This window comes from Paraburkholderia phenazinium, from assembly GCF_900100735.1.
In the GTDB taxonomy this organism is placed as follows: domain Bacteria; phylum Pseudomonadota; class Gammaproteobacteria; order Burkholderiales; family Burkholderiaceae; genus Paraburkholderia; species Paraburkholderia phenazinia.
The window spans coordinates 282437-338588 of the sequence record NZ_FNCJ01000008.1 but is presented as its reverse complement, the minus strand read 5'-3'; the positions used below and the strand labels follow the sequence as shown (position 1 = coordinate 338588).

The 56152-nt window shown below is 62.7% G+C and carries 55 protein-coding genes (2 of these 55 cut by a window edge); 30 read left to right on the top strand and 25 right to left on the bottom strand.

Translation table 11 applies throughout. The features are described 5' to 3' along the window. The 6 genes from BLQ92_RS20115 to BLQ92_RS20090 form a co-directional block, all read right to left on the bottom strand. On the bottom strand, positions 1-869 hold the 5' portion of the coding sequence (locus BLQ92_RS20115; protein WP_090686281.1) for an ABC transporter substrate-binding protein. It extends 73 nt beyond the left edge of the window; 869 of the gene's 942 nt are visible here — the first part of the coding sequence; it begins with the start codon at positions 867-869; the stop codon falls past the left edge of the window. 116 nt (positions 870-985) lie between these two features. Further along, positions 986-2011 (bottom strand): ABC transporter permease, encoded by a 1026-nt coding sequence (locus BLQ92_RS20110; RefSeq protein WP_090686280.1) that lies wholly within the window; start codon positions 2009-2011, stop codon positions 986-988. A 19-nt stretch (positions 2012-2030) separates the two neighbouring features. Next, positions 2031-3542, bottom strand: coding sequence for a sugar ABC transporter ATP-binding protein (locus tag BLQ92_RS20105; RefSeq protein ID WP_090686279.1), 1512 nt, complete (start codon positions 3540-3542; stop codon positions 2031-2033). Between the two features lie 316 nt (positions 3543-3858). After that, entirely contained in the window at positions 3859-5364 is a 1506-nt protein-coding gene (glnA, locus tag BLQ92_RS20100) for a type I glutamate--ammonia ligase (RefSeq protein WP_090686278.1), read from the bottom strand. A 78-nt stretch (positions 5365-5442) separates the two neighbouring features. Next, positions 5443-5646: a hypothetical protein gene (locus BLQ92_RS20095; RefSeq protein ID WP_090686277.1), complete on the bottom strand. Its 204-nt coding sequence runs from the start codon at positions 5644-5646 to the stop codon at positions 5443-5445. A gap of 43 nt (positions 5647-5689) precedes the next feature. Then, entirely contained in the window at positions 5690-5983 is a 294-nt protein-coding gene (locus BLQ92_RS20090) for a GYD domain-containing protein (RefSeq protein WP_090686276.1), read from the bottom strand. A 348-nt stretch (positions 5984-6331) separates the two neighbouring features. Between BLQ92_RS20090 and BLQ92_RS20085 the strand changes: the two genes are divergently transcribed. Continuing rightward, complete coding sequence (locus BLQ92_RS20085; RefSeq protein WP_090686275.1) at positions 6332-6640, top strand: hypothetical protein; 309 nt, start codon at positions 6332-6334, stop codon at positions 6638-6640. Positions 6641-6847: 207 nt separating this feature from the next. On the opposite strand, the gene BLQ92_RS20080 is transcribed toward BLQ92_RS20085, so the two are convergent. The 3 genes from BLQ92_RS20080 to BLQ92_RS20070 all read right to left on the bottom strand — a co-directional run bounded on the left by BLQ92_RS20080 (position 6848) and on the right by BLQ92_RS20070 (position 9987). Next, positions 6848-7840 (bottom strand): sugar-binding protein, encoded by a 993-nt coding sequence (locus BLQ92_RS20080; RefSeq protein WP_090686274.1) that lies wholly within the window; start codon positions 7838-7840, stop codon positions 6848-6850. A gap of 305 nt (positions 7841-8145) precedes the next feature. Continuing rightward, complete coding sequence (locus BLQ92_RS20075) at positions 8146-9171, bottom strand: ABC transporter permease (protein WP_244106635.1); 1026 nt, start codon at positions 9169-9171, stop codon at positions 8146-8148. A 75-nt stretch (positions 9172-9246) separates the two neighbouring features. Further along, positions 9247-9987: an ATP-binding cassette domain-containing protein gene (locus BLQ92_RS20070; RefSeq protein ID WP_090686273.1), complete on the bottom strand. Its 741-nt coding sequence runs from the start codon at positions 9985-9987 to the stop codon at positions 9247-9249. 325 nt (positions 9988-10312) lie between these two features. Here BLQ92_RS20070 and BLQ92_RS20065 point away from each other — a divergent pair, with 325 nt between their 5' ends. Continuing rightward, positions 10313-11332: an SGNH/GDSL hydrolase family protein gene (locus BLQ92_RS20065; protein WP_090686272.1), complete on the top strand. Its 1020-nt coding sequence runs from the start codon at positions 10313-10315 to the stop codon at positions 11330-11332. A 141-nt stretch (positions 11333-11473) separates the two neighbouring features. Here BLQ92_RS20065 and BLQ92_RS20060 read toward each other — a convergent pair whose 3' ends face one another. Further along, positions 11474-11794 carry an H-type lectin domain-containing protein gene (locus tag BLQ92_RS20060; RefSeq protein WP_090686271.1) on the bottom strand — a complete coding sequence of 107 codons (321 nt, stop codon included), beginning with the start codon at positions 11792-11794 and terminating at the stop codon, positions 11474-11476. A gap of 452 nt (positions 11795-12246) precedes the next feature. On the opposite strand from BLQ92_RS20060, the gene BLQ92_RS40080 reads away from it, so the two are divergent. The 6 genes from BLQ92_RS40080 to BLQ92_RS20045 all read left to right on the top strand — a co-directional run bounded on the left by BLQ92_RS40080 (position 12247) and on the right by BLQ92_RS20045 (position 15996). After that, entirely contained in the window at positions 12247-12396 is a 150-nt protein-coding gene (locus BLQ92_RS40080) for a hypothetical protein (RefSeq protein WP_218133045.1), read from the top strand. 3 nt (positions 12397-12399) lie between these two features. After that, on the top strand, positions 12400-12465 hold the full coding sequence (locus BLQ92_RS41430; protein ID WP_143016636.1) for a BBE domain-containing protein: 66 nt from the start codon (positions 12400-12402) through the stop codon (positions 12463-12465). A gap of 182 nt (positions 12466-12647) precedes the next feature. Then, positions 12648-13013: a VOC family protein gene (locus BLQ92_RS20055; protein WP_090686270.1), complete on the top strand. Its 366-nt coding sequence runs from the start codon at positions 12648-12650 to the stop codon at positions 13011-13013. A gap of 310 nt (positions 13014-13323) precedes the next feature. Continuing rightward, positions 13324-13446 carry a hypothetical protein gene (locus tag BLQ92_RS41105; protein WP_279607967.1) on the top strand — a complete coding sequence of 41 codons (123 nt, stop codon included), beginning with the start codon at positions 13324-13326 and terminating at the stop codon, positions 13444-13446. A 310-nt stretch (positions 13447-13756) separates the two neighbouring features. Then, entirely contained in the window at positions 13757-15070 is a 1314-nt protein-coding gene (locus BLQ92_RS20050; RefSeq protein ID WP_090686269.1) for an Nramp family divalent metal transporter, read from the top strand. Positions 15071-15156: 86 nt separating this feature from the next. Beyond that, positions 15157-15996, top strand: a complete 840-nt coding sequence (locus BLQ92_RS20045; protein ID WP_244106637.1) for a ferredoxin reductase domain-containing protein — start codon at positions 15157-15159, stop codon at positions 15994-15996. Between the two features lie 9 nt (positions 15997-16005). Here the strand turns inward: BLQ92_RS20045 and BLQ92_RS20040 are convergent, their stop codons facing one another. Genes BLQ92_RS20040 through sctU form a run of 7 tightly spaced genes read right to left on the bottom strand, consistent with a single transcriptional unit; the run spans position 16006 to position 23274 of the window. Beyond that, positions 16006-16920, bottom strand: a complete 915-nt coding sequence (locus tag BLQ92_RS20040; protein ID WP_090686267.1) for a hypothetical protein — start codon at positions 16918-16920, stop codon at positions 16006-16008. A gap of 40 nt (positions 16921-16960) precedes the next feature. Next, on the bottom strand, positions 16961-17224 hold the full coding sequence (sctS, locus tag BLQ92_RS20035; protein ID WP_074295048.1) for a type III secretion system export apparatus subunit SctS: 264 nt from the start codon (positions 17222-17224) through the stop codon (positions 16961-16963). A 12-nt stretch (positions 17225-17236) separates the two neighbouring features. Then, on the bottom strand, positions 17237-17887 hold the full coding sequence (gene sctR / locus BLQ92_RS20030) for a type III secretion system export apparatus subunit SctR (protein ID WP_090686266.1): 651 nt from the start codon (positions 17885-17887) through the stop codon (positions 17237-17239). Continuing rightward, positions 17871-19292: a type III secretion system cytoplasmic ring protein SctQ gene (sctQ, locus tag BLQ92_RS20025; RefSeq protein ID WP_244106639.1), complete on the bottom strand. Its 1422-nt coding sequence runs from the start codon at positions 19290-19292 to the stop codon at positions 17871-17873. Before sctQ ends, sctR begins: the two co-directional genes overlap by 17 nt. 14 nt (positions 19293-19306) lie before the next feature. Continuing rightward, positions 19307-20032 (bottom strand): type III secretion system protein SctP, encoded by a 726-nt coding sequence (sctP, locus tag BLQ92_RS20020; RefSeq protein ID WP_090686265.1) that lies wholly within the window; start codon positions 20030-20032, stop codon positions 19307-19309. Between the two features lie 10 nt (positions 20033-20042). Next, positions 20043-22154 (bottom strand): type III secretion system export apparatus subunit SctV, encoded by a 2112-nt coding sequence (gene sctV / locus BLQ92_RS20015; protein ID WP_090686264.1) that lies wholly within the window; start codon positions 22152-22154, stop codon positions 20043-20045. Between the two features lie 31 nt (positions 22155-22185). Beyond that, on the bottom strand, positions 22186-23274 hold the full coding sequence (gene sctU, locus BLQ92_RS20010; RefSeq protein ID WP_090686263.1) for a type III secretion system export apparatus subunit SctU: 1089 nt from the start codon (positions 23272-23274) through the stop codon (positions 22186-22188). Positions 23275-23611: 337 nt separating this feature from the next. Between sctU and BLQ92_RS20005 the strand changes: the two genes are divergently transcribed. The 10 genes from BLQ92_RS20005 (at position 23612) to sctC (ending at position 33494) form a co-directional block, all read left to right on the top strand. Continuing rightward, positions 23612-24208 carry an HrpB1 family type III secretion system apparatus protein gene (locus BLQ92_RS20005; protein ID WP_090686262.1) on the top strand — a complete coding sequence of 199 codons (597 nt, stop codon included), beginning with the start codon at positions 23612-23614 and terminating at the stop codon, positions 24206-24208. A gap of 49 nt (positions 24209-24257) precedes the next feature. After that, positions 24258-24653 (top strand): type III secretion protein HrpB2, encoded by a 396-nt coding sequence (locus BLQ92_RS20000; protein WP_090686261.1) that lies wholly within the window; start codon positions 24258-24260, stop codon positions 24651-24653. 64 nt (positions 24654-24717) lie between these two features. Further along, positions 24718-25551: a type III secretion system inner membrane ring lipoprotein SctJ gene (gene sctJ / locus BLQ92_RS19995; protein ID WP_090686260.1), complete on the top strand. Its 834-nt coding sequence runs from the start codon at positions 24718-24720 to the stop codon at positions 25549-25551. 17 nt (positions 25552-25568) lie between these two features. Beyond that, entirely contained in the window at positions 25569-26402 is an 834-nt protein-coding gene (locus BLQ92_RS19990) for a type III secretion protein HrpB4 (protein ID WP_090686259.1), read from the top strand. After that, positions 26387-27277, top strand: coding sequence for a type III secretion system stator protein SctL (gene sctL, locus BLQ92_RS19985; protein ID WP_090686258.1), 891 nt, complete (start codon positions 26387-26389; stop codon positions 27275-27277). Before BLQ92_RS19990 ends, sctL begins: the two co-directional genes overlap by 16 nt. Beyond that, on the top strand, positions 27274-28623 hold the full coding sequence (gene sctN, locus BLQ92_RS19980) for a type III secretion system ATPase SctN (RefSeq protein ID WP_090686257.1): 1350 nt from the start codon (positions 27274-27276) through the stop codon (positions 28621-28623). Before sctL ends, sctN begins: the two co-directional genes overlap by 4 nt. Next, entirely contained in the window at positions 28623-29156 is a 534-nt protein-coding gene (locus BLQ92_RS19975) for a hypothetical protein (RefSeq protein ID WP_090686256.1), read from the top strand. The genes sctN and BLQ92_RS19975 overlap by 1 nt, the downstream gene beginning before the upstream one ends. Before the next feature lie 59 nt (positions 29157-29215). Next, positions 29216-29971 (top strand): type III secretion system export apparatus subunit SctT, encoded by a 756-nt coding sequence (sctT, locus tag BLQ92_RS19970; RefSeq protein WP_090686312.1) that lies wholly within the window; start codon positions 29216-29218, stop codon positions 29969-29971. Positions 29972-30168: 197 nt separating this feature from the next. After that, complete coding sequence (locus BLQ92_RS19965; protein ID WP_090686255.1) at positions 30169-31644, top strand: helix-turn-helix transcriptional regulator; 1476 nt, start codon at positions 30169-30171, stop codon at positions 31642-31644. 50 nt (positions 31645-31694) lie between these two features. Continuing rightward, the gene (gene sctC / locus BLQ92_RS19960) at positions 31695-33494 is read left to right on the top strand and encodes a type III secretion system outer membrane ring subunit SctC (RefSeq protein WP_090686254.1); all 1800 of its coding nucleotides are present in this window, start codon (positions 31695-31697) and stop codon (positions 33492-33494) included. Here sctC and BLQ92_RS19955 read toward each other — a convergent pair. The 4 genes from BLQ92_RS19955 to BLQ92_RS39495 all read right to left on the bottom strand — a co-directional run bounded on the left by BLQ92_RS19955 (position 33406) and on the right by BLQ92_RS39495 (position 36827). Beyond that, positions 33406-34326 (bottom strand): response regulator transcription factor, encoded by a 921-nt coding sequence (locus BLQ92_RS19955; RefSeq protein WP_244106488.1) that lies wholly within the window; start codon positions 34324-34326, stop codon positions 33406-33408. The two genes, sctC and BLQ92_RS19955, sit on opposite strands and share 89 nt — an antisense overlap. A 146-nt stretch (positions 34327-34472) precedes the next feature. Further along, the gene (locus tag BLQ92_RS19950) at positions 34473-34895 is read right to left on the bottom strand and encodes a CHRD domain-containing protein (protein ID WP_244106492.1); all 423 of its coding nucleotides are present in this window, start codon (positions 34893-34895) and stop codon (positions 34473-34475) included. A gap of 270 nt (positions 34896-35165) precedes the next feature. Next, complete coding sequence (locus BLQ92_RS19945; RefSeq protein ID WP_244106486.1) at positions 35166-36254, bottom strand: response regulator transcription factor; 1089 nt, start codon at positions 36252-36254, stop codon at positions 35166-35168. A gap of 147 nt (positions 36255-36401) precedes the next feature. Continuing rightward, on the bottom strand, positions 36402-36827 hold the full coding sequence (locus BLQ92_RS39495; RefSeq protein ID WP_143016633.1) for a hypothetical protein: 426 nt from the start codon (positions 36825-36827) through the stop codon (positions 36402-36404). Between the two features lie 17 nt (positions 36828-36844). Here BLQ92_RS39495 and BLQ92_RS19940 point away from each other — a divergent pair, with 17 nt between their 5' ends. Genes BLQ92_RS19940 through BLQ92_RS19930 form a run of 3 tightly spaced genes read left to right on the top strand, consistent with a single transcriptional unit; the run spans position 36845 to position 41321 of the window. Beyond that, on the top strand, positions 36845-38008 hold the full coding sequence (locus tag BLQ92_RS19940; protein WP_090686252.1) for an aromatic ring-hydroxylating dioxygenase subunit alpha: 1164 nt from the start codon (positions 36845-36847) through the stop codon (positions 38006-38008). Then, on the top strand, positions 38008-39939 hold the full coding sequence (locus BLQ92_RS19935; protein WP_175772967.1) for a thiamine pyrophosphate-binding protein: 1932 nt from the start codon (positions 38008-38010) through the stop codon (positions 39937-39939). Before BLQ92_RS19940 ends, BLQ92_RS19935 begins: the two co-directional genes overlap by 1 nt. Next, the gene (locus BLQ92_RS19930; protein WP_090686250.1) at positions 39939-41321 is read left to right on the top strand and encodes a polysaccharide pyruvyl transferase family protein; all 1383 of its coding nucleotides are present in this window, start codon (positions 39939-39941) and stop codon (positions 41319-41321) included. The genes BLQ92_RS19935 and BLQ92_RS19930 overlap by 1 nt, the downstream gene beginning before the upstream one ends. A gap of 94 nt (positions 41322-41415) precedes the next feature. On the opposite strand, the gene BLQ92_RS19925 is transcribed toward BLQ92_RS19930, so the two are convergent. Both BLQ92_RS19925 and BLQ92_RS19920 read right to left on the bottom strand, forming a co-directional pair. Beyond that, positions 41416-42501: an LLM class flavin-dependent oxidoreductase gene (locus tag BLQ92_RS19925; RefSeq protein WP_090686249.1), complete on the bottom strand. Its 1086-nt coding sequence runs from the start codon at positions 42499-42501 to the stop codon at positions 41416-41418. A gap of 16 nt (positions 42502-42517) precedes the next feature. Beyond that, on the bottom strand, positions 42518-43225 hold the full coding sequence (locus tag BLQ92_RS19920; protein WP_175772966.1) for a DUF3455 domain-containing protein: 708 nt from the start codon (positions 43223-43225) through the stop codon (positions 42518-42520). A 260-nt stretch (positions 43226-43485) separates the two neighbouring features. Here BLQ92_RS19920 and BLQ92_RS19915 point away from each other — a divergent pair, with 260 nt between their 5' ends. The 4 genes from BLQ92_RS19915 to BLQ92_RS19900 all read left to right on the top strand — a co-directional run bounded on the left by BLQ92_RS19915 (position 43486) and on the right by BLQ92_RS19900 (position 46480). Beyond that, positions 43486-44418, top strand: coding sequence for a TylF/MycF/NovP-related O-methyltransferase (locus BLQ92_RS19915; RefSeq protein WP_208449410.1), 933 nt, complete (start codon positions 43486-43488; stop codon positions 44416-44418). Then, on the top strand, positions 44415-45635 hold the full coding sequence (locus tag BLQ92_RS19910) for a cupin-like domain-containing protein (RefSeq protein ID WP_143016632.1): 1221 nt from the start codon (positions 44415-44417) through the stop codon (positions 45633-45635). Before BLQ92_RS19915 ends, BLQ92_RS19910 begins: the two co-directional genes overlap by 4 nt. Then, positions 45592-46008 carry a lytic transglycosylase domain-containing protein gene (locus tag BLQ92_RS19905; RefSeq protein ID WP_208449409.1) on the top strand — a complete coding sequence of 139 codons (417 nt, stop codon included), beginning with the start codon at positions 45592-45594 and terminating at the stop codon, positions 46006-46008. Before BLQ92_RS19910 ends, BLQ92_RS19905 begins: the two co-directional genes overlap by 44 nt. 61 nt (positions 46009-46069) lie before the next feature. Next, positions 46070-46480: a hypothetical protein gene (locus tag BLQ92_RS19900; protein WP_090686245.1), complete on the top strand. Its 411-nt coding sequence runs from the start codon at positions 46070-46072 to the stop codon at positions 46478-46480. Between the two features lie 39 nt (positions 46481-46519). On the opposite strand, the gene BLQ92_RS19895 is transcribed toward BLQ92_RS19900, so the two are convergent. Together BLQ92_RS19895 and BLQ92_RS19890 are read right to left on the bottom strand one after the other, a co-directional pair. Continuing rightward, positions 46520-47440, bottom strand: coding sequence for an anti-sigma factor family protein (locus BLQ92_RS19895; protein WP_090686244.1), 921 nt, complete (start codon positions 47438-47440; stop codon positions 46520-46522). Further along, positions 47437-47991: an RNA polymerase sigma factor gene (locus BLQ92_RS19890; RefSeq protein WP_090686243.1), complete on the bottom strand. Its 555-nt coding sequence runs from the start codon at positions 47989-47991 to the stop codon at positions 47437-47439. The genes BLQ92_RS19895 and BLQ92_RS19890 overlap by 4 nt, the downstream gene beginning before the upstream one ends. A gap of 275 nt (positions 47992-48266) precedes the next feature. Between BLQ92_RS19890 and BLQ92_RS19885 the strand changes: the two genes are divergently transcribed. The 5 genes from BLQ92_RS19885 to BLQ92_RS19865 all read left to right on the top strand — a co-directional run. After that, on the top strand, positions 48267-49808 hold the full coding sequence (locus BLQ92_RS19885) for a GGDEF domain-containing protein (RefSeq protein WP_090686242.1): 1542 nt from the start codon (positions 48267-48269) through the stop codon (positions 49806-49808). Between the two features lie 439 nt (positions 49809-50247). Continuing rightward, positions 50248-53049 (top strand): TonB-dependent receptor plug domain-containing protein, encoded by a 2802-nt coding sequence (locus tag BLQ92_RS19880; RefSeq protein ID WP_244106484.1) that lies wholly within the window; start codon positions 50248-50250, stop codon positions 53047-53049. Positions 53050-53068: 19 nt separating this feature from the next. Next, the gene (locus BLQ92_RS19875) at positions 53069-54673 is read left to right on the top strand and encodes a thioredoxin family protein (RefSeq protein WP_090686307.1); all 1605 of its coding nucleotides are present in this window, start codon (positions 53069-53071) and stop codon (positions 54671-54673) included. A gap of 262 nt (positions 54674-54935) precedes the next feature. After that, positions 54936-55688 carry an SDR family NAD(P)-dependent oxidoreductase gene (locus BLQ92_RS19870; RefSeq protein ID WP_090686241.1) on the top strand — a complete coding sequence of 251 codons (753 nt, stop codon included), beginning with the start codon at positions 54936-54938 and terminating at the stop codon, positions 55686-55688. A gap of 111 nt (positions 55689-55799) precedes the next feature. Further along, a protein-coding gene (locus BLQ92_RS19865) for an MFS transporter (RefSeq protein ID WP_090686240.1) crosses the window boundary here: on the top strand, positions 55800-56152 show its 5' portion. It continues 976 nt past the right edge of the window; 353 of the gene's 1329 nt are visible here — the first part of the coding sequence; the start codon lies at positions 55800-55802; the stop codon falls past the right edge of the window.

Below are 56152 nucleotides of genomic sequence, written 5' to 3'. Positions count from 1 at the left end.
ACTTTCTTGGGCAGCGTTTCGCCCTTCAGCGCCTTCACCGCGGAGTCGACCACGCATTTGCCGATGCCGATCGGGTTCTGCGTAATGGCGCCGTACATCAGGCCCGACGTGATGTCCTCCTTTTGCTCCTTGCCCGAGTCATAGCCGATCAGGACCAGCTTCTTGCCCGATTCCTTGACGCCGATTGCAGCGCCTTCCGCCGAGCCTTCATTCGAGCCGAAAATGCCCTTGAGATTGGGATTGGCCTGGATCATCGTCTTGGCGATTTCCGCCGACTTCAGGTGGTCGCCGCCGCCATACTGGACCGAGACGATCTTGATGTTCGGATGCTTGGCCTTCATCTCGTTCAGGAAGCCGTCGCGGCGATCGACGCCGGTACGGCTCGTCTGGTCGTGCACGATCAGGCCCACCTCGCCGGAGTCGCCGATCGCCTCGGCCATCTTGTCGGCGGCGAGGGCGGCTGCGGCAATGTTGTCGGTGGCGCAGGTCGTCAGCGGAATGTCGCTGTCGACGCCCGAGTCGAAGGCAATGACCGGGATTTTTTGAGCCTGTGCCCGCCGCAGCAGCGGAATAGCCGCCTTGCTATCGAGCGCGGCGATGCCGAGTGCCTGAGGCTTCTTGGCGAGCGCGGCCGAGAGCATGTCGATCTGCTTGTCGACCATCGCCTCGGTTTCCGGACCCTCGAACGAGATCCTGACGTTTTGCTCCTTCGCCGACTGTTCTGCGCCGGCTTTGACGGCTTGCCAGAACTGATGCTGGAAGCCCTTCGAGATGAGCGGGATATAGGGTTCGTCCGCGAGCGTGACACTCGTGCCGCCAACGAGCGCGCCGACGCCGAGCACGACGCCGATTAGTCTTCTTTTCAACATGGGGTATCTCCTCCTGGGGTGGGCCATTCAACCTTCAGCCGTTGGGGGAGCCTGTCGCGCTCCCTTTTCTTGGTACTTTGAGCTTGATCCCGTTCTTCAGCCTCTCCCGCGCGCCGTCAGCTTTTCTTGCGCCGCAAAATATCCGCGTAGACCGCGAGAATGATGATGAGACCGGTCACCACAATCTGCCATTCCTGCGCGACGGACAGGATGCGCAGGCCGTTGGTCAGCACGCTCATGATGAACGCGCCGATGATCGTGCCGAGAATCGTGCCCGAACCGCCGGAGAGCGAGGTCCCGCCGATCACCACGGCGGCGATGGCTTCGAGTTCATAGCCCTGGCCTAGCGCCGGCTGGGCCGAGTTCAGCCGCGAGGCGATGAGCAGCCCGGCGATGCCGCAAATCGAGCCGCCCAGGGCGTAAATGGCGATTTTCCAGCGATCGACATTCACGCCGGACAGGCGCACGGCCTCTTCGTTGCTGCCGAGCGCAAACGTATAGCGGCCGAGCGCCGTGCGGTTGAGCATGATCGAACTCACCACCGCAAGAAAGAACAGGATCAGGACCGCGTTTGGAATAGGCATGCTCGGCAGCACATAACCGATCAGCGAATCCTGCGAGATCATGTAGAAATTTTCGGTGTCGGTGAAGTAGATCGGCTTGTCGGCGGAGACGACGAGCGAAAGCCCCTTGAGCAGCATCATCATGCCGAGGGTGGCAATGAACGGCGGGATTTTCATCTTCGCCGTGAGCGTGCCCGAAACGGTTCCGCAGACTGCGCCAGTGCCGATCGCAGCAAGAACACCGGTCCACATCGGCAAACGCCAGTAAGTCAGAAACACACCGCAAATGACCGCCGTAAACGTCATCAAGGTGCCGACCGACAAATCGATGCCGCCGGTGATGATCACGAAGGTGCAGGCAATCGCCAGCACGCCGTTGACCGCCGTCGCCTGCAGAATCCCAAGCATGTTGTCCATCTGCATGAAAGCGGGGGACGCGAAGCTGAAAAACACCAGCAGCAGGATCAGGCTGCCGAAGGCGAGCAGCTTTTGCAGGGCGGCAGGCGCGAAAAGACGGGCTCGAAGTCCCGAGGATCTTTCCTTGTTACCCAGCGCCGGCGTATCCGATGGCAGTGTCATGAAATGGACCTATCGAGGTTCATGCCGCTTTTAGGGTTTCACGCAGCGTCGCCAGATGCATGATGCGTTCTTGCGTCGCCTCCTTGGCGGAGAGTTCGCCGGTAATACGGCCTTCGCACATCACGACGATACGGTCGCTCATCCGCAGGATTTCCGGCAGCTCCGACGAGATCATCACGATCGCCTTGCCTTGCCCGGCGAGCGAGCGCAGGAGCTTGTAGATCTCGCTCTTGGCGCCGACATCGATGCCGCGCGTCGGCTCGTCGAAGAACAGCACGTCGCAGTCTCGTTCGAGCCATTTGGCAATGACGATTTTCTGCTGATTGCCTCCCGAGAGGAGCCGCACCTGCTGCGCCGGCGACGGCGTGCGAATGGCCAGCAATTTGATGAAATGGGAGGCGGTGCGGCGGATCTGGGTGCGGCGCAAGAAGAAGTTAAGCGAGAGGAATTTGCCCAAGTTGGACATCACGATGTTGGATTCGACATCCATGCCGGTAGCAAGTCCAAAACGCTTGCGGTCCTCCGAGAGGTAGCCGATACCGCGCGCCACCGCATCGCTCGGTCTCCTGATCGCCGCCTTTACGCCTTTCACCACTATTTCGCCGGAGTCGACTGGATCGGCGCCGAACACCGCACGGGCAACCTCGGTGCGCCCGGCGCCCATCAAGCCTGCAAAGCCCAATATCTCGCCTTTGTGCAACGCAAAACTCACGTCTCTGACGAGCGGGCCGGCGTTCAGATTTTTGACTTCGAGCGCGACTTCGCCTTTATCCGCGGCACCGTGCGAAGGCTCGACGTCGGCTAAGGTTCGCCCGACCATCATGCCGATGATCGCTTCGACGCTGGTGTCGCGGGCGGTGACGGTGGCCACATATTCGCCGTCACGCATAACGGTGACGCGGTCGGCGATCTGCTTGAGTTCATCCATCTTGTGGGAGATATAGATGACGCCGACGCCCCGGATTTTCAGCTCGCGGATGATGCGGAACAGCTCGGCAATCTCGGCGTCGTTGAGCGCCGAGGTGGGCTCGTCCATGATCAGGACGCGCGAATCGAACGACAAGGCCTTGGCGATCTCCACCATCTGCTGCTTGGCGACCGTCAGCGTGCCGACCACGGCGCGCGGGTCGAGATTGACATGCATGCGGGCAAGAATCTCGCGCGCCTGCGCGTTGAGCTTGTCTTCGTCCAGGAACAGGCCGAGGCGCCCGCGCGGCTCGCGGCCGATGAACATATTCTGGGCAACGCTCAGATGATTCATCAACTGGAGTTCCTGATGAATGATGCATACGCCCACGGCCTGCGCCTCACGCGGAGTTGAGAACGCCACCGGCTGGCCGTCATAGAGGAATTCGCCGGAATCGCGGGTGTACACGCCGGCGAGGATTTTCATCAGCGTCGACTTGCCGGCGCCATTCTCGCCCATTAGCGCGTGGACTTCGCCCGCCATGAGTTCGAACTGGACTTCGTGGAGCGCCCGCACGCCGGGAAAGCTCTTGTTGAGCCTTTTGACGGAAATGAGAGGGGTCATGGTGCGGATTGAAAGACCACGCCGCCACGGCCGCAGACCTCGGTGCGAGATGCGGGTTGCACAAACGCCGGGCGTTGCCGGAGATCACGGCTGAAATCGCAACGAGAAGCCAGACACATGCCTAGTGCCCCCCAAACCGATGTGCCACTACTTTACGCTGCTAGACCGCAGCGACTCAATTAGGCATTCCCTAATATCATAGGTAAACCTGTTCATCGTAGGTAAACATGTCGGGTGCTGGTTTCCCACTATTTGTTATCGCACCGGTTCCGTTTGGTGTGCAGTGCAACAAACGGATCCGTGCGTTTGGGTGCCTTTAGGTATCGAAGTAAAGGTAAAACTCCCATGGGTGCGGCCGCAGTTTGAGCGTGTCGATTTCGCGTTTGCGCTTGTATTCGATCCAGGTCTGGATGACGTCGTCGGTGAACACATCGCCTTTGCGCAGGAAGCCATCGTCGGCCTCCAGGGCGGCGAGCGATGCTTCGAGCGAACCGGGAACCTGCTGTATGTTCCGGGCCTCCTCGGGCGGAAGGTCGTAGATGTTCCGGTCGAGCGGGTCGCCCGGATCAGTCCTGTTTTCAATCCCGTCAAGGCCGGCCATGAGCATCGCCGCAAACGCCAGATACGCATTGGCCGACGGGTCCGGACAGCGGAACTCGACGCGCCGCGCATTCGGCGAAGCGGAATACATCGGAATACGCGCAGCGGCCGAACGGTTGCGCTGCGACATCGCCAGGTTCACCGGCGCCTCATATCCGGGCACCAGACGTTTATATGAATTGGTCGTTGGCGCGCAGAAAGCCATCAGTGCCGGCGCGTGCTTCAGTAAGCCACCGATGTACCAGCGGCACAATTCGGAAGTCAACGCCCAACCGGCTGCGTCGTAAAAGAGATTCGAGTCGTCTTTCCATAGGCTCTGATGGCAGTGCATGCCGCTCGCGTTGTCGGTGAACAACGGCTTCGGCATAAACGTAGCCACTTTTCCGTGCCGGCGCGCGACGTTCTTGCAAACGTACTTGTAGATCATCACGTTGTCGGCCATGCGCGTGAGCGTGGCAAAACGCATGTCGATTTCGTTCTGACCGGCGGTCGCCACCTCATGGTGATGCACTTCGATCTGCACGCCCGTCTGCTGCAGCGTCAGTGCAATTTCCGAGCGGATCTCCTGCAGCGTATCGTGCGGCGGCACCGGGAAATAGCCCTCTTTGTAGCGCTGTTTATAGCCGAGATTGCCGCCGCCGTACGCACCCTCATCGCGACCGGTGTTCCAGTCTCCCTCGGCGGATTCGACATAGTAGTAGCCGCAGTGCTGGTCCTGTCCGAAGCGGATCGAGTCGAAGATGAAGAACTCGAGTTCGGGCCCGAAATAACACGTGGTGGCGATACCGGTCTGGCGCAGATAGTTTTCCGCTTTCTTCGCGACATAGCGCGGATCGCGTGAATACGGTTGCTGCAGCACAGGGTCGACCACGTCGCAGATGATCGAGAGCGTCGGTGTGGCGCACACCGGGTCGATAAAGGCGGTGCTCGGATCGGGCCGCAGCAGCATGTCCGACTCGTGAATTTCCTGAAAGCCGCGGATCGAAGAGCCGTCGAAGCCGATCCCGGCGCTGAAGAGATCTTCATGAACCTCGGGGAGTGTGATAGAGAAGTGTTGCCAGAGACCCGGCAAGTCGGTGAATTTCAGATCGACGATCTGCACGCCGTTTTGTTTTAGCAGATCGCTCACATCGCTTGCGCTTTGCGGTCGAGCGACACGGTAGCTGCCTGCTTCGACGGATACCTCGAAAGGCGAATGGGAAGGTCCTTGCGTGGTGGACATGGGATTTCTCCTCACTGGCCATTTGCCTGACCTTCAATCTGACAAGTCCGCGTGCGAAACGCAGCGGACTCCTGAAGGCTAGCGATCTTCGGCCAGTGCTTTCAGATGGGCGTCGCCGGCGTCTTGAGCAGCGGCACGTGTCGTATAGGTTTCGTCCGAAACAAGCGAGCGCTTCACCTTTTGCGCCGTGAAGTCGACTAGCGTGATGACCCAGACGTAGGCGCCGGCCTGTTCGGCAACTTGCACGAAAGCGCGGACATTGCCGCCGTTATCTCCGTTCATAGTGTGAGCTCCTTGGAAAAGCGTTTGCATGCTGGATGGATCTCTACGATAGCTTGCCCAGAATCGCCCCGATTTCGCTCTTGTTGAAAGCGCGCAGCGTCTGCGTACGGATATTGCCTGCGGAGCCGACCGCAAAGCCGAATGCGGCGAAGCTTTGCTCGTCGGGTGCTTCGATAATGGTGACAATGTCGTACTCGCCGATCGTCCAGTAGATCTCTTTCATCTCGCAGCCAAAACTTTTGGCCAATTCCGCCGACTGACTCGCCCGTTGCGGGCTGTTTTTGATGGTGCGGATGCCTTGATCCGTAAACTGTGAAAGAACCACATAGGTCGCCATGACGATTCTCCTTGCGATTGAAGCCTGGCAGTATTCGTACGCCTAGCGATACCGTGAGCGTCGTAGCGCGCTGTTTACAGGACCGTTTCGTGCGCCCTTAGATTTTAGGCAATGGGCGGCGAACATGTGGTCGAACCGGGCTAATCTGATAATCTTGTTCAAAGCAATGCTGCAGTGTGACAACTCGCACCGGAAACGAAAACGCATTCGTAGAAGTATGATGAGTTATGCAACCGCGACGATGGAAGTCGATCTGTTCCAAAGGTCCGACTAGCTTGAATCGATTCGCATAAGAATCGAGTTGGCGGTGCCGGGCTCCGATTCATTTTCAATAGTGTTGGAGGTGAAATGGCTACTTATGCGATTGATGGCGTGCGCATCAACCCTGCAAGCGACCGCGTCACGCACGTGCGCTGGGCGCTGATCGATCCGAAGACGAACGAATGGTCGTCTCAACCCGCAATCGTCGAGGTGGCGGCAGCGGTCAACGCGATCCATGCGGGGGATGTGGTCTGGTCGGTTTTTACCCTCGGCGGCAGGCGATTTCTTGGGCCGAAAATCAAGGCAGTGGCCCACACCAACGGCGACGACGGGATCGACACGGACGTTCCGGATGGCCACGTCGAAAAATGCATTGATGACCTGCCGGCTGTTTGACCGATTGCCGGTCTGCATGAGATTTCGACGAAGTCATATGGAGTGCGAAACTGCTGGTGGAAGAAGCGTAGTTGTTGGTGCGCCAGCCGACTGGCACGACCGCACGTATGACCGTTTCGCCTTGGATGCCGCCGTAGAGGTCGCTCCGGGGCCGAGTCGCATTTCACTCGGCCCGGGATCCGTCTTTGCAACGGCACCTGCCTGCCTTCAATGCTTCAGGCAGGTGTCGGCGTTCTTCCAGGTGCAGGTATCGAGGCCGGTATGGATGAGCGGCTTTACTGTCTTCCCTTCTGCGAGGTCACGCATCACCATGGCTGCCCGATAGCCCATTTCCTCCGGCCGTTGACCGACGAGGACATTGACCTTGTGGTCCTTGAGGGCCTGCAGTTCCGGTCCGAGCGTATCGGCCGAGACAATCACGAACTTGCCATCCTGGATCTTCTGCATGATAGGCGCGACGACCTGCGAATAAGCTTGCGGGGCAAACAGCGGCCAACCGCCTTCGAGCACGAAGGCGTCAAGACTGTTGGCGTTGGCGGTCAACGTGTCCTGCATCATCTGGTTTGCTTTGGCGGCGTCGTCATTCACGTAGAGTGGGCAGGCGCTGATCTCTTGCCAGCCGTTTTCGCCAGCGAGCTTGGCGATTCCCTTCTTGCCCGAGAGTACGTCGCGCGTGCCCTGCGCGCGCTGGTTGATATTCTCGGCCGCGGGATTGCCCATCACGAGGCAGATATTGCCGCCCTTCGGCATAAGCAACTTCAACTGCTCGCCGAGCTTGACGCCCAGATCGTAATTGTCGGTGCCAACATAGCTCTTGCGCAGCGAAGCGTCCTTCGGCAACAAATCGGCATCCGCGGTAATGACCGGGATCGTCACATTGCGGCGGCGCAACACTTCGGCCACGGCTGGGGCGTTCGAAGGCGAGATCGCGATTGCCGACACACCCTTGGTCAAGAGGTCGTCGATAAGCTGTACTTCGGCGCTTTCGTCTGCGGCCGTTGCGGGGCCGGTGTAGTAGCAGGTGTAGCCTTCCTTGTTGAGTTCCTTGTTCGCCCGGTCGCATCCCTGGTGCATGAGGTCGAAGTAGGGGTTGTCGAGACCCTTCACCACCAGCGCGAGGGTCTTATCGGCTGCGAAGGCGGGGGAGGCCAGCATTGCGAGCCCTCCGATCGCGGCAAGACACATCAAAGCTTTCTTCATTGTTTCCTCCTTGTCGACCAGAGTTGGCGCTTTATCTGTCGGCCGGAGTTGGCGCTTTAGCGCCTACTCTGGTCCCATGCAAAGCACTTGATCCGGTCCCATGCGAAGCTGCTGGCGCCGGTTCTACGGCGTTCATGTCTGCTCGCATCATTTTCATCATAGTCCTAAGGAAAGCCCATTTCTGAGCTTTCACCCGCGCGCGGAACCTTCGCATCTTGTGAACCTGTGCGCCCGGCAGTTCCGCGTCTCGACCGGCCGCATTTTCGTAGCACCGACCCACTCTGACCGGTGCTTCCGAAGACGTTTCAATCCCCTTGCCGCTCGCCGCCGAGCCGGTTGAAGAGCACGGCGATGATAATGAAGGCGCCAACCAGGGTCCCCTGCCAGAAAGAGTCGACGCCGAGCAGGATCAGGCTGTTGCGGATGACTTCGATGAGTGCCGCGCCGACCACGGTGCCGAAGGTGCTGCCGACGCCGCCTATGAGATTGGTGCCGCCGATCACGGTCGCGGCGATCACACGCAATTCGTCGCCTGTGCCTAGACCCGTGGTCACCGCGCCGAGCCAGCCGACTTCGAGGATGGCCGCGACGCCCGCCATCAGGCCAGCGAGCACATAGACGGAGCAGATGACGCGGCGCACCGGAACGCCGGTGAGATTCGCGGCATGACGGTTGCCGCCAACCGCGAAGACGTAGCGGCCCCAGCGCGTCCAGGTAAAGGCGAACCAGAACAGCACGGCGAATACCACCAGGAACCACACCGGATTGGCGAGCCCCAAGGTCGAGCCGCCGCCGAGCGCAAGGAGTTTGCTGCCGTCGGGACCGAAGTCGAAAATGGTCCGGCTACCGGAGAACACTAGCGCGAGGCTGCGGCCGATGCTCAGCATGCCGAGCGTCACGACGAACGGCTGCATGTCGAGATAGGCGATGAGCAGACCGTTCACGAGACCGACGATCCCTGCGGTCAGGAGCCCCATGCCGATACCGGCCCAGATCGGATAGCCCGCGTTCATGACCACCGAGAGGACAATACCGCTGATACCGATCGTCGAGCCGACCGAAATATCGATGCCGCCCGTGATGATCACCGCCATCATGCCAAGCGCGACGATCGCAACGAAGGCAAAGTTACGCGTGACGTTGAAAAGATTCTGCGGCGTCGCAAAGGTCGAGGTCGCGAACGACAGCAGGATGCAGGCGACGATCGTGGCGAGCACCACCCAGAACACCTGGCTCGCGAGCAACCCCGTCCAACGGGTATGGGTCTTCGCGGCTTGTGGATCATCAAGCAGTGTCGGGATTCGCGAGGGCCTTTCAGGCTGATCGTTCAATTTCTGGGCTCCTGTTGGTTGCACCTGGCGCTTTAGCGTCGAGTGCGACCCCATGCATAGCCGTGCGAGGCAGGTTCAGGCGGTGGCGATGGCTCCGGTGATGAGGCCGGTCACTTCTTCCGGAGAGGTTGCTTCGGTGTTCTTGTCCGCGACCTTGCGTCCGCGCCGCATCACGACCACGCGGTGGGCGACGGCGAAAACGTCGGGCATGCGGTGGCTGATGAGAATGACCGCGATGCCATGTTCGGACAGGCGTTTGATGAGGTCGAGCACCTCCGCTACCTGGCGGACGCTGATCGCTGCGGTCGGCTCGTCCATGATGACGAGCCGCGCCTCGGACAGGCGCGTGCGAGCGATCGCCACTGCCTGTCGCTGACCTCCCGACATCTGGCGGACGAGATCACGGGGGCGCGTCTCGGACTTCAGTTCTTTGAAGAGCTCGCCGGCGCGCCGATACATGGCCGCGTGATCGAGAATGCGGATGGGCCCGAAGCCGACCCGGGGCTCGCGGCCGAGGAAGACATTGGCAGCCGCCGTGAGGTTGTTGCACAGCGCGAGGTCCTGATAGACGACTTCAATCCCCTGGGCGCGCGCGTCAACCGGCTTGCTGAAATGCACCTGCTTGCCGTCGATGAGGATTTCGCCGTGCGAGGGGGGGAAGTTCCCAGCGATGACCTTCACCAGCGTCGATTTCCCTGCGCCGTTGTCTCCCATGAGCCCGACGACCTGACCCGGCTCCAGACTGAGGCTCATCTCGGTCAGGGCCTGAATGGCGCCGAAGTGCTTGGAAACGCCTCTGAGCTCCAGAAGACTCATGGATTGTCGCGCTCGCTCCAGTGGAGCCGCCCATTTTTCGGCAGGGCGACCGGTAGTCAACATGCTATTGCCAAGATTTTTTTATAGCACAACCGCGTCTTTTGGCAAGCCAGCTTCGGTCCCCTGGTTTATCTGCGACCCGATGGGCGCGCGGGCCTCATTCTTGTAGGAAAGCTTGTGGACGTTTGGGCATCCGAACCTATTCGACGGCCGAGGCCGCGATAGCGCACGCTTTTTGCTTGAGTGTAGTGGTTGTTGGCAAGGCGACGCGCGAGATTCGTCCGCGAAGTGCCCGCAGTTGCCGGCAACTCACGAGGGGGTCGCGATGCGAACACTACATGACACGGTACGCGCTGCAATTTTTTCCATGGCGATCGCACTGCTCGCGGCATGCGGCGGGAGCGGAGGCGGTTCGGGTAGTGGCGGCTCAGCCACACCGGCAGGCGGCATCAATCTGCAGATTGTCTCATTCGGCGATAGCCTTTCAGATGTCGGGACCTATGCGCCGATCGCCAGCGCGGTTGGCGGGGGGCGTTTTACGACCAATCCCGGACAGGTGTGGACTCAGGATGTTGCGCAATACTACGGGAATACGCTAAGCGCTGCCTATACCATCGACATTACGCAAAAACTCAGTGCGCAGGGCGGCCTCGGCTATGCGGAAGGTGGTGCGACAGTGGCGACGCCGGCAAACCAGAACGACTTCCTCACCGACGTGATCGGCGACGTCGAAATGCCGGTCAATCAGCAGGTTTCGAGCTATCTGACCACGTATGGGAGCTTTAACTCCGGTCAACTGGTGCTTGTCTGGGCCGGCGCGAACGATGTGCTGCGCGCTGGGGCGCTACCGGCCGCGGCACAGACCGTGGAGACGGCGGCCACCACGCTCGCTCAGCTGGTTGGGCAGGTTGTGCAGGCAGGCGCGACCCATGTCGTGGTGGTCAATCTTCCGAACATTGGACTGTCGCCCAAGGGTCTCGCTCAGCCGGATGGCGGGGCAACCTTCACCCAGTTATCGCAACTCTTCAACAATACGCTGAACGCCGCCTTACAGGCCAACGGTCTGCAAGCCAAGCTTATCCAGATCGATTCCTATACGTGGTTGAATCAGATCATCGCGAATTTTCAAGCAAATGGCTTCACCGTATCGAATACCGGCCAGGCCTGTAACCCTACGACAACACCCGACGACACCTCATTGCTCTGCTCGCCGGCAACCTACGTGAGCGCCAACGCGGACCAGACCTACATGTTCGCTGACGACCTTCATCCGACGACGCATCTGCACACGCTCTTTGCTCAGTACGTGGAGCAGCAGATCGCCAGCAGCGGCCTGGGTCACTGAGTCTGGGAGAATCGTTTGTTTGAGGTGGGCGCCTTGCGGTGCCCGTCCCCTCGAATTCGATTCGACAGGCACCTCAAGAGATTTTCGTTCCTGCGGATGAGATTTCACTCGCTCCGCATCAAGAGAAAATCACTGCAAGCATTAAGCCGGCACTTCGGCCGTATAGCCAATCTGCAGATTCTGATCCCAGCCGAAAGCGGAGTAGTTCGGCTTGACCGTATCGACGCGGACGATCCGCAGCGTAAAGTCGGTATTCGTGACCTTCACGACGGTGGTCGCAAACGTGTCGTTGAGGACGCCGGGATAGTTGGGATCTTGTAGCGTGGTGACCGTGACGACCGGTGTGCGCGAGAACGACGCCGGAAACGGCACTCTGACGGTGAGCGGCGAATTGATCCATTGCGTGGTGGGCGGCGAAGCGAATTTGCCGACCGAATGAGTGCTGACGATTCTTTCTGCCATTGCAATTCTCCAAATATGGATATATCGATCCGCGGAAACACATAGTTTCGCGGTGGGCCACTGCAATTCCGTTTTAAAGCGGGTGCCGTCTGCAAACAAGCTGTGAACATTGTCAGGGTATGTTGGAGCAATCCTGTCGACGTAAGCCGCTGTGGCTTCCAGAGTTCGCTGTACGGCAAGCTGGCGTTAGATGCCCGCTGCAGTTTCGCAGACCGTAACACTTAGGCGGCCAGGCTCGAACATGAAGGACGGGGCAATGCCGAACGCGGAGCGAAAGGTGCGCGATAGATGAGCGGAGTCGGCGAATCCCCGGTCGCAGCGCAACGAGCGAAGGAACGCAGCCGCGGGTCGAACGGCAAGGAGGCGAGGCCAGTGCTTTCGCGACCGGCAAAGCGGGCCCACTCAATACTTTCGGGTTCGAGATACAGCACCGCCGAGGCCCCGAACGCCGGATGCGCATGCAGGGTATCCGGCGGGACGAGAAGCAGATCGGCGCGCACTACGTTGGGCGCTACGGCGACGAGACGACGCTTCTGCAACTCGCCGCGCAACTCGAACAAGCCGCACCCTGGGCACAGCGTAGTCCCGAGCTCGAAGCGTGAACGTTGAACCGGTACGACCCGCACAACCTGTTTCGTCACAACCAGAACATCAAACCCTCTGCTTCATAGCGATTATCCGTTGCGCATGAGTCGATATCACCTTGATTAGCGAGCTTGAGTTGCCGGGTTAAGAGAATGATTGATCTGGATAAGTCAGGGGCTTAAAGGAGTTTTCATTCCATTCGATCCGTGCAAGAATCGTTGGCTATTCTGAACGGGTTCTATTTTCGAAAGCTCCTGGGAGATATGAAATGCCTGTAATTGGTATCGATCATGTGCAATTGGCCATGCCGGCGGGCGGCGAGGATGATGCAAGGCGGTTTTTCGGTGAGATTCTGGGCTTGCAGGAGTTGCAGAAACCCGCTGACACAGCCGGGCGCGGTGGTCTTTGGTATCAATGCGGGCCCATGCAGTTGCATCTCGGTGTGCAGAAGGATTTTTCCCCCGCTTTGAAAGCGCACCCGGGTTTGCTGGTCGACCGGCTGGAACCGATTGTCGAAGAACTAAAAACCGCCGGCTATCCATTGTCGGCCGATGTGGCGATCAAGGGATTCTCGAGAATCTTCACAATCGATCCGTTCGGAAACCGAATTGAATTGCTGGAGCGTGTCGCCTAGCCGGGATAGTTGTCGAAAAATTGCAAGCGCTAAACAGGTATTCTTTGCGCCAATCTACGCGTTTGGCGGCTTCGTCGAACAGAACCGCATTGTGGTTCCGGATTGCTATGCGTATGTGGTGGCCGAGGATCGCTGGCACGCCATCCATCCTCTATCGCGCGGTTCGTGCGGAGCCATTTCCGTCGTGGCCGGGAACGGCCAGATTCACGCGATAGGCGGGCGCGATACCCGGTCGGTTGACTGGCACTAAGCGGTCTTGCGTAGCACGCAATATGACCCGCGGACCGATACATGGAGCACGCTCGCACCCATGCTTACGCCTCGCCACGGCATGGGCGCGGCAGTGATTGCGGACGCGATCCACGTGGCCGGAGGCGGCCCAATGAATGGCGGCGTCTTTCAGACTTCGATTCATGAGGTATGGATGGGCTGATTGGAAATATCCGGAGCAGTGGCTCGGTTCCGGCCGCCGCCGCCCAGCCGGCGTCTCCCCGCTGAATATCGCAAACGCCGTGCACCGGCGCCAGAGCAAGTCTTGAGAACGTAGAGCACGCTTCAGGTTTCTTTATCGAAGCGATGAGAACGTTCAATTGTTCTTTTCCCGTTCCTCGCAGCATCATGCAAACGTGCGACGAAACGGCTGGCATGGAATATGAAATGCCGTCCGAAGCACGCCACCCGGTCCCTGGCCCCGGCTAAAGCTATGGCACCGATAGTTTGTTTCACGCGAGAGGACTTCTGCGATGAGTACGCCAGCCGCCCGTCTGGGAATGACCGAACGAACCACGCTGGCCATCGGCGAGGTTCTGGCTGGGCGCAGCGCCGGCATCCGCTCCGCGCTCTTGTTCGCCGGCCCGGCTGTGGTCGCTTCTATCGCGTACATGGACCCGGGCAATTTCGCCACCAACCTTCAGGCCGGGGCACGCTACGGCTACTCGTTGCTTTGGGTGGTGCTGGTTGCCAACATCGTCGCCATGCTGTTCCAGGCGCTTTCGGCGAGGCTGGGCATCGTCACGAACCGCAATCTCGCCGAAATGTCCCGCGAGCATTTTCCGGCTCCCGTGGTCTATGCAATGTGGGGAATCAGCGAGATCGCCGCAATGGCGACTGACCTTGCAGAGTTTCTCGGCGGCGCGATTGGCCTGGCACTCCTGTTTCACCTGCCTCTGCTTATTGGCATGGCAGTGACCGGGCTTGTAACTTACGCGATCCTGACGGCCGAGAAGCAAGGCTTCCGCCCGATCGAGCTGGTTATCGGCGGTCTTATTGCCGCGATTGCCCTGTCTTATGTGATCGAACTGCTGATTGTGCACGTGGCATGGGGAGCCGCGGCGCACGGAACGTTCGTACCGCAGTTGCATGGTTCAGGGGCGCTCAGCGTCGCCGTCGGTATTATCGGCGCCACGGTGATGCCACACGCCATCTACCTGCACTCCGGCCTCACGCAAAATCGCGCACCCGCGCGTACCGATGTTGCGCGCCGCCGGCTCGTGCGCTTCTCGAACCGCGAAGTCGTCATCGCGCTGACGCTCGCCGGTCTCGTCAATATGGCAATGGTCATCATGGCATCCGGCGCATTTCATGCCGGTCATCCCGACGTGGCCGAGATCGAGACGGCCTATCACACCTTGACGCCTTTGCTTGGCGCCGGCGCAGCCGGAGTCTTCCTGGTTTCGCTGCTCGCCTCAGGCGTTTCCAGTTCGGTGGTCGGAACGATGGCAGGGCAAATGATCATGCAAGGCTTCGTGGGCTTTCGTCTTCCAGTCTGGCTGCGCCGACTTGTGACGATGGTGCCCGCATTCGTCGTCGTGGCGCTCGGTGTCAACGCAACCGATGCGCTTGTCTACAGCCAGGTGGTATTGAGTTTTGCTCTGCCGGTGCCGATGATCGCGCTCGTGATCTTTACCAGCCGACGCGACATCATGGGCGCGTTCGTGAATAGCCGACTGGTATCGGTCGCCGCGATTTTGGGGACCGCAACGATTCTGGCCCTCAACGTAATCCTGCTGTTGCAGACTTTTGGCGTCGCCATCCCAGGAATCCCCACGGCCGGGTGACCCCTTTTACGGAAGCCCTGCCATACCGAGCCAACGCGAGCCAACGGCCACCCTCTATCAGCGTAGCTATATACGTGGTATTCGCGTTGGACGCCTTGCTGGTGGATCGCTTCCGCCCTAACCTGAATCTCACATTCAGCCGTCCTTCCAATAGTTTCCTGGACGGGCTTTTCTCATGCAATCCATGCACTGACGAACTCCCGATTCCGGAAGTCGAAGTTCCTATTGGAGAAGACATGCACGACAGCCTCCTCTCAGTCGTCGTTACACGGAAATGGCAACTTGCCGAGAGTTACCATGCCGTTGAACTTCAAACCAGGTCCCGATCGGAGCTTCCGTCGTTTGACGATGGAGCTTGTGTCACACTTGCTCGCGACAACATCGTCTCCAAGGGAAGAACCTATCCCCTGTGCAGTTTTGCGTCTCGACCGCGTGCCTATGTCATCGCGGTGAGACAGGATGATGGCGATACGGACACAGAGACCGCTGACATCTCACTGAGCCAAGGAGACGAGGCGTTTATCGAAACGCCACGGAGTCCTGCCGTTATTTTAGACGGTCCCACCCGATCGATACTTTTTGCTGGAGGCGTTGGCGCGGCATCGATCGCCGGAATCGCGAAACGGCTCGACGCGGCAGGTCAAAAATTCGAGCTGCACAACTTCGCTCGTTCACCTGAACGCGCAGTCCTTCGGGAAGAACTTGACGCTCTTAAAAGCGAAGGTAGGGTGCATCACCATTTTGGCCTGGATGCAGAGCAGTTGGAGCAGGCAACTTCTCACGCGATGAGCCCAGCGCATGCGAACACTCAGATCTACTGCAGTGGTCCCCCAGCATTTATGGATCTCATTGCGCGCCAGGCTCGCGAATGGGTGTATCCGGGCAATATCCACAAGATTGTCCTGGGTGACAGAATAAATTCATAGTCACGTCTTTTAAGACTCCACCTGCGCGCCCGGTTTATTCCCCGCGGAAGCCGTCATTGCGCGGCTCACCGTGCCGCTGCGCAGCGTCCCCAGCGTATCTAATGCTCGCGCACGCTGCGGCCCGGTGTACGGCATATCCGCATGCAGCCACAGCAGCGGAAACAGCAGGTTAAAGCGTTGTACTCGCTCGGGCGGCGGCAGTCTCGTCACACCGGCGCCGGGGCCAGAAGCACCGGAACTGCGATCGCGCAGCGAGGAAAGACCGAGCGACGGCAGCTTGCCAAAACGCTGCTGCGCGCCGAGCAGATCCATCGAAAGCTCCATGATTGAGGCTGCGAATTGCAGTTGCGGGCTGGCGGACAACTGTCCCAGCAACCCCAGCATCGCGCCGCACCACGCATCGCGCAGCGCCCCATTACGCATCCCTTCCTGACCCGGCTCCGCATACTGCCCGGCAATCGCCTCGAGCTGTCTCGTGGGCGGCGGCACCACGCCGCTATTCTTGCGCACCTTCATCGTCGGCGCGGCGTCCGAATCATGCTCGTCCGAGTGATCGTCATGCGACTGCCCGCCGCCGCCACGGCCGCGTCCGTCGCGGTTCACCGCATGGCTGTCGGCGTGATGTGCGTCGGCCTCGTCGGGTCCGTCGTCGTCGAGTCCCGCGCCGCCGCCGCGTTGCTTCTTCGCCGCGCGGCGCTTGCGCGCCAACTGGTCGGCCATCTTTCTGGCGCGCACCGAGCTGACCGACGGACCGCGTTGCGGGTCTTGTCCGTAGGTGAAATTGGTCGTGCCGCGATACAGCGCTGCGAATTGCACGCCGTTTCGGGCACCCTGGGCATTGGCGCTTTTCTGCTGGGCATCGGCCGTGTGCTGCGCATTGGCCGCTGCCGTTTCGTTGCCGTTCGAGTGGGAGACCCGGCTCATAAGCTTAGCCTCGCGTGAGGTCGGCAGTCGAGGCGCCGCGTCACAGCGGCACCGCCGCCTGCAGGATTTCGTTGGCGAAGTGCAGGACCGCCGCGCATGATAGCGGCGCAGCGATGACGATGGCGACCGTCACCGCAATCAGCTTGACCGCATGCGAGAGCGTTTGATCCTGCATCGAGGTGATCGCCTGCAGGAACGACACGCCGAGGCCGACCACCGCCGCGACGATCACCGGCGGCAGCGAGACGGTCAGGCACAGCAGCATGCCTTCGGTGGTGTAGCGGATCAGCGAATCGATATCCATGGTGGCCCCTCGCTACTTATAGGTCATGACAAGGCCGTGAATCAGCGTCGACCAGCCGTCCATCACCACGAACAGCAACAGCTTGAACGGGATCGCGACGTTGGTCGGCGTCACCTGGTTCAGTCCCATCGCCAGCAGCACGTTGGCGATGATCAGATCGACCACGATAAACGCGATGTACAACAGAAAGCCGATCTTGAACGCGTCGGTCAGCTCGGTCAGTGTGAAGGCCGGCGCGAGCACGATCAGATCATCTTCCTTGAGTTCCTGCGCTTCTTCCTTCGGCCAGACGACGCCGGCCGAGCGCAGGAAGAAGCGCTTTTCGCGCTCCTGAGCATGTTTTTCCAGAAACTGACGAAACGGCTCGCGCGCGGCGCCGAACGCCTGGATCAGCGCCTGCGACGGCTGCGTCGCGAGCTGCTGGCCCTCGAGCGTCTTGGCGGCCTGCATGCCGATAGGCGCCATTACGTACACCGACACCAGGATCGCAATGCCGTTGAGCACCATGTTGGGCGGCACTTGCTGTACGCCGAGCGCATTGCGCAGCAGGCCGAGCACCACGACGATCTTGGCGTAGGAGGTGACCACCATGGCGACGAACGGCAGCAGGCTGATGGCGACGACGACGAGCAGCAGCCCGGTAATATCACTGAACTGGACCATGCCTGTGCGCCATGCGAATGATGCGAATGCCGAGATGCTCGCCGACCGTGACGAGCTCGCCATAGCCGATGGTTTGTCCGTGCGCGACGAGGCGCAGTTGCGCGTCGGCAACCGGCACGGGCAGCTCCACGACGTAGCCGGGGCCGAGCGCCGACAACTGCGCAAGCGGCAGGGCGACCGTGTCGATCTCGAACTGCACGGGCAGCTCGAGTTCGCCGATACGGATCGGATCCTCGGGTTGATCGATGGCGAGCCCGGCGTCGGCGCTCGCCGGGTCCAGCTCTTCTGACATGTTCGGCTCCTTGACGATGACGAGCGATTGCCCGTCGATTTCCACAGCGGCGCACAGACGCGTGAGCCCGGGGGTGCCCCACGCGGCGACGGCGCGCGGCCGCGTGCGGGGTACAGAAGGGTCGGTGGGCGCTACGAGCAGCGTCGTGTTCAATGATGCAAACACGCCTCGCAACAGCACGTCGCCGGGTTCGAGCGCGTTCAGCGTCTCCACGGGCAGTGGCTTGCTGCCGATGATCAGGCGGCCCGGGATCGCCAGTTCGGGCTGCGGCAGGGGCGTAGAGATGGCGCTAGCCGCACCAGGGTTCGCCGGCGAGGCGGCATCCGGAGTCGGACGCAACAGCGCGTCGAGCAGGTCGTAGCAACGCAGATCGGCGCAGACGGCAAGATCGAAGCGCCTGCCGTCCAGCACGAACGACAGCGTGACGGCATGCGTCTCGCTCAACGAAGCGCGGTGCAGCTGGCCAGCCGCGCTGCGTTCAGGACTGCGCGCGGTCTCGCTCAAACGCCGGCGGCGCACGGCGACCACACGCGGATCCTTGAAGCCAAAGCGCGTCAGTTGCGCGAGCAACGGTTCCAGCACCACGCCGGCGACGGCATTGCGTAGCGCGATGTCCGCGGACGAGGTGGCCATCGAGGGTGCGAGCGGCGTCACTGTTGCATGTACAAGGCTCGCGGGTGCATCGCGTTCAGGCCAGGCGGCGATTGCGAGTGCCGGGTACGCCTGCAGATCAAGCGCCACCTGCACGGCGGCTATAGCTGTACCCGTACCTGCCGGCAAGGCCAGCGTGAGTTCGACGACCGCGGGGTCGGCAAAGTGTGCGTCCACCGTGCGTGGGTCGCTCACAGTAGCGCATAATTCCGCGGTTCCACATAGGGCGGCGGCGCGCATCGCGAGCCGTGCATCGCAGACGCTGCGTGTCACGCGGGCCGCCGCACGACTGATCACTGGTGGCCGCAGCGGCGCGATGGTGGCCTCGGGGGTAGGCTGTTCCGCTTGCCCGGGCATTGCGCCACGCTGCTGCAAGTGCTCCACTGCGCCGCGTGCGGGCCGTCCTTGCGCATCGTCGCGCGCTGCTTCTGCGGTCCTCGGTTCGGCTAGGGGATGGGCCATGCGTTGGGAATCAGTCACCAGACAGTGAGTTCGATTTCGCGGGCTTCACCCCACGCGCGCAGCATCGTGTCGAGCTCTCTCTCGAGCAGGCTGCTATGGTCCAAGAGTAACTGGCGCGCTGCCAGATCCGGCGCGTCGAACCGAAGCTGGAGCCTGAAACGCGAAAGCGATAGATACAAGGTGGTCTGCGGCAGCAGTTTCTGATCGAGCGGCAACTGCACTTCCCAATTGCCGGCGTCGGCAATCGCACGCTCGCTGCAGAAGGTGCCGATTTCACGCGCAAGCGAGCCGAGCAGATGCAGGCAGCGTTGCTGCTGCTGGTAGACCGCCGAGACCACCGGCATCGCCGCACCGGCGACGCGGGCCCTGAGGGCCTGGCGCTCGGGGGAGTCGGCGGCCTCATCCGCGGCGCTGCCCGGCGAGCGGGTGGAGGTGTGAGCGGCAGCGCCGTCCCACGGCCTTGCAACTTGCGGGTCAGGTTCGCGTGCGAACGGGCGGGGCGCTTGCACGCCGCTCTCGTCTTGTGGGGCGTCTTCACCGTCGCTCTGGCCGTCAGCCTGTGCGTGTGCGTTGGCGTCGCCGCCCAGACGATGCAACACGCGCCGTCGTCCGAGCAACGAGGCGTAGTCGAACTGGCGGCCACGCGAGCCACTTGCGGGCGAGGGTGCGGCAGACGCATCGTCATAAGCATCGTCTTGGCCTGGAATGATGCGCAGATGGCGCGACTCGATATGGGTCATCGCGGCGGCCTTAGATCGACACGCGGCCAAGCGGCCGCAGTTCGACATGCTCGCCGAGTTCCTGGTACGAATACACGGCGAGCCAGCCGAGCCGCGCTTCGATCATGCGACGCACGTAGCGGCGAATGTCCATGGAGGTGACGAGCGCCACGCCCTCGCGCGGCGTCATGCCGACGAACGACTGGATCTTGTCGATCAGCAGCGTCGCTTCATCCGGCGGCAGCGCGAGGAAATTGCCGGTAGGGGTCTGCTTGATCGCCTGGCGGATATGCTGTTCGACCGGCATGTCGAACAGCACCGCCGAGAGCGTGCGTTCGCCGCGGGCGGCGCGATGTGCAAGGAAGCGCGACAGGTCGCCGCGCACGTACTCGGTGAGCATCAGCATGTCTTTCTCTTTCGGTCCCCAGGTGATCAGGCTTTCCATGATCGTGCGCACGTTGCGAATCGAGATCTGTTCTTCGAGCAGGCGGCGCAGCACGTCGGCAATCCGCTGCGGCGGTAGCACCTTCTGCACTTCAGCGACAAGACCGGGGTAGTCGCTGGCGAGCTGGTCGAGAATCCATTGCACTTCCTGAATGCCGAGAAAAAGCGGTGCATGCCGCCGCATCAGCGCAACCGATGCGTGTGCAATCACCTGCTCGGCGCGCCATACCGGCGTCTTGGCGGGCACCGCACGCTCCTCCAGCCAATGCGTAGCCGCGCCGCTCGTATCGATCGGGCCGCGCTCTTCGCTTTGTGCGAGCAGCGTGGCGAGCGCGTTAGCTTCCTCGTTGCCGGGGATGGCCACCGCCGCCGCGCTCGATTGCCCCATGCGGGTTGCTTCCGGCAGCATCACCTTGCCGGCGGGGAGTTCGATGGCCAGTTGCGGCACGTCGTGTACGAGGATTTCGCAGGTCGCGGCGGGCAGTGCGGCATAGCTCCACATCGTGATGCCGGGAAACGGCAGTCCAAGCTCTTCCTGCAAGCGTGCCCGTTCGCTTTCGAACGACTTGTCGAGCGCGGGCATGGTGAGCCGCGCCACCAGGTCCGGAGCGATCCGCACGCCGAGGGCGCAAGTGAACTGCGGCGCGCGGGCGAGGATGGCGGGCACGTCGATTTTCGAACCGGAGCGCTGCATGGCATGCAGCGATTCGAGTTCGTGGTTTTGCTGCTGCGGCTTCTTTTTATCGAGGCGGTAAGCGGTAAAGGCGAGGGTGCCTGACAGCAGCACGAACAACACGGCAGGGAAACCCGGCACGGCCGCGAAGCCGAGCAGCAACACCGCCGCGAAATAGAGTGCGCGCGAACTGGAACCGAGCTGCCGGCCGATTTCGTCGCCGAGCGAACCGTGCTTGGCCTGGCGCTCGTCGGCCACGCGGGTGATCATCACGCCTGCCGCCACCGAGAGCAGCAGCGAGGGAATCTGCGACACCATTGCATCGCCGATCGACAGGATCGAGAAACGGTTGGCCGCCTCGCCCGCGCTCATGTTGTGATACGCCACGCCTACCGCGATACCGGCGACGATATTGATCGCGGTGATGATCAGCCCGGCAATCGCGTCGCCCTTGACGAACTTCATCGCGCCGTCCATGCCGCCGTGCAACTGACTTTCGACGGCGAGCGTAGCGCGCTTTCTGCGCGCTTCTTCGGCGGTCAGCAGGTTGGCGCGCAAGTCGGCGTCGATACTCATCTGCTTGCCCGGCAAGGCGTCGAGCGTAAAGCGCGCACCGACTTCGGCCACTCGTTCCGAGCCTTTGGCGATCACGATGAACTGCACGGTGGTGATAATCACAAACACCACGAGGCCTACCACCAGGTTGCCGCCCACCACCAGCTCACCGAAGCTCTCGATGATATTGCCGGCTTCGGCATGCAGCAGGATCGACTTGGTGGAGGCAATGTTCAGCGACAGGCGGTATAGCGTGGTGAACAGCAGCAGCGACGGAAACGCGGAAAGCGAGACCACGTCCGGCACATACATGGTCACCATTAGCAGGGTCACGCTGATCGTGATGTTCACGCCGAGCAGTATGTCGATCAGGGCGGGCGGCAGCGGCAGGATCATCAGCGAGATGATCGCGACGATCAGCGCCACGATGCCGACTTCGCCACCTGCGGGGAGTTTCAGCGTCTTGAGCATGGATTGGGTCTCTAGTCGAAGTGCTTGGTACTTAGTGGGGCGCTTGAGGCGCCACATCGTCGTGGCCGGCTGATTCACGCCGCACGCCGATCGCATCGACCCAGCGCAGAATCGCCGCCACCGTTTCGAACAGCTCCTCGGGGATCGGCTGGTCGACACCGACCTTGTACAGGGCACGGGCCACCGGCGGATTGCCGATGATCGGCACGCCGGCATCGCGGGCGGCATGGCGCAAATGCGCGGCTTGTTCGTCCATGCCCTTGGCGATCACGCGCGGCAGCGGATGTTCCTCGGGCGCATAGCGCACGGCGACGGCGTAGTGGGTCGGGTTCACCACCATCATGTTCGCCATCCCCACCTTCGATTGCGGCGGCGCGGTGGCCATCTCGCGCGCCAGGCGCCGCCGTTCGCCCTTGATGCGCGGGTCGCCTTCCTGATTCTTGTGTTCGCGTTTGACCTCGTCCTTGCTCATCTTCATCTTCTTCATGAACATGAAGCTCTGCAGCTTGACGTCGGCCGCGCCGACCAGCACAAATATCGCCGCCGCAACCATGAACAGCTTGAGCAGGATCTCCCAGAACATCCGCACCAGACCGGGCAACGGTTGATAGAGCGAGCCGACGATCAACGGAAACAGCCATTTGATCGACTCCCACATCACGCAGAAAATAATCGCCGCCTTGACAACCATCTTGGCGCACTCGATCAGCGTGCGTACCGAGAAAATCCGCTTCAGGCCCGCTGCCGGGCTGACCGCTTTCGGGTCGGGCGTCACCGGTTTGGTGGAGATCTGGATGCCCACCTGGCCGAGCGAGCCCGCAATGGCCGCGAGCGCCGCGGTGCACACACACGGCACGATGGCCGAGAGCGCGACCCCGCCGAGCTTGTAGAGCTGCGTGTTCATATTGGTCAGCGAATGGTCCCCGCCGACGAAGGTCATGGCCGTGTCCACCACGGCGCGCATCGCATCGCTAAAGCGGCTCGCGCCGCCGGCCAGCAACACCACCACCGCCAGCATCGAGATGGAATCGGTCAGATCGCTGCTGCGCGAAACCTGGCCTTCCTTGCGCGCGTCTTTCAGCTTTTTGTCTGTGGGTTCTTCGGTCTTTTCGTCGCTCATGCGTCGGCTCGGCTAGATGGGGCGGCAAGGCGCTCGGCGGGCTTGCGCCGCCACGCTCGTTCGACGATAACGCTCGCCCGCTGGCGCCATGCCGCGCGAAGCGAAGCTGTCGCACGCCTTGCGAAGCCCGCCATGCGCCCGGGTGCTCGCGACCGTGTCTTTACGGCGCCCGCCTAGGGCGTAGCGCGCCATGCGCCGCTCCGGCTTCGCTTGCGCTGCGCTCGCTTCGTGTCGTAGCGCTTGCACACCGGCGTCAGTTGCTATGTTTGACGCGTCCTTCATGACCGGCTGCGCGTGGCGTGGCCGCTTTCAACGTCTCTCCCAGGAGTGAGTCGCCATGACCGCCAGCACGCCGGAATACATGAACTGCAGCCCTAATGTGATCGGCGGGCTGATCGAAACCGTTTCGACTGCCTTGCTTAGCAACTTCCCGAAGGTCTCCGCCGATCCATACGACATCGAACTGGTGCTCGACGCGCTGCGCGTGCTGCGTCCGCGCGTGACCGAGATCGATACGCTCGACGGCATCCTGCATATGGTGCGCGGCCATTGGGACGATGCGATCCACGTGCTGCGCCAGGTCGGCGAAAACGCACCGCGCTTCGGTTATGCGAAGGCGCTGCTGGCGTTCTGCCTGTCGGCCAAGGGCGATCCGGACTGGAAGCAATGCGCCACCGAGGCGATGGAGATCAACCCGAGCCGCGACACCCAGTCGCTGGTGCGGGCGCTCGAAGCGCGCGAGGACCTGCTCAATGCGATGCGTGTGCGCCGCAACGGCGGCCAGTTCGTCACGCCGGCCTCGTGCGAAGCGCTTGCTGAGTTCAATGAGCAGGCCGAAGCGGCTGAGTCGACCCCCGAGGCTCCTGTAGCGGCTGCCGTGGCGCCAGCACCGCTCGCTATACAGATGCCGCACGCATCGTTCCTGCGCGCTTGATACACGCTCAGTCTTCTCCGCATTTTCCCCATCTGCCACGGAGCCGCCGATGACCGTCAACGTCAATACGTCAGCGCTACATGCCTCGCTCGAACAGTTGTCGCAGGGGGCGGCCGCGCCTGGTGCGCAAACGCCCACGCAGCTTGCCGACAAGTTCCAGTCGCTGATGCAGAAGGCGCCGATGAGCGCGCCCGCGGCGCCGCAGAACGACGGCACCGCGGTGGCCTCGAAGCTGGTCGCCGCGCAGGACGCGGAACTGCAGCACACCGTCAACGATGCGCTCGATCTCGCCCAGCGTGCGCCGACCCTGACGATGAACGAGATGAGCGCGGGCACGATCCGCATGACGCTCGAACTCGCCAGCACGCAGCTCGATCTGGAAGCGAAGATGGGCGTGGTCGACTCGTCGAAGTCGGCCATCGAAACGCTGATGAAAAACCAATAAGACCGTTGTCGAGGACGCAGCTGTCTCGGCTCGTCCGTCATGCGAGGAATCGCGAGGCTTAGCAATGTCCGACCGAACGCCGATTCGCCGCCGCAGCGTGCCCTTGCTGTGCGTGCTTGCGCTGTGCGTGCTGCTCGCCGGCTGCAAGAAAGAGCTGTACGGCAACCTGTCCGAGCAGGATGTCAACGAGATGGTGGTGGCGCTGCTCGAGCGCGGTGTCGATGCGACCAAGGAAACGCCGGACGCGGGCAAGACCTGGTCGCTCGAAGTCGACGATGGGCAGCTCGTGCGCGCCATGGAAGTGTTGCGCGCCCGCGGCTTGCCGCATAACAAGTTCGACGATCTTGGCGATCTGTTCAAGAAGGACGGTCTTGTTTCGACGCCGACCGAAGAACGCGTGCGCTTTATCTATGGCATGTCGCAAGAGTTGTCTTCGACCTTGTCGAAGATCGACGGCGTGCTGGTAGCGCGCGTACAGATCGTACTGCCGAATAACGATCCGCTCGCACAGACCATCAAGCCTTCCTCGGCGGCCGTGTTTATCAAGTACCGTCCGGACTCGGATATCGGCACGCTGGTGCCGCAGATCAAGACGCTGGTGATGCATAGCGTGGAAGGGCTCACGTACGACCAGGTCAGTGTGACGGCGGTCGCGGCCGATCCAGTCGAACTATCGCAACTGCCGCAATCGAGCGGTGTGCCGGGATGGCTGTTCGGTGTGCTGGCTGGCGCCACCGTGCTGGTGGCGACCGCGCTGCTGGTGCTGGCACGTCGTGGAGTGCTGGCCGGGCGCTCGGGCGGTGCGGCGGGCGGCGCAGGCGCGGTTGCCGGCGACGCGGCGGCGGGCCGTTTTGGCGGGCTGCTGGCGCGCTTGCGGCGGCCGGGCGCGGCGGGTTGAATGTCCGTGTGCTGCCAATGAACGCCCCTGTCGATTTGCCGTTTATGCGCGCGGCTGCGGCGCTCGACGCGTATCGCCGCAATCTGGCAGAGACGGCCCGTTGGGCGGATCCATCGTGGAGCGCGGCGTTGCTCGGCGCCGACGCTGCGCAGCTTGCCGGCTGGCAGGCAGTCCTCGTGTGGGCCAGTGCCCCGGCGCTGGAAAGCTGTTCACGGGCGCTTGCCCAGGCCGCCGGAGTACGCATGCCGTCGCTCGACGTATTGACACAGCCTGCGTTGCGGACTGCGTTACCGCCTGCGTCAGCCGGTTCGGGCCTCGCGGGCGGTGCCGGCTCGTCCGCGGCGTTGGCGAATGCAGCGGGCCAGTCAGCCGCCCAACCCAATGCCGCCTTGCTCGACGTCTTGCCCGCGCAGACCGGCTTGCAGGTGCTGCGCATGCGTGCGCTGTCATTCCGGCGTGCGGAGGCGCGACGCCTGATCGACAAACGCAGCCGCTCGCAGTTGTCCGAGTGGGCGGGCGTCGGCATCGACCGTCTCACTCAGGACGCCCATCTGGCGGACGCTCCCGATACGGCACGCCTTGTCGCGCGCGTGGCGATGCCTCCACTCGCTGCCCTCGACGCTGCAGGCCTCGCGCTCGAAGGCTGTGCGCTGCTGCTGCGCGATCTCACGACGGCCGACCCCGCCGGCCCGCGCCTGCCGTTTCCTTTGCTCAGGCTTGCGCTGCCGCGCGTCCTGCCGACGCCGCCCTGGCTTGCCGCCGTGCCGCCGCAGCTCGACGCGCTCGGTACGGCACGGCTCTTTGCGCGTCTGTCTGAACTGCTACCGGAGTGGGCATGGCTATTTGGTTGAAAAGTGCCCGGTCGGCGCCCGGCGAGATCGACGCTAACGGCCTCGTGACGCGTGTCGGCGCCGCCGGTGATGTGATTTCGCGGGAGACCTTCGGCACGCTGGTGTCGATCGACGCTGCCTATGCCGAACTCGCGGCTGACCGCGAAGCGCTGCTGGCCGCCGCGCGTGAAGCGGCTGCAGAGATTGTCGAAGCGGGCCATGCCCAGGCCGCGCAGATTATCGAAGAAGCGCAGCGCGAATATGACACGGCCGCCGAGCAGGGCTATCGCGACGGCTGCGACCGCGCGCTCGCCGACTGGATGGAGCGCCTCGCCGACGTGGCCGACGCGCAGAGTCAGTTGCAGATTCGCATGCGTGAGCGGCTCGCGGGGATTGTCGCGTCGGCCGTCGAGCAGATCGTGCGGGTGGAGCGCCACGAGGCGCTGTTCGAGCGGGCGCTGGCGACGGTGGACCGGATCGTCGATGGCGCGACCTATCTGCGCGTCGCCGTCCATCCCGACGACTACGACGAAGCGAAGGCGACCTTCGACCGGCTCGCCGCGCGCTGGCACGAACTGGGGCGGCCGATTCCGCTCTCGGTCGTAGCCGACAAGCGGCTCGGCCCGGGCAGTTGTGTCTGCGAATCGGACTTCGGCACCGTTGATGCGAGTCTCGACACGCAGCTTCGCGCGATGCGCAGTGCGGTGTCGCGCGCCTTGAAGCGCTCGGTCGAAGAGGCCGAAGCGACCGAACAGGCCGAGGCGGACGCGGCAGCAGAGGCAGCCGAAGCGACGGAGCTGAAAGATGCCGCAGGTGAGGCCGAGGCGACCTATGCCGAAGATGGCCACGGATTGAATACGAACGAAGCAGAGGCCACCGGCGAGGAAACCGCATGAGCACGCCATGGCTTGCCCGCACGATCGACTTCGAGCGGCTGACCGACGCGATCGAACGCGAAATTCTTGCTGAACCGGGCGTGGCGCGCACCGGCAAGGTGCTCGAAGTGATCGGTACGCTGATCAAGGTCGCGGGCCTCGACGTCTCGCTCGGCGAACTATGCGAGCTGCGTGCGCCGAACGGCACGCTGTTGCAGCACGCCGAAGTGATCGGTTTTACCCGTGATGTGGCGCTGCTATCGCCGTTTTCGCGGCTGGAGAATATCTCGCGCTCGACCCAGGTGATCGGCCTTGGCCGCCCGCTCGCGGTGAAAGTGGGCGATATGCTGCTTGGCCGCGTGATCGACAGTCTTGGCGAACCGGTGGACGGCGGCCCGCCCATCGAGTCCGATACGCTGCGGCCCGTATTCGCCTCGCCGCCGGATCCGATGAACCGCCGCATGATCGACGCACCGCTCGTCACTGGCGTGCGGGTCGTGGACGCCATGATGACGCTTGCCGAAGGGCAGCGGATGGGCATTTTCGCGCCGGCCGGTGTGGGCAAAAGTACCTTGCTCGGCATGTTCGCGCGCGGCGCCTCGTGCGACGTTAACGTGATCGCGCTGATCGGCGAGCGCGGCCGTGAAGTGCGCGAGTTCGTAGAACTGATTCTTGGGCCGGAAGGAATGGCGCGTTCGGTGGTCGTCTGCGCGACGTCGGACCGCTCGTCCATGGAGCGCGCCAAGGCCGCCTATGTGGCGACCGCGATTGCCGAATACTTCCGCGACCGCGGCCAGCGCGTGCTGCTGATGATGGACTCGCTGACGCGTTTCGCGCGGGCTGGCCGTGAGATAGGCTTGGCTGCCGGTGAACCCCCTGCCCGGCGCGGTTTTCCGCCGTCGATTTTTGCAGAGCTGCCACGCCTGCTCGAGCGCGCCGGCATGGGCGAGACGGGCTCGATTACCGCTTTGTACACGGTGCTTGCCGAAGACGATAGCGGCAGCGACCCGATTGCGGAAGAGGTGCGCGGGATTCTCGACGGCCATATGATCCTTTCGCGTGAGATTGCGGCAAAGAATCAGTACCCGGCCATCGACGTCCTCGCGAGCCTCTCGCGCGTGATGTCGCAGGTCGTGCCCGAGCAATATGTGCAGGCGGCGGCGCGGATCCGCGAACTGATGGCAAAGCATCGCGAGGTGGAGATGCTCTTGCAGATCGGCGAATATCAGCCGGGCACCAACGCGCTTGCGGACGAGGCAATCGCCAAGCTCGATTCGATCAAAGCGTTTCTCTCGCAGCGCACGGCCGACTACGCCGCGCCCGGCGATACGGAAGCGCAGTTGTATGCATTGAGTGGGATCGGCTAATGGCAGCGTCGAAAGGGGGAAGCGGTTCGCGGGACCGCCGCATCATCGCGCTCGAGCGCTCATGCACACGGCGGCGGCGTCTCGACGACACGCTGCGCGTGGCGCTCACCACGCAGCGCGGCACCCATGCGACGCTCGAAGCGATGCGCGACGCCAAGGCCGCGCAGGTCGAGCGCGAAGTGGGCATCCTGCGTTTCTATCAGCATCGCATCGAGGCGATGATGACTGGCACCGAGGCGTTCTCGCTCGACGAGATGAACGGTTGCCGCCGTTATCTGGATGTGGTCGGCGAACGGCTGCGCGCGCTGGAAGGCGAGCTGGCGCAAGCCGAAGCGGCTGTGCACAACAGTACGGCCGCAATCGAAAAGATCCAGCGCGATATCGCGCTCAATCAAGGCCGTATCGATCTATGCGGCGAGCGCATCGTGCAGATTCGCCGCCAGCACGACGAGGTCGCGGAAAACGCCAGTGACGAAGAAGCGGAAGAGACCGCGCTTGCGCGACGCTTCCAGCAGCAGAGGGCGCAAGCTTGAACGATATCTTTTCCGCGCTGCCGCAACTCGGCCAGTTGCTGGTCGGCTATATCACGCTGATGGGCGTGTGCTCGTTGCGCCTCTTTATCGTGATGTTTATCTTTCCGCCTACGGCCGACGGTTTGCTGCAAGGCGTGGTGCGCAACGCCATCGTGCTGTTGTTCAGCTCGTATGTCGCCTATGGCCAACCGGCTTCGTTTATCGAATCGCTGCATGGGGTCGCGCTGCTCGAGATCGGCTTGCGCGAAGGGGTGATCGGTCTGGTGATCGGCTATGCAGCGTCTATCGTCTTCTGGGTAGCGGAAGGCGCCGGAACGTATATCGACGATCTGACCGGCTATAACAGCTTGCAAATCACCAATCCGACCCGCCAGGAGCAATCCACGCCTACGGCCACGCTGCTCGGCCAGGTGGCCACCGTTGCATTCTGGGCGCTCGGCGGCATGACATATTTGCTCGGCACGCTCTATGAGTCGTATCACTGGTGGCCGATTACCGCGACGGGAATCAACGTCTCGAACATGCTCGAGTCGTTCGTCGTGCAGCAGACCGATACGCTGATGCAGACAGTCGCCAAGCTCGCTGCGCCGATGATGCTGATCCTGTTGCTGATTGACTTCGCCTTTGGCTTCGCCGCAAAGTCCGCCTCCAAACTCGATCTGATGACCTTGAGCCAGCCGGTCAAGGGAGCGGTGACCGTGCTGATGCTGGCGCTTTTCGTTGGCATCTTCGTGGACCAGGTGCGCGAGCAGGTCACGCTGGTGGGTCTCGCTGCGGAATTCCGACCCTTAACGCATGCATCGGGCAAGCCTTGAGCTTTGCTTGAGAAACGTACAGCCTCGATGAAAAAGAGGTGCTTGAGAAACTTGAGAGTTCAACACTCAACACTTCTCAAATGCGCGTCAAATGTCAGATTTATTGAAAGTTCGGCTTGAGCGTTTCGCTACATTGACTCCATCCGATGACGCGTGCTTGCAGTGCGCGACGCGGTCCGCAATCAGAGGAGTCGAACATGTTCTCGATGCTGTACTTCCCCGTTGTCGCCGCTCTCGCTACACCTAATCCCGACGCCGAACCGGCGCTGACTACCCGGTACCTCGATGTGCTGCTCGACGGCAAGCTAGGCGCGGCGCGCCAGCAGGTGAGCCGCTGGGCCGAAGAGGCGGGCGCCGCCGAGCACGCGTCCTCCGGCCTGCAATTGCATGCCGATATGCAGTTGATGCTCGGCATTGAAGTGGAAGCCGAAGAAAACTACCGCCGCTCGCAAAAACTGATTCGTTCATCGAAGCATGCGATTCGAATTGCCTCGTGCCGTAACGCCGCCTGGCAGGCGTTTTTCCGGCACCGGCTCGGCACTGCGCTGGCGTGTTTCTCGCGCGTGGCGGATGAGCCGGAAATCGAGCCTGCGCGCGCGGCGGAAGCGCATTTCGGCATGGTCTGCGTGCTGCAGGAACTCGGCCGGACCGGCGAGGCGAGCGACGCGCTCGAAAGCCTGACGGAGCTGGTGGAGCGCGATATCGACGAGCACCTCGATCACTGGCACGACCTGCTTGCGACGCTGCGTTTCGACCTCGCCGTGCAGAGTGAAGTGCGCAGCGCCAGCGCACTGGGCGACCATGTGTACTGGCAGTCGGCTCTATCGAGCGACCGCGTGCTGCGCCTGCCGCAGGCCGCCGACACGTCTGTGGACCTCCTGCGCGAGGCCGTGCAAGGAGTTCGCTCGCCGCTGCTACGCGGCCGCATCGACTATCTGAAGCGCTTGCGGCTTGCCGCCTGTGCAGACCGCGATGCGATGGGTGGACTGCAGGACTATCTGAACTGGGCGCGCGAGCAGGGTCTTGGCGACTATCAGCGTACCTTGCGTCTGGAGATTGCCTTGGCGACGCTCGCTGGCGCCGCGCCGCACCTGGCCCACTCGGTGCTCGAGCCGCTGCATCAGATTGGCCGCAACGGCACCACTGGCCACCGTCATCTGGAGTATCTGTATTGCACCGCCAAGACGCGCCAGGCTCAGGGGCGCACGCAAGAATCGCTGCAGCTCTATAGCCGTTATGCGCTCGTGGCCATGCAATGTCTGCGCGAAGATTCGCATGTAAAGGCCCCCACATTCAACCGTAGCGCCAAGCCGTCGCCGCAACTGGACGACGTCAGCGCGCGTTTGCCGGCCAAATACCGCCGCGCTTATGGCTATGTGCTCGACAATCTCGACCGGCGCGACCTGTCGGTGCGTGAAGTCGCAGCCGAGATTGGCGTGACCGAGCGGGCCTTGCAGAGCGCGTTCAAGAATTTCCTCGGACTCTCGCCCACCGAACTGATCCGGCGCCAGCGCATGGAGCGCATTCGTGCCGAGCTGACCGAAGGCTCGTATGCGAGCGAGCGCGGCGTGCTGAGCGCCGCGAGCAAATGGGGCGTGCAGAACCGCTCGACGCTCGTCAACGGGTATCGCAAGCAGTTCCATGAAGCGCCCTCCGAGACGCTCGAACGATAAAGCCTTGCAGCGCGCCGCCATTTCTTATTTACCTTCACCCACACGACTCCATGAAATCGAAGAGGCTACTTTGCGCCACGTGGCTCGCTGCGTCGCTCGCCTTCACCACGCCCGAGCCGGCGAATGCGGCACCCGTTCACTGGCGCAGTTCGACGGTGCATATCGCCGTAGAGGGCAAAGATCTAAAAGATGTCTTGCGCGATTTCACGGCGAGCCAAGGGGTGGCCGCCTCGATCGCGGGCAATGTGCAGGGCACCGTGACCGGGCACTTCGATACGTCGCCGCAGCGCTTTCTCGATACGCTTGCATCGACGTTCGGTTTCGTCTGGTTCTATGACGGCAGCGTGCTGTCGATCAGCAGCGCCAACGACATCACCCATCAGGTGATCAAGCTCGATCACGCGTCGCCGGCGGACCTGCGCGCGGCGCTGCAAACCATGAGTATCGACGATACGCGTTTTCCGATTGCCTATGACGAGGCGGCCGGCACGGCGCTCGTCAATGGGCCGCCACAGTATGTGCAGCTCGTGATGGAAGTCGCGCAGCGTCTTGACGACAATGCAAGCCGTCGCGGTGGCTCGGTGATTCGCGTGTTCAAGCTGAAAAATGCCTGGGCCGCGGATCATAAGGTGCGCATCGACGGCAGTACGATCACGGTGCCCGGCGTGGCCACCGTGTTGTCGAATATGTATCACGCGAAACAGGAGCAGGCGGGCGGCGGCAATTCGCAGAACTCCGTGACCCCGAACCTGCAACGCCTGCAGCCGATGAACGACGTCAATGGCGGTGGCTCCGGTGGCGGCCTGCAGACCCTGTTGCCGCCACTGCCCGCCAATATGCCGCAGGGGCAAGGGCAGGATACCTCGCTCGGCGGCCTCGCCGGCAATGCTGCGCCGCCTAACTTTGGGAATGGCGGGAATGTCGGCTACGGCAATGCACCGGGCCGCTCGCAAGGCGGCGAGCTGGCGAGCGGCGGCGATCTTACCTTGCCGATCATGCAGGCCGACCCGACCACCAACTCGGTGCTGATCCGCGATACGCCGCAACGGATCGACCAGTACGCGTCATTGATCGACAAACTGGATACGCGGCCCAAGCTGATCGAGATCGAGGCGCATATCATTGAAATCGATGACGACCTGCTGGCGCAGATCGGCGTCGACTGGCGTGCGCATAACAGCCATGTTGACCTGCAGACCGGTAACGGCGCGCAGCCGCAAAACAGCTTCGCGAACGGCCAGCTCAATCCGGGCTTCGGCACTACCACGCTGGCGGACGGCACCACTGTGGTGGATTCGACGCCGTTGGGCGGTTCGATTGCCGCGGTGATCGGCGGCGCCGGGCGCTATCTGATGGCGCGCATCAATGCGCTGCAGACCGACTCGAAGGCGAAAATCGATGCGTCGCCGAAGGTGGCGACGCTCGACAACGTCGAAGCGGTGATGGACAACACCACGAAGTTCTTTGTACGCGTCTCGGGCTATACCTCGGCAGACCTGTATAGCGTGTCGACCGGTGTGTCGCTGCGCGTGCTGCCGATGGTCGTGACCGACAACGGTCAGACCCGTATCAAGCTGGACGTGCATATCGAGGACGGCCAGTTGACCGGCCAGCAGGTGGACAGCATTCCAGTGATCACCAGCAGCGAGATCAATACGCAGGCGTTTGTCGGCGAGGGCGAGAGCCTGTTGATTGCCGGCTATAGCACCGACAACAACTCCAACGGAGTAGCGGGTGTGCCGGGGCTCTCGAAGATTCCGCTTATTGGAGCGCTGTTTCGCTACAACAACGACCAGCATACGCATATGGAGCGGGTATTCCTGCTGACGCCGCGGGTACTGAGTTTGTGATGACGGTGCGGGCGCCTTCGGGCAGGGCGCCTTCGCGCGCCCTACGCTTTAGTGGCGGCGCTTCCTCATGTTCATTGGCGTCGGCCGCTTCATGGGTCGCATCGCTGCATGACTCGACCCGGTAGCCGTGGGCGTAGCGGGTACGCAGTTGCACACCTGCCGTGCCGTTCAGATCCAGCTTTTTGCGCAGCTTGTAGATATGCTGCTCGAGCGTGCGGCCGACAATATCCTCCGTGCTGCCCCAGATCGCACCGGCAATCTGCTTGCGGCTCACATATTCACCAGCCCGCGAAAACAGCAGCCAGGTAATCGCAAACTCGCGCACTGTCAGACGCACGCTGCGCTCGTGGATCTGCACAACGCTGGCGCGCCGGTCCAGCCGGTAGGCGCCGAGCGTGAGACTGTCGTCTACGTGGGCGGGTGAGTCCGACTGGATGCGCCGCAGGGCGAGCCGCGTGCGCGCAGCCAGCTCGCCGGGATTGAGCGGCGCCATGACGATATCGTCGGCGCCCGCGCCGAACGCTCGCTCGATGCTGCTGCGATCCGCAAAGTCGCCGACGAAAATCAGCGCCGCGCGCCAGTCGTCGTAACAGGCCCGATGGGCAAGCGCGGCGCGCATCGACTCGATGCCGCTCGACGCATCCACGAAGATCACGTCGTAATCGTCGCGTGCGATGGCGCGCGACAGCGCGGTGTCGTCGCGAAAACGGCGGCATTCGATCGCTTCATCGGCCGTGGTGCTTGCGGGGGCGATATCGCTGAAATCACTGAAGCATTGGCAAATCCGATTGAACAGATTGCCGTTGGTGGTTAGCACGGCGAATTTCAACATGTTCTCCGGAATTCAGGCGAAACGGCGCCCTGCGCCGCGGTTGGCCGCGGTGCAGTCGGTACGTTCGGTGGGCGTATGGAGCGCTCAGTGCGACGGAGCGGAGAATCGATCCGTTGCACCGCGCGAGAAGAGAAGCGGTGTAGCGCTTACTTGACCTGTTCGACCTGGCCGCGAATTTCACCGCCCGGGTTCCTGGCGGTATGCACGTTGAAATACCAGTTGCCGGCCAGCAGTTCGCTTTCCTGCGCGGCCGTTAGCGTGGCCTGGCCTTCGATCGGGCTAGGCAGCTTGTCCATCGGAATCGGGATCGCAACCGGTGCGTTCTTGCCGGCAGGCGCGGGGCCGTGGAAATGCGCCATGCTGGCCGGGCCGGTGAGGTCCGCATAGGTGACCTTCCATTGCAGTACTTTCGACGACGTGTCGTAGGTCGCCGTCAGTTCACCGTGTCCGTCGCTGGTTTTGGGCGGCACTTCAGCGGAGGCAAGCAGGTCGGCTTTCAGGTTGAGCGTGTCGGCAACGGCAAGCGCGGGTGCCGCGAGACTCAGCGACAACGCGACAGCGGTGAGCATTCGATTCAGTTTCATGGACGTCTCGTGGAAGGGAAAAAAATAACCTGCGACACAATCCGGTCTGGCTGCGTGGCGGCGAGACCTTGCGTGCTCGGTTACTTCAATGAACGCCTGGCGTTCGTGGCTTATTCCCTGACGTGACGGAATTTTTTACGCAGGAGCAGTGGCGCTTGCGCGGCGCGTCTGACGGGCACGGCGCGCGTGGGCTGCCTTGGGGCAAGCGGCGCGTCCGGTTCGACAGGCCGCAGGCGCCGGCGCCGGCGCCGGCGATTAGCGCCGCTGTCGCGTGCCGTTGCGCAGCAAGGCAGCGGGAACGGTCAGTGAGCCATATGCGGCGCTATCGCCGTTAGGTTTGGCGCTGGCGGGCGCGACGAAGTTTGCCACGAGGTTCACCGGGCTCAATGCGCCGAGGCTCCAGAGGGCCGCGTATTGCCCCCATGGCTGGGCCGTGCGGGCAGCTTCGCTGTCGTGCGGATGCACGTCCAGTGGGCGGGACGCGCGGCAAAGCGGCGGCTCGTCTTCGAGCGCGGCCTCAGCGTCTCGCACCGCCTCGATGACATGCAAGACGCCGTTGCTAACCGGCTGGCTGCGGCGGGTGGCCCGAGGCGGCGCAGTGAGCGGATGGCCGGTGTCGATGGCCGCGTCCAGATCGATCTCCGTAAGCGCATCGCATAGCTCGACCCGGTAGCCGTGGGCGTACATGGTGCGCAGTTGTACGCCGGAGGCGCCGTTTAAGCCCAGCTTCTTGCGCAGCTTGTAGATATGCTGCTCGAGCGTACGGCCGACGATATCCTCGGTGCTGCTCCAGATCGCACCGGCGATCTGGCGCCGGCTCACATACTCGCCAGCCCGCGAAAACAGCAGCCAGGCAATCGCAAACTCGCGCACGGTGAGGCGCACGATATGGTCATTGACCAGCACCACACCCGCACGGCGATCGAGCTTGTACGGGCCGAGGGCCGCCCAGTCTTCGGTCGGCGCGGCCGGGGTCGACTGGAAGCGGCGCAGCGCGAGGAAGGTGCGAGCCGCCAGTTCACTGCGGTCTACCGGCGACAGCACGACGTCGTCGGCGCCAGCTTCGAAAGCTCGCTCGATGCTGTCGCGATCGGGGAAGGCGCCCACTACGATCAACGGCGCGCGCCGGTCTCCATAGCAAGCGCGGCGGGCGAACACCGCACGGGTCGAATCGATGCCGGTGGCCGCGTCGACGAGGATTGCGTGGTAGTCCTCGCGATAGATCGCTCGCGACAACGCCACGTCGTCATGAAAGCGGCTGCACTCGATCGTGTCGTCTCCGAAGCACTGGCAAATCAGATTGAACAGACTGCTGTTGGTGGTCATCACGGCGAATTTCAACATGCCCTCCAGGACAGATACCAACGGTTGCTTCGAATGACGAACTGCACGACCCGAAAGTTAAGACCCCACAACTATCAGGGCTGTAACGAATTGTTTCGCTCGGGTGTTGCAGTGGATTACAGCTAAACAAGGGGCTTGTCTTGCGAGTTAATTGATAAGACGAATAACCGCGCAGATGCCGGGAAGTTGCCGTAAGTTACAGCGGTAAGCATGTAGCCGGTACCAATTGCAGACTTGTGGTGCAAGTCCGGTAAAAGCGACCTTAATTTCCCTGAATCGCACGCGATGCAAAGGTTCTCGCCGCCTTTCAGTACCGAAAGGCGGATTAAGTTTTGTTGAGAATCCACTAAACGGATCGGAAGACCTTGCTTCGCGTCCGCATGAGCTTTGTTGAATCTGTGCGCGAGACGCATCTTTAAACTGGGTAGCAGGACAATCGCCTTTTATGCAATTGAGATCGTCATTGATGCCATTGCAATGGTCTTTATGCCATTTCGCTTGATTTCGTTTGGCCGCGTTTGGGTTTTTGTTATCGATTTCTTTTATGCGTTTTATTCCTTCACGCCTGATCATCCTGCTCTGAGTTGCCCATGTCCTTCCTGTTGAACGCGTGGTATGTCGCCGCCTTCGCGCACGAGGTGCGCACCGATGCGCCGTTTGCGCGCACGCTGCTTGGGCGGCCTGTGGTGCTGTATCGCGATGCCGCCCATCGGGCCATCGCACTCGACGACCGCTGTGCGCATCGCTTTGCGCCGCTGTCGAAAGGGCGCATGGTCGAAGGTGCGCTCGAGTGTCCATATCACGGCCTGCGCTTTGGGGCCTCGGGCCAGTGCGTGCACAATCCGCACGGCGATGGCCGCGTGCCGAGCGGCGCAAAGGTGCGGACCTATCCCGCTATCGAACGCTACGGCGCGGTCTGGTTCTGGCCAGGAGACCCCGAGCGGGCAGATGCTGCGTTGCTGCCGTCGTTTCCGTTTGTCGACCCGGAGGTGGCGTACACGCATGACGGCTATCTGCTGAGCCGCGCTCACTACCAGTTGAGCGCGGACAATCTGCTCGATCTGAGTCACTTCCAGTTCCTGCATCCCGATACGCTCGGCAGCGAAGCGATTGCACGTGGCGATGTCCAGGCAGGCAATGTGGGCGATACGGTGTGGGTGCGACGGGTGGCGCATGACGAGGTGTTGCCGCCGTTCGTGGCAAACGGCTTCGGCATTCCGCCCGGTGCGCGCGTGGACCGCTGGATGGACGTGCGCTGGACGCCGCCGGGCTTGCTGTCGATCATGGTGGGCGTGACGCCGGTCGGCATGGCGCGCGAGGCGGGCTTGATCGCGCCGTCGGCGCATTGGCTCACGCCCGAGACCGAACGGACCACGCATTACTTCTTCGCTTTTGGCTTGCCGAAGGAGATGGGCGAGGCGGCCCGCGAAATGGTGCGTTACGCGGTGGATGGGCTGATGAAGCCATTCGAGCAGGAAGACCTGCCGATGCTCGAGGCGCAGCAACGCAGCCTTGGCGAGAGCGATTTCTGGGCGCTGCAACCGGCCTTGCTGCCGATCGATGCAGGGGCGATTCGCGCGCGCCGGATTATGGAGCGGTTGATTGCCGAGGAGCGCGCGGCGCAAGCAGGGCAAGCAGATCACGCGGTAGTGGCGAATCAGGCAGCGGCGGGCAAGGCATCCGCGCCAGAGACTGCAACGACCCAGACCGTGCCCGTCGAGTCGCTGCGCCGCTCTTCACGGGCGGCGGCATAGTGGCGGCCGTCCTCGAGGAATGCGTGGTGGCGGAGTCGCTCAACGCGGTATGGGTGGACGGCATTGCCGACGCGCTCAGCGTGGCTGGCGTGCGGCATGCGGTGCTATGTCCGGGTGGACGCGCCAGTGCGATGTGCCTCGCGTTTGACGCGCATCCGGGCATCGCGGTCGAGATGGTCTGCACCGACGAGCGCAGCGGCGGCTTCGTGGCGCTTGGCATCGCCAGGGTGACTGGTGGGCCGGTGGCGATTGTCACCACCTCCGGCTCGGCGGTGGCGAACGTTCTGCCGGCACTGATCGAAGCCGATGCCTCCGATATCCCGTTGGTGGTGCTCACCTGCGACCGGCCGCGCGCGCTACGCGGCGCCGGCTTCGGACAGATGGCCGACCACCTTGGCGCGACCCGTGCCTTCGTGAGAGCGCAGGCCGATCTCGATGACCCGTTCGATTCGGTAGCGGCGTTCGAGCAGGCTCGCTCAGCGTTAAACAATGCACTGATAGCGATGCTGGGTGGCGCAGAGTGTGAGAACGTGCAGACGTTGCGGGTCGATGCGCATCCTGCTCCTGTGCGCGCCTCGCGTGGGCCAGTGCATGTGAATGTGCCGCTGGCTGGCGTCTACGACGCGACCGAGACGCATCCCGTGTCACGCGAAACGGTCGCCGCTGCGCGTCAACGGCGCGCGTTTGCATTGCCTGCCAGCACGAAGGTACGCGACGGCGCGACGACGCCTTCGGCCATCGTCGAACGTGTCGTCGCCCGCGCACGGCTGGCGCGCGGTGCCGGAGGCTTGCCGAGTGGGCCTGGCTTCGACGGCTTGATCGTTGTCGGTCCCGAGCCGGGTGCGCCGCTTGAAGCGATTGTTGCGCTGGCGGCAGCGACGGGTTTTCCGGTGCTCGCCGATGCTGCTAGCGGAATGCGTGCAGGGCCTGCGGCGCTCGCGCCAGCCCAGGCTGCGCGTGGTGCTGCGGGGGCGCTGATCGTCAATGCGTTCGACGTGCTCGGCGGCGCAGGCCGCATGGCGGCCGAGCGGCCGGATCTGATCGTGCGCTTCGGTATTGCACCGGTGTTGCCGTTGCTGCACACGTATCTCGAAGCGGTGACCGACGTGCCAGCGATCAAGGTCGCGCCGCATCGCGTGGCGCATGACTATCTGCATCAGGCGCTCGATCCGCGTGATGTACTGGTGGCGCCTGGCAGCAAGGCGTTGGCGGAGCTGGGAGATGCGCTGTGCGATGCCGTGCGGGTTGGCAATGCTAGCGCGGTGTCCGCAGTGTCATTTGCCTGGCGTGACCGCTGGGCCAGCGTCGCCAGCTATGGTGCACGCGAGCGGCGAGCTTGCGTCGCGACGCTGGGCTGGGGCGAAGTCGCGGCAACCCATCAGGTGTTCGCTGCTGGGGGATTTGGCTTTGTTCATATCGGCAATTCAATGTCGATGCGCCACGCCGATATTGGCTACGACGTGCGTACGCAGGTTCAGGATATCTACGTCAATCGGGGTGTGAGCGGTATCGACGGCACGCTTTCGACCTTTATCGGCGAGGCGCTGGTGCGGCGCGACGCAGGCCTGCTGGTGCTTGGCGACCAGGCATTCATTCACGATCTGTCGGCACTCGCGAGCGCGCAGCGGCTCGATACGCCGGCCTGCGTGTGCGTGGTGGACAACGGTGGCGGAGCGATCTTCGACTTTCTGCCGATTGCCCGCTCGCCCGCCTATGTCAGGACGATTCGTAATCCTTATAAGATCGGCATTGGTGCGTTAGCGCAAGGGTTCGGGCTTGCGCATCGGCGGGTGGAAAGTCGCGAAGCGTTAAGCGAGGCGCTCGATGCGGCGCCCGGCCACGCGGGAATGACGATTGTTGAAATCTCCGTGGATGCCTTCTCCGGCGCCGCGCAAATGCAATTACTCGCGCAAGCGTTGGGAGCAGCGTGATGTGGGATGTTGCCATTCAAGATGATCCGCTGCAGCGCTCGCTTGCCGCGTTGCAAAGGTATGCGAGCGCTGCAGCGCCGGATAAAGTGTTCCTGGACGACATGCAGCAGCGCATCGATGCGGCACGGCGTGTGCTGGCCCGTGCGCCGTCCGCTGCCACGCGCCGCAAAACCTTGGGCGCTGCACCTCGCATCCTGCTTCTCGGCTATAGCGGTGCAGGCAACACGGGCGCGGATTTGCGCACCATCGAGACCATTGCTCAATTGCAGCGGCTGTTTGCGCCGCAAGACCCACAGCTCACGCTATTGGCGATTGGCGACTGCTTCGATCATCCGTTGCTGGAGGCGACACCTAAACTTGCCCCCGAGCTTCCTTATCTGCCCGATGCGCTCGACGCCGCGATTCTTGACGCCGATCTCGTGCTCAATGTCGAAGGCTCGACTTACACGTCGAAGTTTTCCGACTCGCTCGCCGGCGTTCTGATTGGCGGCGTCGCGCTGGCTGCGGCCCACGGGCTGCCGGCGCTCGCGTATGGCGTCGATAGCGGCGCAATGAGCGAGGCGTTGACCCGCTTTGTCACGCGCAATTCGGCGCGTGGACAGATCATCTGCCGCAACGAAGCTGCCCGTGCACAGCTTGCGCCGCTCGGCGTGCAGACGCAGGCCGGCGCCGATACGGCGTGGACCTATCGGGCGCCGCACAGTGCGCGGGCGGCGGCACGCGGTGCAAGGGTGGTCGCGCTATGCCCAAATAATCCGTTCTGGTGGCCGGTCGCGGCGGACGCGCGGCGTGCTCATCTGCTCGATGCGCGCCGCGAGACCTCGCCGTTTCGCTACGGGCCGTTGCATTTCCACACGTGGGACGCGGCGCGGGCGGCGGCTTACGATGCCTACCTCGCGCGTTTTGCCGCGATTGCGGCAGGTTTGCGCGAGCAAGGCTATACGCCGGTGCTGGTCGGCATGGAACAGCTCGACCGCGCCGCTTGCGAGGATCTGGCGGCGCGGCTGCCGTTTGCCGTTGAGATTGTCGCGCGCAGCGCCGCGCGGCTCGACGAGGTGGCCGCCACCGTGGCGCAGGCTGCGTGCGCCGTGACGACCCGCTACCACGCCGCGGTGCTGGCGATCTCGCATGGCGTGCCCGTGTTTGGCCTCTCGATGGACACCCGCATCGACCGTCTGCTGGACGAGGCCGGTTGCCGTGCGTGGAGCGCGGCCTGCGATACCGCCGACGGCGCGCAGTTGGCATTGGCTAAGCTCGGCACGCTGGAGACGCCGCAGGTGCGTGCGGAACTGGTTGCGGGTTATGCGCGGTATGCCGACGCGCAGCGGGCGCGCTTTGGCGAGATGGGGCGCCAGGTGCTGGCAGCGCTGGGGGACGCCTAAGCGGTCGTCCCAGCGCCTAATGCTTTTGGCGCCTTCAACACCGTTGGCGCCTCTACCAACCTTAACGCGTTCACTACCTTGGCCGCCTCGACCGCTACCACGCGAGCGTCGCCTCCCGCTGCTCAGCCGGGCTTCGCTGCTGCCGTGCATGCACAGTAGCTTGATCCGCAAAGACCGGCAGCACCTTGTCGGCAAACCTTCGCAACGACGCCATCACCTTGTCGTGGGCTAACGCACCGAACCAAAAGCTCGCGCTGAAGTAGTCGCAACCGAGACCGCTTTGAATCCGGCGCAACTGGTGGATGCATTCGTCGGCAGTCCCTATGACCAGAAAATCGTCGCGCAACGCCTGTTCCGATGGTTCATCTGGAAACGGCTGGGCCGGCACCACGCCGTCGATCACGTCGCCCATATCGTGGCGCAAACGCAGCGTGGCGCGGCCGTTCCAGCGCGCCTGTTCGACGGCTTCACTCGCTTCGGCCTCGCTTTGCGCGACATACACCGGCCGTTGCGTGCCGATGCGAAGCGACGCGAGTCCCGCCGCGAGATCCGGATATTGCTCGCGGACGTTGGTCAGCTTCGAAATCGGTTCGAGCACGCCGGTGAACAGGTTGGCGCGCCGCTGGACCGCCTTTTCCACTGACGCATGCCGGCTCGAATTCACCACCAGCCAGAGCGGAAGCGCGGCTTGCAGCGGTTGCGGCACGAGCGTGGTGCGGGCAATCCTGAAGTGCTCGCCCGTGTAGGCGAACACCGGCTCGCGCAAGGCGTGCAGCAGCACGTCGACGGCTTCGTCGTCGCGTGCCGCCGCGGCGCCTTTGACGAGCCCGAAGCGTTCGTACTGATAGGCCTGATAGCCGCTGCCGAGACCGGCTTCGACACGCCCGCCGCTCAGCACATCGAGCGCCGCCAGCTCCTCTGCGATCACCAACGGGTGATGCAGCGGCACCGGAACGATTGCTGGTCCGAGCCGCAGGTGCCTTGTGCGCGCTGCGATATGCGACAACAGCAGCAGTGGCCGCGACGAGTGCGAGTAGTTGGTGAAGTGGTGCTCGGCGAGCCACAGGTGGCTATAACCGAGCTGGTCGGCGGCAGCGGCCATGTCGATGGCACGCTGATAAAGCTCCGCGGCGGGGCGTGGCTCGGGCGCGGGCATGGTCAGAAACAAGCCGAATTGCATCGTCGACTCCTACGGGTCAGGGGGCGGTCGAGGCCGCTGGCGTGGTCGAAGAGGCGATCGGCGCCACGCCCTTGGCACGATAGAACATATAGGTGGCCGCATACGGAACCAGCAGCCGCGAGCCTTCGATCTCGCAGGTCGGCTGCGGCGGCAGGCCGCCCGAGGTGTCGATGCGCTGGATCGAACTGATGTTCGAGAAACGCCCATTTCCCGGGCGTGGCGTCGCGACGTAGCCAGCGTCGTAGCGTGCCCAGGTCAGTGCGTTGGCGCCGACCTGGCTTTCGGCCACGGTGGTGGTCTTCACATAGCTGCCGTCATACGAGAGAAAGTAGTGGCCCGGGGCGACCGTGCCGACGCTTTGGCCACCGGCATCCACCAGCGTGGCTTCGGAGCCGAACGGGTCCCATAGCAATTGGGTATGGTCGGTACGCACGCCGCCGACGGTGCCGGTCGTGCTCGCCGCGCTGGGGGCGCCGAAGCGGGTGAGCGGGTCGGCCGGAAGCGCGGTTCTGCGACAGATATAGGTTTCGTCGCCGTGGGTGGTCATGATTTCCTGCAGTACTTCGTCCTGGCTTGCGCGCAGGGCAACGGGCAGGGCGTCGTTGGCCGTCGGCGGCGGCTTGCGCGGCGTGGCACAGCCGCCGAGCATCAGCAGGCCGATGCTGCCCAGCAGGACGATAAGCCCGCAAAGCGAGCGGGCAGGGCGCGACGGAAGACCTTTCATCGGGGTGTTGAATATGTAGAGGGTAAAGAAGCTGGCGTTCGATACCGCAATGACAACCGATCTGCCGGCGCCGCTCGTTGTGCAACACGAAACGCTGCACGGTAAAACGCACGGACTGGTCGCGGTTCGCGTTCTCATGCTTAGGTTCGCTGCTGGCCGGCTAAAGAGAGCCCGGCAACCGATACTGGCAAGCGACGGACCGCGTCACCGGCGCAGCGTGTTCTTATGTCCTCCTTACTCATATCCCTCTTCAAGCGGCGATGGAATCGAACCTGCCCTCTGCTTCCCTGATCGAGTCTGAACGCCGCGATGAAACGCGCATGGGTGGCGCCGATCTGTCGCGCGCCTGGCTTACAACGATCCGCCAATACATTCGCGGCGAGTCCGCCGACGGCAATCTGGCGGGCGATCACGGGGCTGCGTTGACGCCGATCACTGCCGCAGAATGTGCGGCGCGTCTGGCCGATGCCGACTGCGTGTTCGCCGAGTGGCTCGCGCCCTTGGGACGCTCGGCTGCGCAGGTGGCGGGTGTCGAACCGGCGCGCATTGCCGCCGCGCTCAATCATATGCACCACGAGTCGCGCCGCTTGACGATGTGCGATGACGCGCTGCTCGACAATCTGGTCGAACTGGCGCGCACGGTGATCGAACAACGTGTGCCGGGCGATTTCATCGAAGCGGGTGCCTGGCGCGGCGGCATGACCATCCTGATGCGCGCCGCGCTCACGGCATTCGGCGACAGGCATCGCAGCGTCTGGGTGGCCGACTCGTTTGCCGGACTGCCCGCACCGGATCCCGCGAGCGAGTTGCGCGACGCGATCTGGCATCACTTGATGCGCGCGGTGGGGCTGCTGCAGAGCGATCTCGAAGCGGTGCGCAGCGCATTTGCGCGTGCCGGGTTGCTCGACCATCGTGTGCGCTTTCTGCCCGGATGGTTTGCCGATACGCTGCCGCATGCGCCGATTGAACGGCTCGCGCTGATGCGCCTCGATGGCGACTGGTACGACTCCACGCGCGACGCGCTGGACGCGCTGTATTCGCGTTTGTCGCCGGGTGGGTTTGCGATCGTCGACGACTATGGCTTGCCGACCGGATGCGCGCGAGCGGTGGACGAATACCGTGCGCAGTACGGCATCGATGCGCCGCTTAGGTGGGTCAATGCGCAGGCCGTGTATTGGCGCAAGCCGTCGTGAACGCGAATCTGCTTGATCTGCTGGTGGCGCGGCTGGCAGAGCATTACGTCGCGTTGCCTCAAGCCGCGGCGGTCGATTTGATCGTCAGCGACGATCCTCAATACAGCCGGCGTTTTGTGTTGGGGCGGGTGGTTGAGATGCGACGGTTGCCGGATGAGGGCAGTGGGTTCGAGGGCGCTGTTACGGCCAACAGCTTCGGCAACACCTCTGGCAAGACCTCCGCCGCAGACCTGCCCCAGGCAGCCACCCGCATTACGACGACTTACGCGGTGCTGGCCGCCATGCTTGCCGATCCGACCGGATTCGATGCGCGCAGCGCCGCTGTGCTTCAGCTCGGCGGCGTGCGGATCGAAGGCGCCGCGCGGCTCGCGGCTTACTGGCTGCAATTGCTCAAGCGGCCGTCAGATGAGGGCCGTGCCGCGCTTTCGCGCGCGCGTGAGCGTGCGCCTCACTGGCTGGACGCGGTGTCCGTATTCGAAGCCGCGCATATCAATCATGAGCGAGCGCCCACAGTTTCGCCAGACACGGCAATCGCCACCGCACTCGACCGCAGCGTCCCGCTGCATCTGCGCGGCGTGCTGCGTTGGCCCGAGACCGCCTGGACGCTGACGGACTGGCGCAAGCACGAAGCGTCGACGGTATTGCGGATGAACCCGGCCAACGGGCAGCCGCAATCCGTCGGCACATTTATCGATGCACTCGAAACGCCGGAGGCACCCGAAGCACCCGGGTCGAACACCGCTGCGGAGCCGCCCTATACCGAAGGCTGCCTGCTACCCGCCGCCTGGGAAGCCCGCTTCGAGATGCCGGTCTTGTCCGCCCCGATGTTCGGCCCAGCCCAGCTTTGGTTCGGCCGCCGCCGCGAGCATGCGCTCGTTACGCGCCTGCATTGCGATCTGGCGAATTCGTTTCTCGCCCAGGTGCATGGCCGCAAGCGCGTCCGTCTATATAGCCCGTCGCAGGACGAGGTGGTCTATGCGTTCGACGCGTTCAATACCTACCGTCCGTGCCGGGTCGATGCCGCCGCGCCCGACCTTGCGCGCTTTCCGCGTTTTGCCGAGGCGCGCGGTGTCGATGTGGTCATCGAACCAGGCGATCTGCTGGTGATTCCCACCGGCTGGTTTCATTGTGTCTGGGCGCTCGATCACGTGCTGTCGATCAGCCGCTTCGTCAGTGAAGCGCAAGCGGCGGCGCTCGCTTCGCATTTGCGTATATAACGCCGCACAGATCTGGCAGGAGTCGCGCGGCAATGCCGGCGCCAGCAGCACCAACAGCAATGGCATGACCGACGCCGGCCTGATGCAGGTCGATCCGGCGACGTTCGCGGGCCTCCAGCAGGAGCATCCGCAACTGCAGGGCAAGAATCTGTCCGACCCGTCCACCAATATTCTCGCCGTCGCGTACTACATGAGCGACATGGCCAGGCAGTTCGGCGGCAACTGGGACGAAGCCTTGCGCGCCTACAACTCTGGCCCGGATCAGGTGAAACCGGGTAACCTCTCGGATGTCTCGATCGGCGACCCGAACTACGTGAACGAAGTGACCCAGTTTGCGTCGACGATACAACAGGGTGGTCAACTGCCTGCCTGAGACGGCGTGCTGCAACGACACGCGCGGGGTTTGCTCCGGTCCATCTCAAGTAAAGGATTGAATGAACTCGTCACGCACCCGCGGCGCCTTCGCGCGCCATTGGTTTTTCCGCCCGGCGGCTTCGCTCGCCCTATTCACCACATTGACCTGCGCGGCGCTGCCGATGAGCGCCTATGCGCAAACGCCAGCCGGCTCGATGGGCAAGATCTGCGCCGCCCGCGCCAACAACGCCAAACTGATCGCGCTCGACCGCGACGCCGGTGTGACCAAAGAGCAGGAGTGGCGCAAGACCCAGGCCGTGGTGCAGGCCATGCCGCCCGAACGTCAGGCGTATGCGCAGGCGGAACTGTCGTCGTTTATCGACGGTTTATACGGCCGCTACGCGAAGCTGCCGCCGCAGCAGGTCTACACGCAATATCTGGCGTACTGCGAAGGACAGTCTTCGGGTGGGGGCGCAACGCGCACGCCGTGAGGCCGTGAGGTCGTCAGGCCAGCGTGCGCGTCCTGTTGTTTAGTTCGCCGCGAGCATCGAAATACCTGCGTCGCCGAACAGCGTCTGCGTGCTGTTAGCGGAGATATTTTTCGCCAGAGCCGACAAATCGACCCCTTCGGGCTTGCCGATCAACGCATAGCTGAGCGCGGCGTGGCGCCACGTCACGACGTTCATGCTGTCGATGTGCTGTTCGGCGATTGCTGCGTCAGCCTGCGTGTCCTTCATCACGCATAGGGCAATCGGTGCGCCTTGCTGCGGCAGATAGACGATCTGCACCAGCGGCTTGTCGTTAAAGCGCAGCCGCTGCACGCGCTTGAAGGTCAAACCCGCCTGACTCAGATCCGGAATCCGTAAGTCGAGCCCGTCCTGATGACGGATCTCGTCGAGCGTTTGCGCCGACAACTCGGCATTCACCGGCACCTGGGCGATGGTCTCGCGCGAATAGAGCTGCTGATAACCGGCTGCCGCCGCGACCCAGCTCGATGCCTGCGGGTCGGCCGCGGCTACTGTCGCGGCGGAGTTGGCGTCGGGACCGGCGCCGAGGCCCGGCACAAAGCGCAGGCCGATGCCGCAGCAGAACACTCCGGCAACGAAGGCGACCGCCAGCCACGGCGCCGCTTCGCGCAGCCGCGAGCGCACCGGCGCGGAGGGGGGAGCGAATGGGCTGTGCTCGAGCGCCGCGTCATTGGCGCCCGGTGTGGCGATGCGCTGCGCATGGGCGCGTGCCATCGCCGCGACGGCTTCGGTCAAACTGTCCGGCACCGGCGGCAATTTTTGCTGCGCGAAGGCTTCCGTATAAGGCAAGCGCGACGTCTGCAACTGGGCAACGAATTCGGCGACATCAGGCGACACAGCGATCTCCTTTTCGACCTCCTGGCATTCCTCTGCAGACAGTTCGCCGTCCACATATGCCATCAGCAGGATAGAGTCCATTTTCATGAGACCGGGTCCTTACTCGCGACTGCAACTTTGCTTCGCTGACTGTCCCGCACCCCGAACAGCGCGCCGATGGTCTGGCGCGCCCGTGACAGGCGGCTCATGACCGTGCCGATCGGCACGTCGAGCACCTGGGCGGCTTCGATATAACTGAGCCCTTCGACGGCCACCAGCAGCATCACCACACGCTGCGGTTCCGGCAGCCTTGCCACCGCGGCGACAATCTGGCTATTGATGGCGTTTTCCTCCGGCGTGCGCACGGCAGGATCGGCGACGGTCTCGAGCATTTCATCATCCCATTCCGTGCTGGAGCGGTTGCGCCGGCTGCGGGCGCGCAACTCGTTGATCCACGTGGAATGCACGATGGCGAACATCCAGCTCAGCGCGGACGTGCCGGGCTGCAACTGGTGCGAGCGTTCGAGCGCGCGCACGCAGGCGCGCTGCACCAGGTCTTCGGCGTCGTGCCGGTCGCCTGCAATGCGTAGCGCAAACGCCCACAAGCGCGGCAGCAAGGCCGGGAGCAGGCTGGGTAAATCCGAACCGGTCGTCGACATGGTTCCGTGTTTGCGCAAGGACAGATGGCAGGATTCTAGCGATAAACCGCGGTCCATGCTGGAGCTGGGGTTCGAAAGCTGGCCACGCCGAGGCGCCGGGCCGACTCGGGCACATGCGGATTCCCCGTGGCCAGACGAAGCGGTTACAGTCAATAAACGGTCAGCCATCGACGCGAAGCCTGTGGTCTGCGGAATCGGATGTTCGATGAACGTTCCGCTTCGTCAGATGGACAAACCGGTATCGCGAACGCTTTATTCACGACGGAGGGGAACCGATGCCGCATCGAGTGCTTTCCCTGCGTCGGCGCTGGCGCAAAGCCGTGCGCAAGTGCGTAGCGGTGGTCACCCAGGCCGTGGGCCGCCACCCGTTTCTTGCCGGCATTGCGGGCACAGCGGTGGCGATGGCCATGGCGAGCCTGACCTTTCTGACGCTTTACGACGGCCGCGCCGACGCGTTGCTCCACGCGCACGAAACGTCGGAAAACCTGGTATCGCTGATTTCCAGCGACCTCGCGCGCAATGTCGAGATCTATGACCTGTCGCTGCACTCGATGGTCGATGGCGCGCAGAATCCGCAGACCTGGCAACTGCCCGCCGCGCTGCGCCAATCGGTCCTGTTCGACCGGGCGACCACCGCCGCCTATCTAGGCGGCGCCTATGTGCTGGATGCCAGCGGCCGCGTGGTTGCGTCGCAGAAGGGCGAGCTCAATCCGGCAGTGCGGCTCGACGACCGCGACTATTTTGTCGCTCAACAGCGCAATCCATATGTGGGTCTATTCGTCTCGCATCCGTTTCGCTCACGGCTGCGCGGCGGCAATCTGTCGATCGGGCTGACGCGGCGCATCAACGGCCCGGATGGCGCCTTTGCGGGTGTCGCGCTCCTGGCTATCCGGATTGAGTATTTCCAGCGTCTGCTCGACAAGATCAACACCGGTAAAGCTGGCTCGGTATTTATCGCCCTCGACGATGGCACGCTGCTGGCCCGCAAGCCGTATACCGTCGAGCAGATCGGCACCAGCATCGCGAAGTCGCCGACGTTTCAACGGATGGCGTCCCAAGCCGAGGGTTCCTATGTGGCGAACTCTGCCGTGGATGGCGTGCTGCGCATCTTTACCTTTGCGCATGTGCCGTCCACGCCGTTGATCGCGGTCGTGGCGCCGTCCGTGGACGAGGTGTTCGCCGAGTGGCGCCGCCGCAGCCTGGTTGCCGGCGGTCTGACGCTGGCGTTGGGTACGGTGTTCGTAGTGGTGGCATGGCTGCTGGCGTTCACGCTGCAGGACAAGGTGGCGGCGCAGGCGGAGCTGGTCAGGCTGGCGGCCACCGATCCGCTGACCGGCCTCAGCAACCGGCGTGTCCTCGACAGCCGGCTGGACGAAGAATGGCTGCGCGCGCGGCGCAGCGGCAGTGCGATGTCGGTATTGTTCGTGGACGTCGATTACTTCAAGCGGTTTAACGATACCTATGGCCATGCGGCCGGCGACGAAGTGCTGATCGCGGTGGCGGAATGCATTGCCACGGTGGTGCGGCGCTCGGTGGATCTGGTGGCCCGCTATGGCGGCGAGGAGTTTGCCGTCGTGCTGCCCGATACCTCGGCGGAAGGGGCGCTGATTGTCGCGGAGAAGATTCGTAAGAAGGTCCAGGGGATGAGCGTGTTCGATGGGGCGAGCGACGAGCATGGCTCGGTGACGGTGAGCGTGGGCTGTGCGACCTGCTTGCCGGCCGAAGGCGGTAGCGTCTCGGGGTTGATGGGGGAGGCGGATGCGCAACTCTATGCGGCGAAGTCGGCGGGGCGGAATCGGGTGAGGGCGGCGGATTGATCGGGCAGGATGCCTACACATCCCGAAGCCGGCGCTGGGGGACCAACAAAGGAATCTTCACATCGATATGAGCAAATATCGTTGGACTGCCTGTTAGCGCAGCCTTTACATTCTGCCTTCATTGCGAAAACAAAGAGCAAACACATATGTAATGCATATTTAAGGCAGGACGGCATCCTTGCTCTGCGGGTATTGAGTCATTCGTCAATCGCTATTGCCTCGATGCAATGCAAGGTTTCCGGACCAGGTTCGATCCACCGCGCAATCCATAAAAATTTTCCTGACCGGCGTCTTCCAGAAAGATGCCGGATGGATTAACTCGCGCATAAAAAATGACTGACAGGATTGATTGAAATAATGCGGCTTGAATGACGTATTGGCCGGAATTGCTTAGTCGATAACTGTGGTTCGCTTTTAGCATCACCCACCGATAACAAAAATGATCATCGATAAAGATTTCACACATTCGGCAAGAATGGGTTTGGTCTCGCTCGGACTGGCGAGTCTGCTTGGGATGACGGCGGGTCTGGCTGGCGCGCAGGAGGCCGGGGCGGGCGTACCGGCGGCCGTCGCCGCGGATGCGCCGGCGCCTGCGAGTGCGGCGAAAGGGAGCGCGAATAAATATACCGCCAGTTTAGGAACCGTCGTCGTAACGGGCTCGCGGATTCCGCGCGCCGACAAGGAAGGCGCGACAGGCGTTACCGTTATTACGGGCAAGGAGCTAGAGGAAAAAGGCTATAGAAATGTCTACGATGCGATCAGCCAGCAAACCCAGAATACCGGCTTCACGCAGGGGGCCGATTACGGAAATACTTTTACGCCTGCTGCCGATACGATCAGCTTGCGGGGTTTGGGCCCAAACCATACACTGGTATTGATCGATGGGCGCCGTGTCGCCGACTATCCGGTCGCATACGATGGCAACACCAATTTCGTCAATATAGCGAATATTCCATCCGCATTGGTCGACCGGATTGAAATCCTGAATGGCGCGGGTTCTGCCATTTACGGTTCCGATGCGATTGCGGGTGTCGTGAATATCATCATGAAAAAGCATAAGGACGGCGTCGAGGTGAATGTGAAAGGGGGCGTCACCCAGATGGGCGGCGGCGCAAACGGCCGCCTGCAGATTACCGGCGGCAAGGAGTTCGGCGACCTCAGCACGATCTTCGGTATCGAGGTAAGCAAGACCAACCCGATCTGGGCGACGCAACGCGACTTCATGTCATCCACCTCCCTCGAAGGCGAGACGCCCACTTCCGTGTGGTCGCAACAGAACCTCGACACCGGCCGTTATTTCGGCGCTCCCGGCGCCTGCGCCGGACTCGGCGGCGCATTCGGCGGCACGGTCTCCACCGTCAATAGCAAGAACGGGGCATATTGCGGCAGCGGCAAGGCCAAACCGATGTTCTGGACCACCCAGACGAACAACGCCAGCGAAAACCTGTACGGCGGCCTTGAATACCGGCTCAGCGACAAGACCACGCTGTTCGGCACCGCGTCGGTGGCGTGGGATCAGACCATGAACAACACGCGCGGCCCGAGCTGGACTTCGGCCGCGGCCGGCCCCGGCTACTTCTACAACCAGACGACGGGTGCCGACGAAGTGTGGAGCAAGCGCTTTGCGCCCGAAGAGATCGGCGGGGCGTCGGCGTGGAACAAGCGCTGGAACGATACGTCGGGCAACCTGGCGCTCGGCGTGCGCGGGGAGATTGGCGACAGTAGCTGGAATTACGAAGCGGCCTACAGCGCGTCGGGCTACGAGAGCAGGGCCACGGTGCCGCGTCTTCTGTCGAGCATGGATACGTATTATCTCGGCCCGCAGCTCGGCGCTACGGCCGATGGCGTGCCCATTTACGCACCCAACGCCACCCGCTTCTCGACGCCGCTCGCGCCAGGCCAATTCGCCTCGATGTACGGCGAGTCGGCAAGCCAGAACAATTCGTGGACGCAGACCCTCAGCCTGAGCGCCAATGGCGATCTGTTCAAATTGCCCGCAGGCCCCGTCAAGGCGGCGGGCGTTCTCGAATACGGCACCCAGGGGTTCAGCAATACGCCGGACCCGCTGATCAATCAGGGGGCGTATTACAACGCCGGCGATGCGCAGAACATCAGCGGCAACCGCAAGCGTTATGCGGCGGCACTCGAACTCAATGTGCCGATCTTCAGGCAGCTCAATGCGAGCCTCGCGGGCCGTTACGACGACTACAGCTTTAGCGGTCGCAACGAGGGCTCGTTCACGTATAACCTCGGCCTCGAATATCGTCCGCTCAGGGCGCTGCTATTGCGCAGCAACTATGGGACGAGTTTTCGCGCGCCCGACATGAACTACATCTACCAGGGACGCACTAAGGGCTACTACGAAAGCACGACCGACTACTACCGCTGCAATCAGGCGGGCCAGCCGCTCAGCACCTGCGAGTTCGCGAACGTGTCGCCGGGTGTGAACTACATTCAGACGGGTAATCCCAACCTCAAGCCCGAGAATGGCCGGTCGTGGGGTTACGGGTTTGTGTTTTCGCCCTCGGCGGACGTCGATCTGTCGGCTGACTACTACAACATCCGCATCGATAATCTGGTGACCGTGATCGACCCGGACAACCTGCTGCGCACCGAAGCAAAATGCCGTGACGGCGAGTTGAATATCAATTCGCCCGATTGCCAGGATGCGTTGAGACGCGTGATCCGCAACCCGATGACCGCCGTGCTGGACCCGGGCGCGATCAACACCATCCTCGTGAATCCGATCAATGCGGCGATGGAGCGGACCAGCGGCTTCGACCTGGGCGGCAAGTGGCGGATGCGCACGCAGGGATACGGCAACTTTCTCTGGACCGCCAGTTTCACCAAGGTGCTAAGCCATAAATATCAGCAATCGGCGAACAGCCCCGAGCAGGATCTGCTGCATTCGCTGCAGAATCCTACCGGCAACCCGGAGTGGCCGGACAAGCTGATGGTCAGCCTGACCTGGTCGCTGCCGACGTGGACCTCGACGCTGCAGGTCGAGCGCTACGGCAAGGTGCCTAACGCTGCGCAAACGGCTTATCTGTCGCCCACCGCGCTGGCGAATCTGAGCGTTGCCCATCAGTTCTCGAAAGACACCTCGGTGATGCTGATCGTCAACAACCTGATGAACACGATCAAGCATGACGACTCCGCGGGATGGCCGTACTACACCGTCGGCTATTACATGCCATATGGACGGATGTTCTGGCTGGAACTCAGCCATCGCTTCAACTGAACAAGAGAAAAAGATGAAAATGACGATTCGACTTCGCACCCTTGCAGCCTCGCTCATGCTGGCCGCCGCCAGTGCCGCCAGTGCCGCCAGTGCCGCCAGTGCCGCCAGTGCCGCCAGTGCCGCCCAAACGCCGCCCGCGCCCGTGCATTTGCCGCCCGGCATCGCGTGGCAGCAAGGCGACGTGAATGCCGCGTTCGCGCTGGCGAAGGCGTCGAATAAACCGTTGCTGCTGTTCTGGGGCGCTGTCTGGTGTCCGCCCTGCAATCAGGTCAAGGCGACCATTTTTAGTCAGCAGGCGTTCAAGGATCGCTCGAGCTTTTTCGTGCCGGTCTATCTCGACGGCGACAGCGAGAGTGCGCAAAAGCTCGGCGAGCGCTTCAAGGTGCGCGGCTATCCGACCATGATCCTGTTCCAGCCGGACGGCACCGAGATTACGCGCTTGCCGGGCGAGGTCGATCCCGCGCGTTATATGCAGGCGCTTTCGCTTGGCATGAACGCGACGCATCCGGTCAGGCAGACGCTGGCAAGCGCGCTGAAGAACGGCGCGCGGCTCAAGCCCGACGAGTGGCGCATGCTGGCCGATTATTCATGGGACACCGACGGCGATCTGCCGGTGCCGGCCGAGCGTATCGCCGAGACCCTGCAGACGCTTGCCAGTCACGCGCGAGCCGACCATGCGCCGGCCGAGGCGCTGCGGCTCGAACTGAAGGCAGTGGCCACCGCTGCCGTGGGAGAGCCTAAACAAACTGGCACCCTCGACAAGACGGCCGCACTGGCGGCGGTGGGTGAGGTACTGAAGGACCCGAAGCTCAGTCGCAGCGATTTCGACGTGCTGGTGGCGAGTCCCGCGGAAATCACGGCCTATCTGAGCGCCAAAGATACGCCTGCGCGAAACCGTCTCGTGAAGCAGTGGGACGACGCGCTTACCGTCCTCGCGGCGGATAATTCCCTCTCCGCGACAGACCGGCTGTCGGCTCTCGATGGCCGCGTGTCGCTGGCCCGGCTCGATGCGCCAAAGGGCGCGCCGCTCGCGAGTCCGCTGCTCGATACGGTTCGTCAGCAGGTCGCAGCGGCTGACAAGGCCACGACCAACGTGTACGAGCGGCAGTCGGTGATCAGCGCAGGCGCCGATACGCTGACCGACGCGGGTTTGCTCGACGAGTCCGATGCCTTGCTGAAGGCGGAGCTCAAGCGCTCGCCGGCTCCCTACTATTTCATGTCGGGACTGGCGTCGAATGCGAAGGCGCGCGGCGATAAGGCGACGGCGCTGAGCTGGTACCAGCAGGCCTATGACGCATCGAACGGGCCGGCGACCCGGCTGCGTTGGGGCGCAAGCTATTTCAGCGGCCTGGTCGAACTGGCGCCGGATGACGCGCCGCGTATCCAGGGTCTCGCCACCAGCCTGCTGACCCAGGTCGGCCAGACGCCCAACGCTTTCTACGGCACCAACCGGCGCGCGCTGACAAAGGTTGTGACGCGACTTGCCCAGTGGAACAAGGGCGGCGCTCACGATTCGACCGTACAGACCGTGGCAAAGCAGCTCGAGGGCATTTGCAGCAAGCTGCCGGCTGGCGATCCGCAGGTCGCGGCCTGCGAAAGCCTGCTTCAGCCGGTCAAGGCTTAATAACGTCTCCTGCCGCGCCGCCGTCCGGCACCCAAGCGGTTGCCGGGCGGCGGCGGCGCGCTCTACGCCGCAGCAAGCGGTTCGTCAGATGTGACCGGCGCGACAGGCGCCGCGGTCACCCACCAGCTCCCCGATCCGTTTTTGTTATCGCACCTTCCTATACTCGAATTGTTGCGGTATCGGCCGCGCCGTATATTGGCTGACACCAACACAACCACAACCGTTATGCGGCGCGAGCCGGGTCACGGAAGCGAGACACGCGATGAACCGAATCGATCTGGAGGGGCGTACCGTCGTCATTACCGGCGGGGCGCGCGGTATTGGTTATGCAGTGGCGCAGCGCGCGCTGAACTCGGGCGCTTCGGTCGCGCTCTGGGATGTCGATGCGGCGCGCCTCGAACGCAGCCGGGGCGAACTGGCTGAACTGGGCAAGGTGTCGGCGGCGACGGTTGAGTTGACCGACGAAGCCTCGGTAACGAATGCCGTTGCCGAAACCTTGGCCGCCCATGGCAGCATCGACGTGCTGATCAACTGCGCGGGCATCACCGGCGGCAACGGTACGACATGGGAGCTGGAACCCGAAGTCTGGCGCCGGGTGATCGACGTGAACCTGATCGGCCCGTATCTAACATGCCGCGCCGTCGTTCCGCAGATGCTCAAGCAGGGCTATGGCCGCATCGTCAATATCGCTTCAGTGGCCGGTAAGGAAGGTAATCCGAACGCGTCGCACTACAGTGCCTCGAAGGCCGGGCTGATTGGCTTAACCAAATCGCTTGGCAAAGAACTGGCCACCAAAAACATTCTGGTCAACGCCGTTACGCCGGCGGCCGCCAAGACCGAGATCTTCGATTCGATGTCGCAGCAGCATATCGATTACATGCTTTCGAAGATCCCGATGAACCGCTTTCTGTTGCCCGAAGAGGCAGCCTCGTTGATCTTGTGGCTGTCGTCGGAAGATTGCGCGTTTAGTACTGGCGCGGTGTTCGATTTGTCGGGTGGGCGCGCGACTTATTGAGGTTGCGCCGAGCCTATCGAGTCCGCTGAAGTCCGCATAGACGGGCACTACCGAAGCGGCCGTGTGTGACAGGCGGGCTGCTACGCCTGCAAGCCCGGCTCAGGAGACGCCATGAATCCAACTTTGCCCGCTACCCTCGAGGCGATCAACAGCAAGGTGATGCGGCGCCTGTTGCCGTTTCTTCTGCTGATGTATGTGCTGGCCTTTCTCGACCGCGCCAATATCGGCTTCGCGCAAAAGGCGTTGCAGCACGATACCGGCTTGTCGAACGCCGCGTTTGCTTTCGGCGCCGGGGTGTTCTTCATCGGCTACGCCTTGTTTGAAGTGCCAAGCAATCTGCTGCTGCATCGGGTCGGCGCGCGCCTTTGGATGTGCCGCATCATGGTGACATGGGGGCTTGTGTCGGCCTCCATGTGCCTCGCGCATACCGCGAGCGCCTTCTACATGCTGCGCTTTCTGCTCGG

What these genes read in the sequence shown, in the direction of transcription:
- BLQ92_RS20110 (WP_090686280.1), bottom strand. Translation starts at nt 2,011, where the DNA reads ATGACACTGCCATCGGATACGCCGGCGCTGGGTAACAAGGAAAGATCC.
- BLQ92_RS20105 (WP_090686279.1), bottom strand. Translation starts at nt 3,542, where the DNA reads ATGACCCCTCTCATTTCCGTCAAAAGGCTCAACAAGAGCTTTCCCGGC.
- glnA (WP_090686278.1), bottom strand. Translation starts at nt 5,364, where the DNA reads ATGTCCACCACGCAAGGACCTTCCCATTCGCCTTTCGAGGTATCCGTC.
- BLQ92_RS20095 (WP_090686277.1), bottom strand. Translation starts at nt 5,646, where the DNA reads ATGAACGGAGATAACGGCGGCAATGTCCGCGCTTTCGTGCAAGTTGCC.
- BLQ92_RS20090 (WP_090686276.1), bottom strand. Translation starts at nt 5,983, where the DNA reads ATGGCGACCTATGTGGTTCTTTCACAGTTTACGGATCAAGGCATCCGC.
- BLQ92_RS20085 (WP_090686275.1), top strand. Translation starts at nt 6,332, where the DNA reads ATGGCTACTTATGCGATTGATGGCGTGCGCATCAACCCTGCAAGCGAC.
- BLQ92_RS20080 (WP_090686274.1), bottom strand. Translation starts at nt 7,840, where the DNA reads ATGAAGAAAGCTTTGATGTGTCTTGCCGCGATCGGAGGGCTCGCAATG.
- BLQ92_RS20070 (WP_090686273.1), bottom strand. Translation starts at nt 9,987, where the DNA reads ATGAGTCTTCTGGAGCTCAGAGGCGTTTCCAAGCACTTCGGCGCCATT.
- BLQ92_RS20065 (WP_090686272.1), top strand. Translation starts at nt 10,313, where the DNA reads ATGCGAACACTACATGACACGGTACGCGCTGCAATTTTTTCCATGGCG.
- BLQ92_RS20060 (WP_090686271.1), bottom strand. Translation starts at nt 11,794, where the DNA reads ATGGCAGAAAGAATCGTCAGCACTCATTCGGTCGGCAAATTCGCTTCG.
- BLQ92_RS40080 (WP_218133045.1), top strand. Translation starts at nt 12,247, where the DNA reads ATGCGCATGCAGGGTATCCGGCGGGACGAGAAGCAGATCGGCGCGCAC.
- BLQ92_RS20055 (WP_090686270.1), top strand. Translation starts at nt 12,648, where the DNA reads ATGCCTGTAATTGGTATCGATCATGTGCAATTGGCCATGCCGGCGGGC.
- BLQ92_RS41105 (WP_279607967.1), top strand. Translation starts at nt 13,324, where the DNA reads ATGCTTACGCCTCGCCACGGCATGGGCGCGGCAGTGATTGCGGACGCG.
- BLQ92_RS20050 (WP_090686269.1), top strand. Translation starts at nt 13,757, where the DNA reads ATGAGTACGCCAGCCGCCCGTCTGGGAATGACCGAACGAACCACGCTG.
- BLQ92_RS20040 (WP_090686267.1), bottom strand. Translation starts at nt 16,920, where the DNA reads ATGAGCCGGGTCTCCCACTCGAACGGCAACGAAACGGCAGCGGCCAAT.
- sctS (WP_074295048.1), bottom strand. Translation starts at nt 17,224, where the DNA reads ATGGATATCGATTCGCTGATCCGCTACACCACCGAAGGCATGCTGCTG.
- sctR (WP_090686266.1), bottom strand. Translation starts at nt 17,887, where the DNA reads ATGGTCCAGTTCAGTGATATTACCGGGCTGCTGCTCGTCGTCGTCGCC.
- sctQ (WP_244106639.1), bottom strand. Translation starts at nt 19,292, where the DNA reads ATGGCCCATCCCCTAGCCGAACCGAGGACCGCAGAAGCAGCGCGCGAC.
- sctP (WP_090686265.1), bottom strand. Translation starts at nt 20,032, where the DNA reads ATGACCCATATCGAGTCGCGCCATCTGCGCATCATTCCAGGCCAAGAC.
- sctV (WP_090686264.1), bottom strand. Translation starts at nt 22,154, where the DNA reads ATGCTCAAGACGCTGAAACTCCCCGCAGGTGGCGAAGTCGGCATCGTG.
- sctU (WP_090686263.1), bottom strand. Translation starts at nt 23,274, where the DNA reads ATGAGCGACGAAAAGACCGAAGAACCCACAGACAAAAAGCTGAAAGAC.
- BLQ92_RS20005 (WP_090686262.1), top strand. Translation starts at nt 23,612, where the DNA reads ATGACCGCCAGCACGCCGGAATACATGAACTGCAGCCCTAATGTGATC.
- BLQ92_RS20000 (WP_090686261.1), top strand. Translation starts at nt 24,258, where the DNA reads ATGACCGTCAACGTCAATACGTCAGCGCTACATGCCTCGCTCGAACAG.
- sctJ (WP_090686260.1), top strand. Translation starts at nt 24,718, where the DNA reads ATGTCCGACCGAACGCCGATTCGCCGCCGCAGCGTGCCCTTGCTGTGC.
- BLQ92_RS19990 (WP_090686259.1), top strand. Translation starts at nt 25,569, where the DNA reads ATGAACGCCCCTGTCGATTTGCCGTTTATGCGCGCGGCTGCGGCGCTC.
- sctL (WP_090686258.1), top strand. Translation starts at nt 26,387, where the DNA reads ATGGCTATTTGGTTGAAAAGTGCCCGGTCGGCGCCCGGCGAGATCGAC.
- sctN (WP_090686257.1), top strand. Translation starts at nt 27,274, where the DNA reads ATGAGCACGCCATGGCTTGCCCGCACGATCGACTTCGAGCGGCTGACC.
- BLQ92_RS19975 (WP_090686256.1), top strand. Translation starts at nt 28,623, where the DNA reads ATGGCAGCGTCGAAAGGGGGAAGCGGTTCGCGGGACCGCCGCATCATC.
- sctT (WP_090686312.1), top strand. Translation starts at nt 29,216, where the DNA reads ATGGGCGTGTGCTCGTTGCGCCTCTTTATCGTGATGTTTATCTTTCCG.
- BLQ92_RS19965 (WP_090686255.1), top strand. Translation starts at nt 30,169, where the DNA reads ATGTTCTCGATGCTGTACTTCCCCGTTGTCGCCGCTCTCGCTACACCT.
- sctC (WP_090686254.1), top strand. Translation starts at nt 31,695, where the DNA reads ATGAAATCGAAGAGGCTACTTTGCGCCACGTGGCTCGCTGCGTCGCTC.
- BLQ92_RS19955 (WP_244106488.1), bottom strand. Translation starts at nt 34,326, where the DNA reads ATGTTGAAATTCGCCGTGCTAACCACCAACGGCAATCTGTTCAATCGG.
- BLQ92_RS19950 (WP_244106492.1), bottom strand. Translation starts at nt 34,895, where the DNA reads ATGCTCACCGCTGTCGCGTTGTCGCTGAGTCTCGCGGCACCCGCGCTT.
- BLQ92_RS19945 (WP_244106486.1), bottom strand. Translation starts at nt 36,254, where the DNA reads ATGTTGAAATTCGCCGTGATGACCACCAACAGCAGTCTGTTCAATCTG.
- BLQ92_RS39495 (WP_143016633.1), bottom strand. Translation starts at nt 36,827, where the DNA reads ATGATCAGGCGTGAAGGAATAAAACGCATAAAAGAAATCGATAACAAA.
- BLQ92_RS19940 (WP_090686252.1), top strand. Translation starts at nt 36,845, where the DNA reads ATGTCCTTCCTGTTGAACGCGTGGTATGTCGCCGCCTTCGCGCACGAG.
- BLQ92_RS19930 (WP_090686250.1), top strand. Translation starts at nt 39,939, where the DNA reads ATGTGGGATGTTGCCATTCAAGATGATCCGCTGCAGCGCTCGCTTGCC.
- BLQ92_RS19925 (WP_090686249.1), bottom strand. Translation starts at nt 42,501, where the DNA reads ATGCAATTCGGCTTGTTTCTGACCATGCCCGCGCCCGAGCCACGCCCC.
- BLQ92_RS19920 (WP_175772966.1), bottom strand. Translation starts at nt 43,225, where the DNA reads ATGAAAGGTCTTCCGTCGCGCCCTGCCCGCTCGCTTTGCGGGCTTATC.
- BLQ92_RS19915 (WP_208449410.1), top strand. Translation starts at nt 43,486, where the DNA reads ATGGAATCGAACCTGCCCTCTGCTTCCCTGATCGAGTCTGAACGCCGC.
- BLQ92_RS19900 (WP_090686245.1), top strand. Translation starts at nt 46,070, where the DNA reads ATGAACTCGTCACGCACCCGCGGCGCCTTCGCGCGCCATTGGTTTTTC.
- BLQ92_RS19895 (WP_090686244.1), bottom strand. Translation starts at nt 47,440, where the DNA reads ATGAAAATGGACTCTATCCTGCTGATGGCATATGTGGACGGCGAACTG.
- BLQ92_RS19890 (WP_090686243.1), bottom strand. Translation starts at nt 47,991, where the DNA reads ATGTCGACGACCGGTTCGGATTTACCCAGCCTGCTCCCGGCCTTGCTG.
- BLQ92_RS19885 (WP_090686242.1), top strand. Translation starts at nt 48,267, where the DNA reads ATGCCGCATCGAGTGCTTTCCCTGCGTCGGCGCTGGCGCAAAGCCGTG.
- BLQ92_RS19880 (WP_244106484.1), top strand. Translation starts at nt 50,248, where the DNA reads ATGATCATCGATAAAGATTTCACACATTCGGCAAGAATGGGTTTGGTC.
- BLQ92_RS19875 (WP_090686307.1), top strand. Translation starts at nt 53,069, where the DNA reads ATGACGATTCGACTTCGCACCCTTGCAGCCTCGCTCATGCTGGCCGCC.
- BLQ92_RS19870 (WP_090686241.1), top strand. Translation starts at nt 54,936, where the DNA reads ATGAACCGAATCGATCTGGAGGGGCGTACCGTCGTCATTACCGGCGGG.